The sequence below is a fragment of the Sphingomonas benefaciens genome (assembly GCF_052907485.1).
On record NZ_JBREIC010000006.1, the window covers coordinates 167443 to 223942 of the forward strand.

Below are 56500 nucleotides of genomic sequence, written 5' to 3' on the forward strand. Positions count from 1 at the left end.
CGCGTGCCCGAGCCCTGCTCGCGTACGATCCAGCGTGCGGCACGGAGCCACGCCTCGTCGACTTGGGCCACGTCCGCTCGGCTAACCAAGACCATCGGATCCTGCCCCACGATCCAGTCGGCCAAGGCGGGCTCGTCGATTACGCCTTCCACGAAACCTAATTCGGCGGCCCCATCCAGCACCTGGGCAGCGGCGCCTTCCGTGTTGTCGATCGCGAGCTCGACCGCGATCTGCGGATGGCGTTCATGGAAAGCCGCCAGGATCGGTGGCAGCCAGTAGCTGGCGATGGTCTGGCTGGCGACCAACCTCAGCGTGCCGCGCGCCAGCCCCGCATAGTCGGCCAGCATCGTCTCGGCATGCGCGGCGCGGCCGAGCACGGAGCGTGCCTCGTCCAGGAAGCCGCGGCCTGCCTCAGTCAGCTGGATGCCACGGCCCACGCGATGGAACAGCGGGACGCCGTAGCGCCCCTCCAGCGCGGCGATCGCCCCAGAGGCAGCCGACTGCGTCACGTTGAGCGCCTCCGCGGCCCGCGTCATGTGCTCGCGTTCCGCCACGCCGACAAAGATCCGAAGCTGCTCAAGCGTCATTGTGTTGCCTCCTGTACCCACGAGATAGGCTTTGAGGATCGATCACACCAACCGTTTGTGGCGCTTGTTCCAATCACATGATCGTATCGATCTGCTGGCGACGAGAGGCGGCAGCCCAATCCGTTCCGTCAGCCGATCAAAATGATCTCAGCCGACGCAGTGATTTGCCGCCGCCTGCAACCTATCTGGAAGTCAGGAGGACACATCGTCCCATGCTCCAATCGCTCGACCCCGTCGTGCTCGCCCGTGCGCAGTTTGCGTTCACGGTGTCGTTCCATTTCATCTTCCCGGCCTTCTCGATCGGACTGGCGAGCTATTTGCTCGTACTGGAAAGCCTGTGGCTGCGCACGGGCAAGCAGCTCTATCTCGACCTGTTCCGCTATTGGGTGAAGATCTTCGCGGTGGCGTTCGGGATGGGCGTCGTGTCGGGCATCGTCATGTCCTACCAGTTTGGCACCAACTGGTCGGTGTTCTCGGCCAAGGCCGGGCCGGTGATCGGACCGATCATGGCCTATGAGGTCCTGACCGCCTTCTTCCTCGAAGCCGGCTTCCTCGGCGTCATGCTGTTCGGAATGAAGAAGGTCGGCCCGCGCCTTCATCTGCTCGCAACGGCGATGGTTGCACTCGGCACGCTGATCTCGGCCACTTGGATTGTCGATGCCAACAGCTGGATGCACACCCCTGCCGGGTTCGCAATCAATGCGCAGGGCCAGTTCGTGCCGGCCGGCTCATGGTGGCCGATCATTTTCAACCCGAGCTTCCCCTACCGCGTCGTCCACACCGTCATCGGCGCCTATCTCACCACCTCGCTGGTGGTGGGCGCGGTCGGAGCTTGGCACCTGCTGCGCGACGCCGGTGACGCGCACGCGCGCAAGATGTTCTCGATGGCGATGTGGATGGCGGCGCTGGTGGCACCGGTCCAGATCTTCGCGGGCGACACCCAGGGGCTCAACACCCTCCAGTATGAGCCGGCGAAGATCGCGGCGATGGAAGGGCATTTCGACAGCCATCCGCATGGCGCGCCGCTCGTTCTGTTCGGCATCCCCGATCCCGCACGCCACCGCATGGATCATGCCATCGAGGTGCCCAAGCTGTCTTCGCTCATCCTCAAGCACGACCTGAACGCGCCGCTGGCGGGGCTCGACGCCTTCCCCGCGAACCGCGTGCCGCCGGTCTCGATCCTGTTCTGGTCGTTCCGCCTCATGGTCGGGCTCGGCTTCGCAATGCTCGGCCTCGGCCTGTGGAGCCTGTGGGCGCGCTGGCGGGGGACACTGTTCGAGAACCGCTGGTTGCAGCGCGCCGCGATCCTGATGGGGCCTTCGGGCTTCGTCGCGGTGCTGGCAGGCTGGGTGACGACCGAGGTCGGCCGGCAGCCCTGGACGGTCTACGGCCATCTCCTCACCGCCCAGTCGCACTCCCCGCTCGCCGCGCCGGCCGTCGCCGCCTCACTCACCGCCTTCGTGCTGGTCTACTTCGCCGCCTTCGGCGCAGGCACCTGGTATATCCTGCGCCTGATGGCGCGCTCGCCCGACGCGGGCGAGCCAGAGCCCGCTCACATGCCGGTGCGCGCCGCGGGGATCACACCGGCGCCTGGCGTCGATGCCGACGGGCCGAAGGTGGAAGTGCACGCATGAGTTACGACCTCGACCTCTCGACCGCCTGGGCTTGCGTCATCGCCTTCGCGATCTTCGCCTACGTGGTGATGGACGGGTTTGATCTCGGCATCGGCATCCTGTTTCCAACTCTCAAGGTCGGCCCGGAGCGGGATGCGGCGATGAACAGCATCGCGCCCGTTTGGGATGGCAACGAGACCTGGCTGGTGCTGGGTGGTGGTGGGCTCCTGGCAGCGTTCCCGCTGGCCTATTCGATCATCCTGCCCGCGACCTACCCGCTCATTATCGCCATGCTGCTCGGGCTGGTGTTCCGCGGCGTGGCGTTCGAGTTCCGCTGGCGGCACGCGCCGCATCGCCCGCTCTGGGACGCGGCGTTCACCATCGGCTCGGTCGTTGCGACGCTAGCGCAGGGCATCGCGCTCGGCGCCATTCTTCAGGGTATCTCGGTGCGGAGCGATGCTGCTGCGGGCGGTTGGACCTATGCCGGTGGCTGGCTCGACTGGCTATCACCGTTTTCGCTGCTCACCGGCGCGTCGCTGCTCGTCGGCTATGCGCTGCTCGGCGCATGCTGGCTGGTGTGGAAAACGGAAGCGTCGGGTCAGGCACATGCCCGGCGCATGGCGTTCTGGTTGGCGATCGCCATGCTGGTCGCGCTCGCTGCAGTGAGCGCCGCCACGCCCTTCCTCAGCTATGCCTACTGGCGGCGCTGGTTCGCGGTCCCCGGCGTGTTTGTGACGGCGCAGGTGCCGCTGCTTGTACTCGTCACCGCCGTGCTGTTCTTCCGCTCGCTGGCACGTGGCGGCGAGCGCCTGCCATTCCTGCTCGCGCTCGGGCTGTTCCTGCTCGGGTTCGTCGGGCTCGGGGTCAGCATGTATCCTTACATCGTGCCGCAGAGCCTGACGATCTGGCAGGCCGCCGCGCCCGCGCAGAGCCAAGTGTTCATGCTCGTCGGCGCCGCCGTCATCATTCCCACGATTTTGGCCTATACTGGCTGGGCCTATTGGGTGTTCCGCGGCAAGGTTGCCGCCGAGGGGTATCACTGATGCAGGCGCCGCTCTGGCAGCGTCTCGCGTGGCTGGGCGCGATCTGGCTGGCGAGCGTCGCCGCACTCGGCTTGGTGGCCGGACTGCTACGGTGGTGGCTGATGGGTTCAGCCTAAACGGTGGCCAAGCGCTCCAAGCGCTCCAATCGATCCCAATACGAGATCAAAACTATCGGACCAAACGGTTGGATTGATTTGATAGGCCGAGGCATCTCCTTGTCATGGTTTCAACCCTCTCAGCCGTGACCGCGCAACTCTCCGTATCCGGTGTGAAAACCCGGCTCGGCGATGCCAATCCCGGAGCATCAAGGATCCCTCTGATGAAAAAGCTCTTGCGTAGCCTGCCCATGGCTGCCGCCTTTGCCATGGCATCGCCGTCGATGGCGCAGGAGGTCCCGCAATGCGGCACAAGCGGTGTTGCGCTGCAACTGCTCGGCTCGGGCGGGCCGATCTCCGACGATGCGCGCGCTTCGTCCGGGGCGATCATCTGGATCAACGGCAAGGCGCGCATCCTGATCGATGCCGGCGGCGGTACCTATCTGCGCTACGGCCAGTCGGGCGCGCGGCTGGAGGACCTCGACTTCATCGGCATCTCGCATTTCCACACGGATCACAGCGCCGATCTGCCCGCGATCCTGAAGGGCGGCTATTTCCTTGCGAACAGCCATGCGGTGAGGCTGGTCGGCCCGACGGGCAACGCCAATTTCCCCAGCATGACCGGCTTCTTCCAGCGCGAGTTCGGTAAGGGTCATGGCTCGTTCGCCTATCTGTCGGGCCTGTCCTCGGCCAGCGAGGGATTGAAGCTCGACGTCCATGCATTTGACGTCAATGTCGCCAAGCCGGTGCCGACGCTGGTATGGCGGGGTGATGGCGTGACCATCACTGCCCTGGGCATTCCCCACGGCGACGTCCCCGCGCTGGCCTTTCGCATCGCCACGCCCAAGGGGGTGATCGTGCTGTCCGCCGACCAGAACGGCAGCCGGCGCGAGTTCCTCGATTTCGCGCGCGGTGCCGACATCCTGATGATGCCGGCGGCGATCGACGACGATGCCGATGCCGCCTCGCGCTTCCTGCACGCCCCGCCGACCGTGGTGGGCAAGATCGCCGCGGCAACGCACCCCAGGATGCTGGTGCTGGACCACTTCATGGGCCGGTCGCTGCGCGACAAGGATCACAACATCCAGATCATCCGCGGCTTCTACCACGGCCCGGTCGCCGCGGGACGCGACCTGTCCTGTTTTCCCTTGTCCCGCTGACCCCAAGGAGTTGTTGTCATGAAGCGTGAACTGATCCTCGGCATCGCCGTCACATCGCTGGCAGCCAGCGCGGCGCAGGCGGCAGAAGCCGCACCCGCCGCGACCACCACCGCCAGCCCGGCGGCGCACGGCGGCGGCAAATGCGCCAGCGGCAAGTGCGGCACGGAAAAGATCTATGCCCAGACCAAGCTGAAGCAGGATCCCAGCGGCCAGCTGGTCCGCGCCCGCGACGGCCAGTGCGGCCTGAGCGGCAAGGGATACAAGGTCGCCCAGACCAGCCAGGACCGGCTGGCCGAGGGCGTATGCGGCCGCTGAGTGCCACCGCCCGCGGCGTGGGCCTTCGTCCGGAACTGGTCGCGCCCTTGTGCGACCAGCCCCGGCGGCGGGACATCGATTTCCTGGAGATCGCGCCGGAGAACTGGCTGGGGATCGGCGGGCGCAAGCGCGACCAGTTGGACCGCCTCGCCGACCTTTATCCGCTGGTGGCGCACGGGCTGAGCCTGTCGATCGCGGATCCGCGACAGCTGAACCGGGATTTCCTCGCCGATGTCCGGCGTTTCCTCGACGATTACGGCATCGCCCTGTACAGCGATCACCTCAGCCTGTCGCGCGACGAGACCGGCTATCTCTACGATCTGCTGCCGGTGCCCCGGCGGGCGTCCAACCTCGATTACCTGGCCGATCGCATCGACCAGGTGCAGGATGCGACCGGGCGCCGGCTCGTGCTGGAGAACATTTCCTATTATCACGGCTTCCCGGACCAGATGCCGGAGGCCGAGTTCGTCTCTGCGCTGGTCGAACGGTCGGGCTGTGGCCTCCTGCTGGACATCAACAACGCTTATGTGAACGCGCACAACCATCACGAGGATGCGCTGGCGTTCGTCACCGCGCTGCCGTCCGATGCGATCGTTTATTACCATATCGCCGGGCATCTGGAGCTGGAGGACGGCACGTTGCTCGACACCCACGGCACGCCGGTCGCCGATGCGGTGACCGCGCTTGGCCGGGCGGTGTGGCAGCATCACGGGGCGCGGCCGCTGCTGCTGGAGCGCGATAATTTCGTACCCTCGCTCGACGAGCTGGCGGAGGAGGTGGCGGCGGTGCAGGCCGCGATGGCGGAGCCGGCTCATGCGCTCGCCTGACGTGGCGGCGCCCGACCGGCTGCTTATCGAGATCGCCGATCTTGCCGGCCGGGCGCGGCGTGATCCCCGCGACCTGTACGGGCAATTGTTGCGCGAGAACGTCGCCGACGCCATCCGCTGCAGTTTCCCCGCCGTGGCACGCATGGCGGGCGAGGTCGTGGTGGCCGCGGCGGCGGATGCCTTCGTCGCCGCGCATCCCGCGAGCCGGCCGCAATTCCACCAGATCGCCACCGAATTCGTGCTGTTCGCGCAAGGGCAGCCGGTGCTGCCGCCCGCGCTGATGCCCCTTGTCGAATATGAATGGGTGTTGCTCCAGGTGGAAATCGACCCGGCGGCGCTGTCGGGCGATGCCGCAGGGAGCACCGACGCGGCTGGGCCGGTCACGGCCAATCCTACGCTGCGCGTGGTCATGCTGCCGTTCGATCCCGCGCTCATCGATGCGAACGACAGCCTCACACCCGCGCGACTGCGTCCGCACGGGGTGTACCGGACGCGCGAGCATCATGTCCTTACCCGCCCGCTGACCGTCAGCGACTGCCTGCTGCTGGATCGCCTGGAGCAGGAAGAGACGATGACATCGCGAGCGCTGGCCGAAGCCGTCGAACCCTCCCTCTCACCGCTGGTGTCCGACTGGGTCGAACAAGGCCTTGCCGACCAGCTTCTTGTTCTCGCCGATCAGAAGGACACTTTCCGATGATGATTTTCCGCTGGCTGGATACCGCGTTCCGCCGTGTCCAGCTGCTCGATTTCCTGCCGCTGCTTGCGATCCGGATCTATCTGCTGCCGATCTTCTACGAAGGTGCCCATGCCAAGCTGACGGGCTTCTCCGCGCTGGTACAATGGTTCGGGGCACCCGCAGCCCAGGGCGGGCTCAACATGCCGGCTCCGCTGCTCATGGCGACGCTGGCCACCGCGACGGAAACGGCCGGGTGCATCTGTCTCGCGCTTGGCCTCTTCACGCGGCTGATCTCGATCCCGCTGATGGTGACCATGACGGTTGCCGGGCTGTCGGTTCATTGGTCGCATGGCTGGGCTGCGATCGCGGGCAAGACGGCGGAGTCGACCCTGCGCTTCCAGGCTTTCATGGAGTGGCTTGCGCAGAACTTCCCTGGCCGCTTCAACTATATCACCAAGCTTGGCGATCCGATCATCCTGAATAATGGGATCGAGTTCACCGTGACCTATGTCATCATGCTGGCCGTCCTGCTCTTCTATGGCGCTGGTCGGTTTCTCAGCCTGGACTATTGGATCGCACGTGGGCGACCACTGCTGTTCGGTTGGTTGCTGCCTGCCTACCATGATGCGGCGCTTGTGCGTCCGACCGGTTCGCCGCCGATGCCACAACCGACGGGCTATCCGGCTCCGGCGATCTAAGCGGGAGAAGAGCCGTCTACATAGGTTGACGCGCCCCCTCCCGAGACAAGACAACCTGACGGCGGAGAGCGGGCCGCCATCCTCGCTCCGCTCCCCCCGCCCTCTTCCTAGCCAAGCTTCACCCAAGGACTTCCGCCATGTCAGCCAAGCCTCCCGTCCACATCGCCATCAGCGGCGCCGCCGGCCAGATCTGCTACGCGCTCCTATTCCGGATCGCGTGTGGCGACCTACTTGGCCCCGACCAGCCGGTCCGGCTTCAGCTCCTCGACCTCGAGCAGGCGCTGCCGGCAGTCTGGGGCGTGGTGATGGAGCTTGAGGACTGCGCTTTCCCGCTGCTCGAAGGGGTGGACGTCACCGCCGATCCGCACGTCGCGTTCGCCGACATCGACGCCGCGTTCCTGGTCGGATCCCGGCCTCGCTCGAAGGGCATGGAACGCCGCGACCTCCTCGCCGCCAATGCCGCCATCTTCCGTACGCAAGGCCAGGCTCTGGACCGGGCCGCGAAGCGGGAAGCCAGGGTGCTGGTTGTCGGCAACCCGGCCAATACCAACGCCTGGGTGCTGGCCGAGCACGCGCCCGGCTTCGCCCGCGACAACATCACTTCGATGATCCGGCTCGACCACAATCGCGCCGCCAGCCAGCTGGCGACACAGGCGAACGTCAACGTGGGCGAGATCGAGCGGCTCGCGGTCTGGGGCAACCATTCGCCCACCATGTATGCCGACTGGACGAACGCCGTCGTCGGCGGCGAGCCCCTGCCCCGCCTGATCGGCGACCCCGACTGGTGCACCGACACGTTGATCCCGCAGGTGGCGCAGCGCGGCACCGCGATCATCGAGGCGCGCGGCGCATCCTCGGCCGCGTCCGCCGCCAATGCCGCGCTCGATCATATGCGGGACTGGCTGCTTGGGTCGGACGGACGATGGGTGTCGATGGGCCTGTCCTCGACCGGCGAGTACGATATTCCGGAGGGGCTGATGTGCGGTGTGCCTGCGATCTGCTCGCCCGGATCGGTCGAGCGAGTGTCCGGGCTTCGGCTCGACGACTTCCAGCATATGATGATCCAGCGCAGCGTCGCCGAACTCGTGCAGGAGCGCGACGCGGTTTCACTTCTCCTCAAGGAACAGTCGGTTTCCAGCGCTGATCGGAGGTAGGCGCATGCAAGACATCGAGGATGAGCGGGCACGTCCTCCACGACGCGAACGCGCGGAGCATCTCCAGTTGGCTACGCTTTATAGGGCAGAGTTCGCTTCTCGTGCTGTTATTCGCCGCGGCAAGCTGAGCATTCTTCCGCCCGACAGCGCCCGTCGGGGACAGTCGGATCAGATAGGTCCTGTCCGCATGGACGCGTGAACAAATCGATGCTCATGCAAAGCGCGGCCGTTATCTGGCTTCGCGAGCAACCCTAAGGATTTGATATCGTTACCCTCTAACAAGCTATTCGAGGTTTCTCATGACGGACGTCCATCAGACTAAATTCGGCAACGGCGGCGAGCCGCACCAGCAGCCGCTCGGTGCGGATGACGTGCTGACTACCAACCACGGCGTTCCCGTGAGCGACAATCAGAACAGCCTGAAAGCCGGAAAGCGGGGTCCGACGCTGCTCGAGGATTTCGTGCTGCGCGAGAAGATCTTTCATTTCGATCACGAGCGTATTCCGGAGCGGATCGTCCACGCGCGAGGGTCGGGTGCCCATGGAGTGTTCGAAGCGACGGACGACATCAGTGACCTCTCACGGGCTGCGGTATTCACCAAGGGTGAGAAGACCGAGGTGTTCGTCCGCTTCTCGACGGTGACGGGTGGAGCCGGTTCGGTGGACACGCCTCGCGACGTTCGCGGCTTCGCGGTCAAGTTCTACACCCGCGAAGGCAATTGGGACCTTGTCGGCAACAACATTCCGGTGTTCTTCATCCAAGACGCGATCAAGTTTCCCGACCTGATCCATTCGGTGAAGATGGAAGCCGATCGCGCCTATCCGCAGGCGGCGACTGCTCATGACACCTTCTGGGACTGGGCGTCGCTGATGCCCGAGACGACCCACATGTTGATGTGGGCGATGTCGGATCGCGTGCTGCCGCGTTCGTTCCGCATGATGGAGGGGTTCGGCGTCCATACCTTCCGGCTCGTCAACGCGGAAGGGCAATCGAGCTTCGTCAAGTTTCATTGGAAACCACGGCTGGGCCTTCAGTCGACGATCTGGGACGAGGCAAACAAGCTCCAGGCGGCGGACAATGATTTTCAGAGGCGCGACCTATGGGAAGCGATCGACACCGGCGCCTTTCCGCAGTGGGATCTGGGCATCCAGGTGTTCGATCAGGCGTTCGCCGAGGCCCAGCCCTACGACGTGCTGGATGCGACCAAGCTGATTCCCGAGGAGGACGTGCCCGTCCGGGTCATCGGTACGCTGACCCTGAACCGCAATCCTGACAATTTCTTCGCCGAGACCGAACAGGTCGCATTCCTGCCGACGAACATCGTGCCGGGGATCGACTTCACCAACGATCCGCTGCTGCAGGGGCGTTTGTTCAGCTATCTGGATACGCAGAAGTCGCGGCTCGGCACGACCAACTTCCATCAGATCCCGATCAATGCGCCGCGGTGTCCCTTTGCGAACTTCCAGCGCGACGGCCTGATGCAGACGCAGGTGCCCAAGGGACGTGCGAATTACGAGCCGAACAGTCTGGCGGAGCATGGCGAGGAGGGCGGCCCGCGCGCGAGCATGGAGCGTGGGTTCGTCACGACCAACGCGGCGACCGGCGCGGACGAGGAGGGCGACAAGCTTCGGGTTCGTGCCGAGTTGTTCGCGGACCACTATAGCCAGGCGCGTCTGTTCTATCGCTCGCAAACAGAAAGCGAGCAGGCGCATATCGCGTCGGCCTATGTCTTCGAGCTGTCGAAGGTGGGTCTGCTCGACAAGGTGCCTGTGCGGATGGTCGCCAATCTGCGCAACGTCGACGAGGACCTGGCGCGCCGGGTCGCTGATGGGCTGGGAATCGATCTTCCCGAGCCCACGCCGGCTGCCCGGCCGACGATCGATATGGCGCCTTCGAATGCGCTGTCGATCCACAAGAACATGAAGCCGCTCCTCGAAGGTCGTGCCGTCGGCATCCTGATCGCCGATGGTACGGATGCTGACGCGCTGGCCAAGCTCGTCGCTGCGATCGAGGCCGAGAAGGGTAAGGCGGTGATCGTCGCGCCGAAGATCGGCACCACTTTGTCCGACGGCAGCAAGCGCAAGGCGGACGGCCAGCTGGCCGGCACCCCAAGCCAGATATTCGATGCTGTCGCAATCCTGGTGAACGAGGAGGGATGCGCTTCGCTACTGAAGCAGGGGCCGGCCATTCAGTTCGTCATGGATGCCTTCGGGCATCTGAAGGCGATCGGCATGACGGGGGCTGCGAGGCCGTTGCTCGAGAAGGCGGGGGTCGAGCCGGACGATGGCGTCGTCGACATCGATCACGCCTTCCTGAACGCGGCGGCAAAGCGCTTCTACGACCGTGAACCGGACGTGCGTCTTCTCGCCTGAAATATTACGGCCCCACGTCTCGCGGCGTGGGGCCGCTTAGCCTTCAACGATTCTCTGCCGTTGATCAAATTGATTAGTGGTCAGTTCGTCCTTTGACGGCGCGTGAATAGAAGACTTCGCCCGGTGCAAAGCTGTCACGCGTTTAACCTGAGCAATACTACATCCCGCTAGCTCGGCAGTACGAGTGATGCTCATGCCAGCATCTCGAAGAGCGATAATGCGACGGTGATGCGCAAGGTCTGGCTTTCGCCCGGTGTACCGCCCTGCCCGCTTCGCGATCTCGATCCCTTCACGCTGCCGCTCCCGGCGCGTCTCGTAATCGTCGCGTGCGGATTGCAGCGCTAAACGCAGTAGCATGTCCTGCACCGCTTCGAGCACAATCCGGGCGACCCCGGCACTGTCAGCCACGAGATCGGTTAAGTCCACGATTCCCGGCACGGCGAGCCGCGCCCCCTTCCCTCTTATTGCGTCGACTAACAGCTCCGCTTCGGCGAGCGGCAGACGGCTGATCCGGTCAATTTTCTCCGCGATCACCACTTCGCCCGGCTGGAGGTCGGCGACCATGCGTAGCAGTTCCGGTCGGTCGGGTCGCGCGCCCGACGCCTTCTCCCGGTAGACCGCCGCCACATAGAAGCCCGAGGCGCGGGCGCCGGCAACGATCGCCTCCTGGCGGGCTAGGTCCTGCTGTTCGGTGCTGACCCGGAGGTAGATGCGTGCCGCCTGGATCACGTTCGGTCTTGAGGTGCCGCTCATCGTTCCCCGGCTCCCATGAGTATGCTCAAGTGAGCCCCTGCCGCCGATACCGGCTCATAACAGCAATTACCGATGTCGCCGAGCCTAGCGAGATTAGCCGGCCCGAAATAGCCACCCTGTCACGTTATAGCCGTTCCGGCAAACACCATGAGCCTCACCGTCGCCTAGCACCCCTCTGCGTCGATCGGCGCCACAAGATTGGGGTGCGTTCAAAGCGCGTCTGTGCCATAGCAGGCAAGCCAAGGAGCGGCTTGAACACCGAACCTGGCCCGCATGTGCGGCCGAACACTGGGTCCCCGACTTTGTCGGGCGGCCCGCGGAATAAAAGACCTTGTCGTCGGCTTGCCGGTGTGGGGAATACGTGGGGCGTGGTTACCAGTGTTCCCGCGTGTTCAACCGTCCCGGCTGCGGCGGACGGTGGGACGCGCTCAATGGCTTTGTCAAAATGGTTACCCGCGCGCTGGCGTCGAGAAGCCGAGACCCTTCAGCGAGACTCGGAACCTCCAATCTCGGCCGAGTTGGATGCCCTGGTGCGCGCGCAAGGCGAGTGCCTGGCTTTCCTTGCCACGATCCTAGAGCGGGAGCGCGTCGTTGCGAGCGGCGATCTTGCGCGCATGCTCGCTGAGTTCGCTTCTATCTCCGCTGCGGAACGGCCGGCAGAAGCGCGGATCCTGTCGCTCTGGGCAACGTACCTCCAGGACGCGTCCGCATCGCTTCGTGACGCATCTGTCCTTCATTAGAAGCACTTGGCCGAGACGGCTGCGAACGAAGCCTTGCATGGGGTGACGCGTGAGTCGAAATTGCCCCTGACCTGGAGTCGAACCGTTCCGAGTTGCGCACCTATGTACCAAGAATGCTGACCACCGATCCCGGTCGTGACCCTACCGCCCCCTTCCCCACCTCCAACGACAGGCTGACGCCCCCGGAGCGGATCGGCCTGTTATCCGAGAGGCAAAAATCCTACCTCCGCCTCGTGCTCCAAAATCGCAGCTCGAAGGAGATTGCGGCGACGACGGGCAGCAGCCACCGTGCTGTCGACAAGCAGTTGTTGAAGGCGAACAATCTCCTCGGCGTGCCGACACGCTTTGACGCAGCACGCCTCCTCGCTGATCACGACGCCGGGGTAGAGCCTTTACCCCCTGCAATCGCCCTACCTTCCGACGAGCCGACTTTCCCGCTTCCTCCTGCCTGGCCGACCGCTAGGGCGGCAGCGAACATGATGACCTGGAAGCAGGTCGCCTCCTGGACCACGATCATCGCGATCGTTGTTCCGCTAGGGCTGACTGCGGCCGGCATGGCCCTCGTGACGCTGCTCCTCCTGCTTGGGCTGAAACCACTTTGACGGGCGCTGTGCGCCCGAGGAGGCGCAATGAACGCACTGACGAACACCAGCCGGATCATCGCCGACGAGCTGCGGAAGGCCGAGCGATCGATCAATCTTGCAGCCCGCGACACCGCCCAGTTTCTCCTAACCACGCTCGACGCGACGGACGCTCATCGGCTCTCCCCTGCGATGGCCCAGCGGACGGTGAAGGCGACTGTGGCGGCGCTCGCTGCACTCGTCGAAGGTCAGGACCAGATGGCGTTGCGGGCCCACCTCTCGATCGAAAAGGCCGGCCGGCAGCTCGGCCTCTCCGAAACGAGTTGGGGCGAGAACCTGCCGAAACCGGCAATCGCGTCGGAAGAGGAAAGGGAGCTGCAGGGGGCCTGAGAAACGGGGGACGGCGAAGCCTGTGACGACCCAGGTTATCCTCGCGGTCGTCTTCAACGTGGTCATGGTGGTCGTGCTGCTTTTCGCCTTGGTGCGGGGCGGCAGACCCGAGCGGCTGGGCGTCTTGATCAACGTCGCGGGCTTCGGCGCAACGATAGCGTTTCGGCTGCTTGCCCCCTCTAGCGCTTGGGTGCCCGCCGAAGGCTGGGTGCTCGCCATCGACGCCGCCGTCGCCGCCGGCTTCTTCTGGCTGGGAACGACGACCACTCGCTTCTGGCCCGTTTGGGCAGCAGGATTCGCTCTGGCTGATCTCTTTATGAGCATCTGCGGAGCGCTGCTGCCGCGCGTGCCGCTCTTTGCCTACCACACCGGCCTCGGCATCTACGCCTATCTGGCACTCGGCGCGCTCGCGCTCGGGACTTTCCGCCTGGCGTCTCATGCCGCGCCCCACATCCGAGATGGGTCGAGACGACAATGGCTACAGCATCTCAAGGAGACGAACTCATAGACGTCGTCGTTCGCCTTCCCCGCAAGGCGATCGAGGACACCCTGCTTACTGCGCAGCGGTCGAGCCAAGAAAGCGACGGGGGGCGTCTCGCTGCGGCGAAGGCGATCCTCTCGGGCCGACGCCGCAGGTTTACACAATTCACCGGTGTTCGGTTCTACGATCCGAGCTGGGACATGATCCTAGAATTATACGTCGCGACGCGTGAACAGCACGTTGTCGCCGTCTCGCAACTCTGCAGCCTGAGTGGCGGATCGACGACGACAGCGCTGCGGCACATCGAGAACATCGAAGCGCTGGGCTATATCAGCCGTGGACCGGACCCGAACGACCGCCGCCGACTGATCGTCACGATGCAGCCTGTACTTGGCGACGCCCTCGATCACTGGCTTGATCTGCAATTGGGCGCAGAACGACTAGGCGTTTGACCGTCACTTACTGCGGCGAGCGCGGCGCGTGCGGTTTCGTGCGGTAAAGCACGAGAATTGGTGCCCCTTTCGTTCGGTAAAGCACGAGTCAGCTGCCTTGAACGCTGCGCCGTTTTCCACGCTTCTGGTTTCGACGCCGGATCAAAGGGAATCGCGGCGGGACAGGGAGCCGGCTGTGACCAAATAAAGAATGCCCGGCACGAGGCCGGGCACCCTGCGGAGATCCGCTACCACACGCCGGCAAGCGTGAGGCCTACTACGACAGTAGCTGTAGGTAGCACCCTCCCCCGCCCCGTTCAAGATCGCGCGCCTCGCGCCACGCTATAGCTTTGTCTGGTGACGGCCTCCCACGGGGAGTGTCGAACGATGTCCTATACCCAAACCGCCTTTACGGGGCGGACCGGAGCCCGCCCGATCTCCGCGCTCACCCGACATATCGAGCGGGAGTTGGCAGCGCGGATGGAGACCGCGGGCGATGTCGATCGCAACGATCTTTACCGCATCCTCGACGGCGCCAAGACGGCCATCGGACTGAGCGCGTCAGCGCTCGAGACGCTGAAGCATCTGATCGGCTACACCCGCCCCGACGATTACAAGGGCGATGCCCGGCCGATCGCGTGGCCGAGCAACTACACGCTGGCTGAGCTCGCCGGTGTCACCGAGAGTGCGATCAAGGCCCGGCTCCGCCAGCTCCGCGCCTTGGCTCTCGTCACGATGCGCGACGCCGCCCACGGTCGTCGTCGTGGACAGAGAAGCGACACGGGCGAGATCATCAGCGCCTATGGGATCGATCTCTCTCCTCTACGCGTCCGCTTTCAGGAGCTGAAAGCCGCAGCAGAGGCTCACAGCGCCTTCTCCCGGATGGACAAACTCGGCCGCCAGGAGATTGCGCGGGTACGTCGCATGGTTGCGCAGGCGCTCGCCCAGGCGGCCGACATGCGCCTGACCGGCTCGCACTGGATCGCGCTTCAGGACGCCATCGAGAAGATCGCCCAGCAAGCCGCAGCTGCGCGCACGAGCCGCGACGCAACGGCCTATGAGGCCGCGATTGCGGGTCTTCCGGCTGTCGAAGCGGAGATCGGCCGCACGATCGACGAGTTCATGTTTGTCGTAGAAACAGACGGCTCAGGGTCAAAATCCTCACCCTTCATACATATACAAACCAACCCCTCTCTCAAATCCGTACAGGCTTTGCGAGATTGTAGTTTTGATCGGGAGGGCGGACATGACGGTGAAGCCGAGCTCCCGGCATCGCCGTCCAAGAGCGACTTCAAGACCTCGCCCCGTGAGCTCGTCGAGATGTTTCCAACCACGGCGATGTACGTAGATCGTGACCGGCCGGGCTGGACCGATCTTCATCGGGCCGCTGCCCGGCTTCGGAACGATCTAGGCATACGAACCGGGACCTGGGTTGATGCGCTCGACCATCTCGGCGCCGATGGGGCGTCGATCGCCGTTATGATCACAGCGGAACGGGACGCTCGCGATGAAATCCGCCTGACGCCGGGCGCCTATTTCGCTGGAATGGTGACCCGCGCTCATCGCGGCGAACTCGATCTGTCGAAGAGCCTCTGGGGCTTCCGCACCAGCCCGGCGCTCCAGTGATCGGGTGGTTGCCCGCCGCTGCGAGCCGCGCCCCTACGACCCTTCCGTGCGGTAAAGCACGAACGTCGCTCGAACCTCGCCCATCGACACGCAGGGCGGCTCGCTCCCTTTCGTGCGCTATTCCACTCCAGATCCTGACGCGGTTCAGAATCCGGTAGGGCGCCGCTACATCGATGCTCTACCGGCTTTCGTGCGCGTTTTCGTCCTCATCACCGTCCGCGGGGCTTGGCTTACGTGCGCTTTCCCGCCTGAAGCTGGCCCGCATTGACCTGTTTGGATGACCTTTCGTGCGGTAACTCACCACATCCGGGCCGCTCACGCGCTACGGACCGGCACTTTCGTGCGGTAAAGCACGAATCAAGGCGGCAGGGCCGAAAGCGAATCGGATCTGATCAGCATTCCAGTCGGCACTCGTCCCTTGAACGGGATCGAGGCGGCAGATCGGTCGAAGATCGGCGCTTAAAGGCTCTAAAGCTCGTGCTTTACCGCACGAAAGCCCGGGAGAATGCGGATCGGGCGTTGCAACGGGGCGCCAATGTTTGTCATCACCTCCCTCGAGGAGTCCCCCGATGGCGCGACCCATGGAGATACAAGGCAACCTGTTTACGCTCGATAGCCCCCTGCTCGGAGAGATTCTGGGCGAACGGACCGTGGCCGAGTTTCCGTTCTTCGCTTTGAAGAAGGCCCGACAGCTCGAACCCATGACGTTTCAGGCCGAAGGCGTGAGCATTGAGGTGTCGTCGGGGAAACACGGGATCGCGACGATCTACGACAAGGAGATCCTGCTCTACGTCGCGAGCATCATGACGGATCTCCTCGACCGGGGTGGCTCGCCTGCGCGAACCATCCGCTTCACCGCGCACGATCTGTTCCGGATCACCGGTTCGAACGCGAGCAAGCGTTCCTACACCTACCTGATCGATGCTCTGCGGCGGCTCAGGAATACCGTTGTCGAAACGAACATTGCGACGGGGGGTGAAACCCAGGAAGACAACTTCTCCTGGCTCGATCACTTTCGCGTAGTCTACGCGGAGGATGTACGCGGCGAGAAGCGCGTCAAATATATCGAGGTGACGGTCTGCGATTGGTTCTATCGCGCCGTGCTTCGCGATCGTCGTCTCGCGGCCTATGATCTCGACTATTTCACGCTGACTCCGATCCAGCGTCGACTTTACGAGATCGCTATGTTCCATTGCCAGCCCGACCAGCCATTTACGCTCGGTCTCGAGGAGGTGGCGCAGCGCATGGGGTGCGGCGCAGCCCGGCTTCGGAATGCGCGCGCGGAGATCACCAAGGTGGCCGAGCAGGACAGCCTGCCGGGCTTCTCGCTGTCGCTGCACAGCGAAAAGGTACCCACCGCTGGGCGGCCTCGCCTGCAGACGTTCGTGACGTTCACGGCCCGGCACGCACAGCGAGCCCGGCCGATCGTTCCGCAGATCGCGACGCTGGCAGGATCGGACGATGTCAGGTCCGACGAGCAGCTCAAGGTGTACGAAGACGTGGAGATGGCGTCCGAGGCGGCCTGACGGAGCTAGCTCTTTGGGCTTCGCTCCAGGCTGACACGCAACCCACTAAACTAGAGGAGAGGGAGGCCTCCGGCCTGTTGATCCGGTGATGAGCACCGGGCGACAGAACGGAGCCCCTCGATGCGCACCTCAGCCGCAGCCCTCGAATTCGATTTCACCGAACCCCCCATCACCGCCGCCAAGGCTGTCGCGGAGGCGATCGCCAGGAACGGCTCGCTCCAGCGCGACACGCTGCTGTGGGTAATGGAGCAGGCCTATGGCCGATCCTCGGCTGACGGGCGCTGGTGCTTACGCGACGCTTACGACATGCTGGAACTCGCCCAGGTGTTCCACCTCGAGCGCGCGGTCCTGCCGTCCGAGCCTATGGCCTGCCTTGCTGCGCTTTCCGACCTAGTGGCGAGTCTGCCCACGCACACCGTCCGGAGCGAGGAGCAGATCGCGCTCCAGCAATTCTCGACTCCCGCGCCGATCGCGTATCTCGCGGCGCTCGCCGCTCGCCTATCGCCCACCGACCTGGTGCTGGAGCCTTCCGCCGGCACCGGCCTCCTCGCCGCCTTTGCGCGCCGCGCTGGCGCCAGCCTCGTCCTTAACGAGCTCGATCCTGCCCGCGCCGAGATGCTTCAGGCCGCCTTTCCGGGCGTATCCGTCACCCGCCACGACGCCGAGCTGATACACGATCTGCTATCCCCGACGATCCGGCCGACCGCGCTGCTTATCAATCCGCCTTTCTCGCGCAGCATCGGCCGTCACGCCGATCCGTTGGCGGCGTTCCGCCACCTCCGCGCCGCGCTGATGCGGCTTGCCCCGGGTGGCCGCTGCGCCGCCATCCTCCCCGACCGCGTCGACACGTCGAGCCGGGCCTGGATCAAGGCCAGCGAAGGGTGCGGCCTTACCCTGCACCTCCTCCTGCCGGCTAACGCCTATGCCAAGCACGGCACTGGCCAGGCCGTGAAGATCATGCTCCTCGAAAAGGGCCAGCCCGGGGGGGCCGACCTGACGCCCTGCGAGACGCTGGCGGCCGCCCTCGCCCACATCGCCGCCGTCCAGGCGCCCGCGTCGCCCGCTCCCTCGCCGGTACCGCGCTCCATGCGCCCCTCCTCCGGCTCGCTCCTCGGCGGACTCTCGGCACGGCGCCGCCTCCCGGCACCGACCACGCGCGAGCGCGTGTCCAATGCCACCCGCAACATCGACTATACCGTCATGGCCGAGCCGGCGCCCGTGGAGGAGGCCGTGGGCGTCTACCTGCCCTATCGGCCGAGCCGGATCGCGATCGGGTGCGCGTCGCAGCACCCGACGGCGCTGGTGGAATCGATTGCCATGGGCTCGATCACCGCGCCGCGGCCGAGCTACCGGCCTCAGCTTCCGGCCCACGTCGTCGACGGCAAGGTCCTGTCGGACGCCCAGCTCGAGACGCTGATCTACGCCAGCGATGCTTTCGAGCGCGATCTCCCGGGCCGGTTCCTGCCCGCCGAAGAGGGCTTGTCCCTGACGCCTGACGACGCGGGCCAGCCCTACCGAACCGGCTTCTTCCTCGCCGACGGCACCGGCGCCGGCAAAGGCCGCCAGGTCGCCTCGATCATCCTCGACCAGTGGCTCCGCCGCCGTCGCAAGCACGTCTGGATCTCCAAGACCGAGACGCTGCTGGAGGATGCGCGCCGTGACTGGACCGCGGTGGGCGGCCTCGCACTCGACATCCAGCACCTCAACCAGTGGAAGCTCGGGGTACCCGTCGGCGCCGGCGAGGGCGTACTCTTCCTCACCTATGCGACGCTGCGCTCCAACCGCGGCGACAAAGGCACACGGCTTCGCCAGATCCTCGACTGGCTGGGGGACGGCTTCGACGGCATGATCGTGTTCGACGAGGCGCACGAGATGGCGGGTGTCGCCGGCGGCGAAGGCCGCTTCGGCACCAAGGACGGGTCCGACCAGGGGATCGCCGGCGTCCGCCTGCAGAACCTCCTTCCCCGCGCCCGCGTCCTCTACGTCTCCGCCACGGGCGCATCGGACGTGAACAATCTCGCCTACGCCACACGCCTCGGGTTGTGGGGGCCGGGCACGGCCTTCGCCGACCGCAAGGCGTTCGTGGAAAGCCTGCGCCGGGGCGGGATCGCGGCGCTGGAGCTGATCGCGCGCGATCTCAAGATGCAGGGGCTCTACGCCGCGCGCGCGCTGAGCTTCGCCGGCGTCGAGTACGACATCCTGGAGCATCAGCTCACGGTCGACCAGATCGCGGTGTACGACGCCTATGCCGATGCATGGGCGATCATCCACGCCAACCTGCGCGCCGCCCTCGATGCGACGCGCGTCACCGACAGCTTCTCGAAGGATACCTACAACAGCGGGGCCAAGGCCGCCGCGTTGTCGATCTTCGAGTCGACCAAGCAGCGGTTCTTCGGCCAGCTCCTGATCGGGATGAAGCTCCCATCGCTGATCCCCGCGATCGCCAAGGACCTTGCCCGCGGTGACAGCGTGGTGGTGCAGCTCGTCTCGACCTCGGAGGCGATGCTCAACCGCGCCCTTGCCGGCCTGTGTGCCGAGGAGCGCGCCAACCTCGACATCGAGCTCTCCCCGCGCGAGTTCCTGATGGACTACCTCATGGCGGCCTTCCCGATCCGCCAGATGAAGACCTTCGTCGACGATAGGGGCAAGACCCGCTCGGAGCCCATGTGCGACGAGGAAGGCCGTCCCGTGCTGAGCCAGGAGGCTCTGCAGATGCGCGACGACTTGGTGGAGCAGATCGGCGCGCTGCCGATCGTCGGCTCGGCCCTCGATCACATCATCGGGCATTTCGGCACCCAAGCCGTGGCGGAAGTGACGGGACGGAGCCGCCGCATCGTGGTCGACACTGCCGGTCGCCAGCGGATCGAGAACCGCAGCCCCCGCACCAACCTCGCCGAGACGGACGCCTTCATGCGGGCTGAGAAGAAGATCCTGATCTTCTCGGATGCAGGCGGCACCGGGCGCTCCTACCATGCCAGCCTCTCGGCCGAGAACCGTTCGCGCCGCATCCACTACCTGCTGGAGCCGGGTTGGCGGGCCGACGCCGCCATCCAGGGGCTCGGGCGGACGCACCGCACCCACCAGGCCTCGGCGCCGCTGTTCCGCCCCGTGTCGACCGACTGCCGAGGCGAGCGCCGGTTCATCTCGACAATCGCGCGCCGGCTCGACAGCCTGGGCGCCCTCACCCGGGGCCAGCGCCAGACCGGGGGTCAGGGGCTGTTCGATCCCCGGGACAACCTCGAAAGCGATTACGCCAAGGAGGCGCTGGAGACGTGGTTCCGGCTGCTCGCCGAGGGCAAGCTCCGCTCGATCAACTTCGGTGACTTCCAGCAGCTCACCGGCCTCGACCTCGAGGGCGAAGGTGGCGGGCTCAAAGAGGAGCTGCCGCCCATCCAGAGGTGGCTCAACCGCATCCTGGCGCTGCGCATCGCGCTTCAGAACGCGATCTTCGACGAGTATCTCGGCCTGATCGAGGCGCGCGTCGAGGCGGCCCGGGAAGCCGGCACGCTCGACGTCGGCGTGGAGAGCATCACCGCCGAGCGGATCACCATCCTCGATCGCACTGTCATCCGGCGCGATCCGGTCAGCGGCGCCAAGACCGAGATCCTCCGGCTCGAGACGGAGGAACGCTACAAGCCGCTTGGCGTGGATCGGGCGATGCGGATCCTCGGCGAGGACGCGCGCCCGATCGTCAACCGCAAGTCAGGGCGTGCCGCGATCCGGTGCAGCACCTTCTCGCTGACCGATGACGACGGCGAGATCATCCGCCGCTACGAGCTCGTCCGCCCGACGCGCACCGAGCGGATGCGCCAGGACCTCCTCTCGGAAACGATGTGGGAGGAGGCGAGCGAGGAGGAGTTCTCCGCGCTGTGGTCGGCCGAGGTGGAGGAGATGCGGGGCAAGACCCGCACCAGCACCATCTACCTCGTCGCCGGCCTGCTACTTCCCGTCTGGGACCGCCTCCCCGACGAACATGTGCAGGTGTGGCGTCTGACCACCGATGACGGCCAGTCGTTCCTTGGCCGCCTCGTTCCCGCGCCGATCGTGCCGAAGCTCGCCGCGGCGTTCGGGATCGACGCCGCCATCGCTGTATCGGCCGAGGAGACGTCCAAGCACGTCCTGGCGACGGGGGAGACCACCGCGATCGGTGCGTACCGGCTGAAGCGCAGTCTGGTCGCGGGTCAGCAACGCCTCGAGCTGCTCGACTGGCCGCACACGCGGCTCGCCGAGCTGAAGGCCGCGGGATGCTTCACGGAGATCATCCAGCACAAGACGCGGCTCTTCGTGCCCGTGGCCTCTGCCCCGGCTGTGCTCGACCGCATCATCGCCTGACGCATCAAGGTCCCTCCCCCCGCCAACCGAAGAGAGGGGAGGGAGCCTTCGGCTTGGTGGGCCTGGGGAACAGGCTTGCGCGACCGTCGGACACGGCGCGCCAATTCCAGACGGAGACGACCGATGATCCAGTCCGTGAAGGTCAAGAACCTCTCGCTGTCAAAGGACAATGTGCGCAAGTGCAAGCGTGCGGTGAGCGTTGAGGCGATGGCCGCCAGCATCGCAGCCCAGGGGCTGCTCCAGAACCTGATCGTTACCCCGCTCAAGAAGGCGGGCACCTACACGGTGAAGGCGGGCGGCGTGCGCCTGCGCGCGTTGCAGCTCCTGATCGAGCAGGGCACGCTCCCGGCCGACCACGAGGTCCCCGTGCTCGTCCTCGCCGACGAGGGCGGCTCCGTGGAGGCCAGCCTCGCCGAAAACTTCAACCGCACGCCGATGAACCCGGCTGACGAGTGCGACGCCTTCAAGCACTTCATCGACAAGGGCGCGTCGGCCGAGGACGTCGCCAAGCGGTTCGGTGTCACTACCCGCTTCGTCGAGCAGCGTGTCCGCCTCGCCGAGCTGGCACCCGCCATCTTCGAGGCGCTTTCCGCCGGCGAGATCACCTTGGGCGTCGCCCAGGCCTACGCCGTCACCGCCGACACCGACCGCCAGGCGCGCGTGTTCGAGCAGATGAAGCAGTCCTACTACGGCAACCAGCCCGACAACATCCGTCGCGCCATCCTGAACGGCACCGTCAAGGCGAACGACGCCAAGGCGCGGTTCGTCAGTCGTGACGTCTATGTCGCCGCTGGCGGTCGCATCGAGGGCGACCTGTTCGCGCAGGACACCGGCGACGAGAACTGGACCGACGTCGATCTCCTCGAGGAACTCGCCGCCAAGAAGTTGGAGGCGGCCGCGGCCGAACTGGCGCAGGAGCAGGGGCTCGCGTTTGTCACCCCGATCGCCGCCACCAACGTCCCTTACGACATGGAGCGGCAGCTTCACGAATTTCACGCCACCGCCCGCCCGCTGACCGATGAGGAGCAGGCCCTGCTCGAGGAGCTCGGCACCGAGAACGATGCACTCGTCGAGGCGCTGAACACCGAGCTTGAGGAAGGCACGCCGGAAGCAGAGGCGGCGAACGATCGCCTCGAGGCGATCGAGCGGGAGATCGACGAGATGGACACCGCACGCCGCGCCATCGACCCCGCGGTGAAGGCCCAGCTCGGCACCTTCGTCTATATCGGGAACGACGGGCAGGTTCGCGTCCACGCGCGCATGTTCAGCGAGAAGAAGGTGGTCGACCCCAATGCCCCGGTCGGCAACCCCGGTGGTGCCGGTGGTGCCGGTGGTGCCGGTGGTGCGGACGAGGTGGATCACGGCCCGCGCTACAGCGCCGCGTTGGTGGACGAGCTGGCGACCCAGCGCCGCCAGATCCTCGTCGCGCACCTCGCCAGCGATCCAGCGATCGCGCTCGACCTGACCATCTTTCTGATGGCGCAGGACCTCGTGTTCTCCGGCAGCTACGTCCGCGATCACTCGACCTTGAAGGCGAGCACCGCTCAGATGCCGATCTTCGCGTTCCGCGACGAGGCGTCGATGGCATCGCAGACCATCGAGGATCAGCGCCAGCAGCTTGATACGAGCTGGGTGGCCCACGACACCATGTCCGCCCGCTTCGACGCCTTCCGGGGGCTGGACGATCAGGCCCGGGGAGCGTGGGTGGCGTACTCGATCGCGCAGACGCTCGAGGCGACCCTCAATATTGCCGACGGCGGCCGGGTGAACGGCTTCCACGACCATCTCGGTCGCCTGCTCGGCATCGAGGTTGCCAACTGGTGGCGCCCCACGTTCGAGAACTTCTTCAATCGCGTGAAGAAGGACGTGATGCTCGACGCGCTCGAGGAGATCGGCGGTCCGATCCTTCGCGGCCGCTACAAGGACGCGAAGAAGACCGACCTCGCCACCACCTGCGGCTCGCTCTGCAACGGCCAGGGCATCGTCGAGGCCGAGATCCGCGAAAAGGCATCGGCCTGGTTGCCGGACGCGATGCGGTTTGACGGGATCGAGAAGCCCGAGCGCGTCCGCGCGCGCTCCAGCTTCGTCACCGATGCGGACGAGGACCCCGAGCTGGATGACGATGACTTGTCGGACGATCCGGACCTCGCCGGCGACGACGACGAGCATCCGACCCGCGGCGACGAGGAGGATTACAGCCAGGCTGCGTAACGCTTGGAGCCCAGTTCGAGCCGACTGGGGGCGGTGCTCTTCGCAAGTGCCGCCCCTCTTTTTGTGACCCGATCCCACGCTCGGCGAAAAGCCGGCGCGACACGGGTCCGCCTCACACAAACCAGGAGAATGATCGTGGCCAAGACCACCGAGAAGCCCTCGCCCGCGGACATCATCACCAACACCATCATCGACCGCTTGGAAGCCGGGGTGCGCCCATGGGTCAAGCCGTGGCGCCCCGGCCTGGGCGGCCGCCCGCTGCGCGTGACCGGCGAGCCCTATCGCGGCATCAACTGCTTCTGGCTCTGGCTGGTCGCCGACAGCGCCGGCTATCTGTCGCGCACCTGGATGACCTACAAGCAGGCGCAGGCGCTCGGCGCGCAGGTGCGGGAAGGCGAGCGGTCGCAGATCGCCATCTTCTACAAATCCTACAGCAAGACGGTCGAATCCCCCGTCACCGGCGACAGCACCGACGAGACGCGCCGCGTGCTGCGCAGCTACGCCGTGTTCAACGCGGATCAGATCGACGGTCTGCCCGACCGCTTTCGTCCGTCCGCGCTCAGCGTCGTCCCTCCGGCCGACACGCTCCCCGACCGCGCGCAGGCGTTCGTCGACGCGCTCCCCGCGACCGTCCACACTGGCGGCGACAAGGCCTTCTACGACCGCATCGACGACAGCATCACCATGCCGGCCGTCGACCAATTCTCGACCCGGGCGTATTGGGCGTCCACCCTCGCCCATGAGGCGGGGCATTGGACCGGCCACCCGGATCGGCTCGACCGCCAGTTCGGCAAGAAGTTCGGTGACGAGGCCTATGCCTTCGAGGAGCTCTGCGCCGAGATGACGGCCGCGCTGCTCGGCGCTGACCTCGGCCTTCCGACCTCGCACCTCGACGATCACGCCAGCTACATCGGTTCGTGGCTCCGCGTGCTGAAGCGCGACAACCGGGCGGTGATGACCGCCGCGGCCAAGGCCGAAGCCGCCGCCGGCTTCCTCCTCCGCGCCACCGGCCTTGCCGGCGACGAGTCGACCGAAGAGCCGATCCGTGAAGCGGCCTGATCGTGCGCGCCGCTCCGGACCTCCGCGCCTATCGGCGCATCGTCGTCGCGTTCAGCGGCGGCAAGGACAGCCTTGCCGCCCTGCTGCACCTCCTCGCCATCGGCGTGCCGGCACACGCGATCGAGCTCCACCACCATGATGTCGATGGCAATGGGCCAAGCTTCATGGACTGGCCCTGCACCCCCGGATACGTCCGCGCGATCGCGGCCCACCTTGGGCTTCAGCTCTACGTCTCGTGGCGCGAAGGCGGCTTCGCGCGCGAACTCGACCGAACCGACGCACCGACGGCGCCGGTCCGGTTCGAGACGCAGGACGGTATCGGGACCGCTGGCGGGAATGGTCGCGCCGGCACCAGGGGCATCTTTCCTCAGACGGCCGCCGATCTCCGGGTCCGCTGGTGCAGCCCGTCGCTGAAGATCGATGTACTCGCCGCCGCGATCCGCAACCAGGCGCGCTTCCTCGACGGCCCCACGCTCGTCGTTACCGGCGAGCGCGCCGAGGAAAGCCCGGCACGCGCCCACTATGCTTCCTTCGAGCGACACCGCACCGCGACCGCGACCCGCGACGTCGACCACTGGCGGCCCGTCCACGACTGGACAGAGGCCCGAGTATGGCAGGCAATCGCCGATGCCGGCATCCGACCCCACCCGGCATACGTCCTCGGTTGGGGCCGTCTGTCGTGCCGGACCTGCATCTTCGGCTCGCCCGACCAATGGGCGAGCGTCAGGTTCGTCTTCCCCGCCGCCTTTCGGCGCGTGCAGGTCCGCGAAGCGGCGAGCGGCAAGACGATCCACCGCGCGCTCGATGTCGCACAGCTCGCCGACCGAGGTCGGCCCTTCCCGGCCGCAATCCAGCATCCCGACGAACTGGCGCAGGCCGAAGACATCGAGTGGCGCCTGCCGATCGTAGCCCGGCCATGGGCCATGCCCGCCGGGGCGTTCGGTGACGCTGCCGGTCCGCCATGACCGTTCCGCCTCGAGACGGAGGAGAGGGAGCCTTCGGCCTTCTGAGCGCCCCTGCGCTCATGAAGGAGGTTGGTTCCATGTTCTACGATACCTTGTACCGGCACAACCAGGCGCTGGCGCCCGACGGTTCGGAAACGCTCCCCGCGGCGCTTCACGCCCTCAACGCCGCGGTCGACGACTGCCGGCGCGCCGGCAAGTCGATCGCTCGCGATGCGGCGGTCATCCTCCTCGTCCGCAATCTGGCCGACGTCGCCGAGCGATCCGCTCCCAGCGTCGCCGACCTGCGCCTCCGCTGCGCCGCCGATCGTGCCGCCGTCATCGCCGCTCCCGCACTGCTCGACATCGCGGGGCACAGCGTCGCTGGCGACCACGCCGCCAAGCGGACGTTCCACTATCAGGCGCGCCGCGCCCTCACGCGGCTCGCCGAGGCCATCGGCCTCGATCCAGACACGGCCCGGGTGAACAGCACGCTCGGCACCGACCGGAACGACGGCACCAGCGAGCTCCGCCATGCCGATATCGGCATCCGCGTCGTTCCGCGCAGCTTCCTCCCCGACAGCGAGATCAGCTTCAACCGCTGCATGGGTGGCGAGCCCGCCGGCAAGGTTCACCTCGCGCCGATCGCCGAGCTGCTCGACCCGGCCGCGTTCGCGCGCCGCCTCGCCGCGACGATCGGCACGCTCGGCGCGCTGCGCCTCGCTGCCTGACCCCAACCTGAAAGGACCCCCATCATGGGCTGGCTTACCATGCGCGACACCGGGCGCTTCGCGAACGCGCGCGCCTACCTCGACGATCAGTTCACCTACACCCGCGACGATCACCGCCTGACGGTCCTGAAGTCGTCGATGGTCGGCAGCACCTACTACGCCGCGGCCGAGCGGGTCGAGACCGCCGACAAGGCTCCGACCGTATTCGCCATCATCTGCCTTACCTTCTCGCGCCCGAACGCGCGCGACGGCCAGACCTTCGGCTACAAGGACATGACGGAGCACATGGGGCCTCACGAGAGCGAGTGCCCCGCGTCGATCCTCGACCTGCTCACGCCCATCGAAGGCGAATGGCCGAACAACTGGCGCGCGCGCTGCCGCGCCAACCTGGCGAAACGCCGCCTGCTCGACGCCAAGCCGACCCCCCGACCTGGACAGACGATCGTCTTCGACGATCCGCTCCGCTTCAACGACGGCATCGAGCGCACCCGCTTCGAGGTCATCGCCGGTCCCAACGGGAAGGGGCTGCGCTATCGCGACCCCTCCTCGCGCCAGATCTGCCAGATCCCGTCCGTCAAGAAGCGCGCCTACCGGCTTATCAACCCGGCCGTCACCGTCCCCCAGGTGGCATCGTGACCGCGGCGTCGGACAGCGCTGCCGAGGGTGCTTACGGCTTCGTTCTCGGCACCCGCGACCGCACTCACGGCTTGAGCTTCTGGAGCAACGACTACGGGTTCGGGCCGCTCTTCAACGCCACCGTCTTCAGCGAGGCCGAGGCTGGCACGCTGGACGTGCCGATCGCCGACGACGAGCCCGAGTGGCTGGCTATGCCCGCTCCTCTCGCCACCGGGGGGCGGCCGTGAGCCGCCCGCCCGTCGTCGCGGCATGGGGTGCCGGCGTGGATTCGACCGCCATGATCGTCGAGATGGCGGAGCGCGGCGAGCCGATCGACATGGTGCTGTTCGCCGACCCCGGCTCGGAAAAGGCCGGCACCTATGCGTTCCTGCCCATCTTCCGTGCCTGGATGGCCCACCGGGGCATCCCCTCCGAGATTTGCCGCTACCACCCCCGCAATTTCAAGCACTGGCCACCTTACGCGACGATCGCGGAGAACATGCTCACCAATGCCACCCTGCCTTCGGTGGTGTTCAATCGGGGGTCATGCTCGCAGAAATGGAAGGCCAGCGCCCAGGACGCTTGGACGGCAGACTGGGAGCCGGCGCGCCGCTGCTGGGACGCCGGGAACCGCGTCGTGAAGCTGATCGGCTACGACGCCTCCGCGCGTGATACCCAGCGTTATCACCACGCGCTCGGGTGCGAGGATCCCCGCTACGCGTACCGCTACCCCTTGCGGGAATGGGGATGGGATCGCGCGCGATGCGAGCGGCGCATCGCCGCCGCCGGGCTTCCGGTCCCACCCAAGTCGAGCTGCTTCTTCTGCGGGAGCATCAAGCCCGACGAGGTGGAGGAGCTATCGGCCGACGAACTGCGCATCATCGTCCTCATGGAGGCCCGGGCGAAACCCCGGCTGCGCAATGTGGACGGCCTCTGGCGACGTCCGGTCCTCGGCCGCCGCGGCGCGACCCCGCGCCCCGGCAGCATCACCGAGTTCATCCGCGAACGCGGCCTCCTCCCTCCGGAGGAGATCGACCGCATCATCGCCCGGGCGCCGACCGAGCTGCTCGCGTTCCAAGCGGCCCAAGCCGCCCTCCCCGCCGACGCCCGCACCCCGATGGGGCGCTGGCTCGATGACTTCAATCGCGGCGCCGATGCGCTCCGCCACAAGAAGGCCCATGACCTCGCAAACGCGATGAGCACCCCCTGAAGCGGGGGCCTTTCGATGCGGTGAGTCTGCTGCTCACTCAGCGAAGGGGCGCACCATGCACAGAGTCGCCGTCTACCTCTATGACGAACGCGAAGAAGACGGCTGGTACTAAGACGCGGGGGAACTCTGCACCGCTCCGGAGCTGACGGCCTTGGGCACAACGTTTCCAATCGGCCAAGAGGATCGTGGCGTCGGGATGGCGGCGGAGATCCAGGGTCACCTCGATCGCGACTGGAACGTCGCCGATCATGCCCGCCCGCTCAGCAGCGCCCTCAGCGCCGGCCGCTATGTCGCCCAGGTCAACGATGGCTGGCCCCCGGTCGCCTTCCCTGCCGAACGCCCCCGCTACGAGTGACGGACGTGGGCGCTCCCGTTGCCACCCCTCTCAGGAGTCGATCCGATGAAGCCCTTCACCGTCCAATGCGAATACTCTGCGCACCATCGCTTCGAGACCACGGTCGAGGCGGAGGACCCGATCGCGGCGTGCCGAGCCGCCATCGAGCTCGCCAACGGTTCGAGCGATTGGCGGAGTCACTGCGGGCCTACCCCGTCCTACGTCGTCGCGCTCGCACCCGGCGTCGACGTCGATCCCTGGCGCGATACTCCCGAGGGAGCAGACGCCTCCGTCCTGCCCGTCCCGGGCCTGTTCACGGACACGGCGCGGGTGGCGGGTTATGCCGCGACCCGGAGCGAGGACCTGGTTCTCCAGCTCCGCATCATGCTCGACGCGATCGGTGATGACGGGCGGTTGAGGATCGACCCCAAGGCGCTGGTCCGCCTGTGCGCCACCGGACGCACCATTCTGGAGGACATCGAAGCGTTCGGGCTACCGCCCGAGGCGACGCGCCGTGGCGAGGGTGGAGCAGCGACCGCCATTGCATCACCGGTAGCCGGCTAAGCCTTCCGCCAGAGGGATGCGGCACATGGGCCGCCGCGAGCCGTCCGCAACCTGCGAAGACCGGGCCGTGTTGCCGCTGCGCGGCTGCCCGCTCCACCCCGGTTTTCGCAGGTTCCCCTCGGCTTTGCCTCGGTGCGGCCGCCTCTCGATCGGCGGCCCAGGAGGTGCGCATCCGGCGGATAGGCCGCCGGCACACCTGAGTGAAAGGCTCGCCCATGACCACTTCCCTCGCCGCGGCGCTCGCCGCCCTCGAGCTCGGCCATCTCGAACCCCGCAACGAAGACCTGAGCGGCATGGCGCCTCCTCCGATCGAGGCGCTCGACCAGACCACCACCGCCATCTGGAGCGACCTGTTCGCCACCCTCTTCAACACGTCGCTCGAGCGCGACATCGAGGAATTGGGCTGGGGCTTGGTGAACCTCTTCCACCGGGCCGCGAGCAAGAAGCACGCGACCATCGATCGCCTGACCGACGAGATCAGGCTCCTGATCGCCGAGCAGGACGGATCGGAGATCAACAGCACGAACCTCGAGGAGAAGATCGAGCTCGCCAAGAAGATCGAGGAAGCCGCCGGCTGCTATGAACACATGCGCGACACCGCGGCCGCTCACTACCTTCGCGAGACGGGCCGCTCCTGGATCCCTGCGACGGGCAACCGTATCTCGCTGGGCGTCACCTCGGCGATCGTCGACGGACAGGCGTTCCTCCGCGCCCGCCGCGAGAGGGTCCGGGACGCGAACACCGCGCAGGGCACCGCGATCGTGTTCGCCGGTGGAAGGCTGACCTTCCAGTCGGACAACGACATGAAGACGTTCGGGGACAATCTCCTGCGCACCCTCAATGCCGTCCGCGAGCGCATCGGGGACATGTATCTCGTGCATGGCGGCGACATGAAGGGGATCGAGCGCATCGCCGCCTCCTGGGCGGAGCAGCACGGCGTCCAGCAGGTTCGGTTCGGGCTGGACCGCAAGCTCGGCGATCGCGCCGGCTTCCGCCGCAACGAGCAGATGCTTTCGCTGAAGCCCCGCTACGTCATCGCCTTCCAGGGCAACGGCGTGACCGAGCGCCTCGTGATCGACGCGAAGGCGGCCGGCATCCGCGTCGTGGACCGCCGCGGCCCGCTTGGCACCCCGCCCGCCGCTCAGAACGCTCAGCGCGACCGCAAGGTCGCCTGAGCTGCCGGCATCGGCCGCCGGCACGCCGGCGGCCTTCTCCTTGCCCGAGGAACCAAATGGCGGCGATCGCTACTGGCGCCGCGCATTGCGATCGACCGGACATCCATCGACCCGACGGCACGATCCCGTTCTGGAGGTTGCCGGCGCGTTACGGTGCGCACCCCATGCTGGCGCTGGCCAGAGTGGGGCCGCCTCGCCAGCTCAGCCCCGCCGTCCGGGCAGCCCTCCGCATTGTTCTCGTCGAGCGGCCGACCTCTGCCACCTTTCAATCAGCGTCGGTGGAACGTCGATCGGGCGGTCTCCACCGACATGCTGACCATCCTCGCGTATGTCGCGCAGCGACCTTGCGCCGTCCACGTCAACAGCGTCTTTTATGACGCCGAGATGAGGTATCTCACCGAGAGGTGGCACGAAGGCGTCCAGACGTAATGAGCCCTGCCCGGTAAGCCGGGACCGCCGCTCGATCTGCTTGCCCGTTGCTGAGCCCCTGGCGGGGCACGGACCGTTCGGGTCACGATCGCTCGACGAGGATGCTTCCGCACCCGACATCGATGGGCGCGGAGGAGCGCCGGCGTGAGGCCCGGCGCCGGCTCACGGCCGCCCCTTCGTTCGTCGCGAAGACAGCCCCGTCTTATGTCGAGCGCCGCCCCGCCAGCCACGGTCCAGCCGGGGCGGAAACACCTGCGGCTGATCGCGCCAGGCACCGGCCTTCCGGCCTTTCCTGCGGGGTGGGCGATCGTGACCGCTTCGCCCAATCGACGCGCGACCACACGACACCGCGACAGGATCGACCTAGCCACAGGTCCAGGCCCGGCGACACCTCCATGGACAGACCTCGCCGGCGCCGATTGGCCGATCGCGTTTGACTCGGCGGCGATGCCGCTGGAGGGAGGAGCGTCAGGGTTGCAGGGCATCGCAGCGTCGAGTGCGAGGATCCTCAACTCAGGTCCATCGCTGATCGCCCGTGGGCCCCTCCCCTCTCTTTCATGAACGACCTAAGCCGGCCGTCCAACGGCCCCAACCCGCTTGTCGTTCGGACCGAGTTGCCGCTTCGCGGCTGCCCGCACCACTCCTCCGACCGGGGTTCCCCTTCGCGTCTTGCGCCGCTCCGGTGGAGCCGCCGTCCTGGCCGTCTTTGACGGTGTTCAGCCGAGGGGACGAACCCTCAGGCAGAACAGAAGGAACCTCGTCATGAAGAACCTCGTCATCCTCGCCGGCAACGTCGGCAACGCTCCCGAGACCCGCACCACCCAGGGCGGCACCAAGATCACCAGCTTCAGTCTCGCGACCTCGCGCCCGAAGCGCGACAGCGAGGGCAAGATCATCAAGGAGAGCGGTCGCCGGGTCGAGGACACCGAGTGGCACCGGATCACCTGCTTCAACGGTGTCGCCAAGTCGGTCGCTGAGAATGTCGAAAAGGGCCAGAAGGTGATGGTCACGGGCCGCATCCACTACACCCGCTGGACCGACCAGCAGGATATCGAGCGCTTCGGCGTCGAGATCATCGCCGATGAGGTGACGTTCCTCTCCTACGGCAAGTCCCGCCAGCAGCAGGGCGGCGCCCAGGACAACGAGGATGACGACATCCCGTTCTGACCGTCTCGGGCAGGTCCGGGAGCTTCGGCTCCCGGGCCTCTTCTCGCGTCAGTAACCGACCTCGCCAGGCTGCACCTCGGGAAAACGGGCGATGATGCGGCCCACCTCGACGACGATGCCGACGGGGGCGCCGCGCTGGGCGAGCAGATAGTCCAGGCACTCGAGGATCGCCTTGAGCTTGTTTCTCGGGGCGGTCGGGACGCCAGCGCGCCTGAGACCCTGTGGCTGTTTCGGAAAGCTGCGGTTGAACAGCCGGTCGTGGTGCGCGCAGATGTTGCGGACGTCGACCAGGCACTCGAGCCAGCTCGTGAACAGCTGGTCGCTCGGCACCCCGAACTGGGCCGAGATGCTGGTGCGCAGCGAGCCCTCGAGGTTCTTGAAGATGCGCACCGCCCGGCCGAAAGTGAGAAACTCCTTCATCGTCCAGATCGGCGGCAGGATCGGGGTCCCGTAGGTTTGTCGATAGTGCAGCGCGCGCTGGTCCTTGGTCTGGGTGTAAGCGGCGGTGAAGCTCTGCAGTGCTTCAAGGTTGGCGGTGGCATCCTTGAAGGCGGTAGGCTCGAAATAAGGGTGGCTGCCGTGTCGGTCGCTGAGCGTCTCCGACATGGCGTTGCGCAGCAGCAGTTCGAACTGCCCCACTGCGGCAAAGCAAGCCTCCCGCAGCATGCCGTCGCACTCGTAGAGGCGCAGGATCTGCTGGTACGTCGTTCCCGGTTGGAACGGTCGGTTCGGCACCCCTAACTGGCGCCGGCTGAGGAAGTAGATGCGGAGCCGTTCGTATCCGACCAGGTCGATCTTGCGGGCAGCGACATTGGGTCGCGCGACGATCAGGCCCCGGCTGCGCAGGTGCGCCACGCGCTGGGCGGCCGTTGCGTGCGGCTTGGTGTAAGGAGGTAGCGTCATCCGAAAACGCGAAGGGCCGCCCTTTTGCACTCCCCGAAAGGACGTGTGGCGACCCGTGACCCAAGCCATATAGCGTGATGAGGCGGGTACGGCAAGAGGTTCGCCCCGGAAGCTCTCGTCGGGCTAGATCCTAGCATCATCCAAATGGGGCGGCAAACAGCCGATACCCCGATGCCGTTGATCGAGTTCGGACAGGAGGGTCGGGGTGGGACGTCTCCCGGCCGAGGCCGGGACCGTCGCTCTACTCCGCTTAACGCTCCGCCGAGCCCTTGGCAGGTCTCGGCCCATGCGGGTGACGATCGACTGACGGGATCTGGCGCGCGGAAACATGTTTCCGAAATCCGGCAGTCTCTTTCCGCGCGGCGTGCACCGCGTGGCGCAGAGACGCTGCGCGAGGAACCGTGCGATGGCGGGCGCCGAGTGCGCGAACGGCGACGGGAGCGGCCGACTGGTCCGTGCTGGAGGGCGGCACGGGCGGTCCAGCGCTGCCCAGGAGGCACCCTGCCGGCGTGCTCCACCCCGCTCTTGGAGGCGCAATCCTTGGGCCGGCTCGTGGCCTTGTTCGATCAACCCACAAGGGGTCCGGGCGCTTCGCTACGGCTTTCTTGCTTGACCAGCAAGAAAGTGATCGCGGCCCCTCCCCGTCCTGTCGGGCGCCTGTCGAGCGGGGATGCACCCCGCCGGCTTCACAGGAGCCTCGGACATGTTCAACGACATCTGGATCGCCCGCAAATCCGCTCTCAGCCTCGCCCGGACGCTGATGGTCGCCACCATGGTGGTCGCCGTCGGTACCCAGTACGCGGTCATCACCGCCGAAGACCACGACAGCTCGCTCACCATCGTCAACGAATACGACCCCTTCGCCTGACCTAACCGGGGGCCGAGAGGCCCCCTCCCCTTCCGGTCTTCGTCGAGAGGCGTGGCGGGCATCGAGCCCGCCCCGCCCCGCCTTGCTCAGGCATCGATCTCGATGAGGTCGCCTCGCGGCGTCTCGACCTGGTGGTGCATCGGACCGGCATAGGGTTTGACAAGGGCCAGCGCCTCGTCGGCGCTTCCGTCGAGCCACGTCAGCAGGTCACAGGGCCGCAGGATCACCGGCATCGCTTTGGGGTGCCACGGCCGCACGACCTCGTTCGGCTCGGTCGTGCCGAACGCGAACGCCTCCCCGCGCTCCGTCGGCCGCCAAAGTCCGGCAAAGAAGCCGATCGGCTGGTCGGGCAGCGAGAACCACATCTGCTTGGGCAGATTGTCGTCGCCCTTCCCGCCCTCCGGATGCGGCTCGGCAAAGTGGGTGAATGGTACGATGCAGCGCCGGTCCGGCGTGTTCAGCGACGGCTTCCACATGTTCGATGACAGGTTGCGCGCGTTGGTCACGTACTTGTCGAGTTTCACCTCGGGATCGCGCTTGCTGGGGATCCTGGTCGGGAAACCCCACTCCATGAGCACCATCTCGAGCGGGCGATTGCCGCCGGGCGACCGGCGCACCACGGGCCCGTGTCGCGCCGTCTTCTTGCCGGTCGGGAAGATCTCGCGCGCAGGCGGGAAGACCTCGTCGGGCGCGAAAGGCGGCTCGACCCCGCAGGCCCGCATCACGGCCGCCTGCTTTGCGGAAATGCGGTACCGATTACACACCGGGGCGCCTCCGCATGCCTATCGCAGCGCCGCCCGCGGCGGTGCCGCGGCTTCGAAGCTCGTTACGAGAGCCGGGTCGCGGAGCAGCGCCGTCCACGCGCGGCCATAGGTCCGAGAGGCGAGATAGAAGGTCGAGCCGACACACCCGACCATGCGGCATCGCTCCAACCTGTCGATCAGCGAATGGCCAGGGCCGAACCGGGCAACGACGTCCTCGAGCTCGACCCTGAGCAACGTACCGCACGTTCCACAGCGGCTGCGGACCAGCGCATTCATCGCCAGCATGGTCCCGGCGCTATCCATCCAGCGGGGCCAAAGGCTGATGATATCGGCTTCGGTCTCCATCGTGCCGACGATAGCGAACGACCTTCGCGTGCGTCCAGCGGCAAGGCTTCGATCAGGTCTCCCCTCGCCACCGATCCGGGGGGCGTTCGGGCTCCAACGTCCTCGCCGCGGCGCGCGCCTGTGCAAGCCTCGCCATGCGGGCTTCTCCACTCCGTTGCGACCCTTGCGGGTGCACAGGCGCGGCTATGCACCCGGCTGTCCTGTCGCCTGTCGAACGGCCCCGATCGGCGGGGCCTGAGGCAAGGAGACCAACATGTCCGAGCAGACACCCCCGTCCTCGCGCCGGGAGATCGCCCACGACGAGATCGCGCGGCTCAACGACGGATTACGTGCCCACCTCACCAGCCCCGGCAACAACCGCGTGGTGATGACGGCCGGCATCGCCGAGCTGATCGGCGACGTCGCCCTGTTCCGCGGGTTTCGCAAGCGCGCCGAGCTGCTCCGCATCATCCGCGACTATGATGCCTTCAACGTCGACAACGATCCCCACGGCCACCGCGACCTTGGCCTGTTCGAGTTCGAGGGAGCGAGGTGCCTCTGGAAGATCGACTACTACGATCGTGATCTCGCTTATGGCTCGGAGGACCCATCCGATCCGTACACGACGGTGCGGGTGCTAACGATCCTGCGAGCCGACGAATACTAGCCCCCTCCCCTCGCCCCGGCGGTCAGCCGCCGGGGCTCAATCCCGAGCGTCGATCAAGCGCCGCGCCTCACCGCGAGGCGCCGCCTGGCGCGATAGACACCGCGTATTCCGGACCGACCTCTCGAGCTCCACTCGCCCGCCACGTCGGACAGGTTCGAATCGGTTCGCATGTCGCTCCGGCTCGCCGCTGAGTGCGACCGGATGCCTCGCCGGCGCTGCCGTGAGCCGAACCGTCCGAACCGTCGTAACCGCCCGAACCGCAAAAAGCGCTGTAACCGATATAACCGATGTAACCGGTATAACCGCTGCGACGTGCTGGAGCGGTGCCGTGAACCTGGGAGCGCGCGATGTGCGCTGGTCGGCCACGATCGTGACACTCGATCGATGCGCTACCGTAGGCGCCTGCCTCGTCTGCCCGGTTCGGTGTGAGCGCCCGACCTGCTGTAACCGTGTCCGCCCCCTGGCCCCTATGCCGCGCCGTAATTCCTTGGTGCGGAGCCAGGCGCTTCTATTCGTCGGCGGTGAGGTGGTGCTGCACCGATGGCGCTTACGGGTCATGCAAGGACGAACCGTGGTTTGTCTCCGCTATCTCCGCACGGTTATGTGCGTCGCATGTGGTCGCCGTCCCCCACCGCTCCGCGAAGGCGAGTATCTTTGGTCGGTTGAGGTGTCGAAAGAAGGACGTGGATTCCACGAAGGTGCCCCCTCCCCGCTCCGCGAGGTCCCCTAGTCCGTTCCAACCAGCTCGCAGCGTCTCCCCTGTAACCGTAGCGTCCGCCCTAACCGCTCGGTGCGCTGTAAGCGCAGCGTCTCTGTGGTGAGCACCATCGCGCCGCGACCTCGCCCATCGGGAACGCCGATCGCGATAGGTGTCGGCCGGCAAACGGGTTGCTGGCAGCTTGCGATCACGCTGGTGATGGCAGGCGCGCTGCGAGCGTACGGAGACCTGTAACCGCGCGAACGCATGTGAGCTCCCGGAGCGCCGAGGCGAGTGCGGGTGGTTTGAAGTGTCGCTTGCCGCGATCAGGTGGAGGGCGCGGCGCGCTGCCCGGTGGGGGCGGGGCAGGGCATCGGCGGCAGCCGCGACGTCCGGCCAGATTCCATTCGGCACCGAGTGCTGTAACCGCCGTAACGCACCGCTCGCAAGTGTTCGTCATCTCCGCTGTGTCGCGCCAATCCGCTCCAAGCGCTTCAGCCAGCTGTTCCACTACGATCCCATGACTCTCGCGGGTCTGTGGTGCGCGTGATCCAGCCGCGGTCCTGAAACGACGAGGGCAGGCGACCACGGAGTCGATAGCGGCACCTGCCGGCTTTCGGTCTCGTAGCGCGCCAGCTTCCGACCGTGGGTTGAGAGCAGGTCTCTGCGAGCGCGCGGAGATCTGTAACCGCCCGAACGCATGTGAGCGCCGGCAGCATGGTATGCCGCTTATGCTGGTTGGTTTTACGGTGAGTGGGTCGCAAGGGGGGAGGGCTAGCGCCTCTCCAACTCCGTCGACCCCATTGGTGCTCATTACCCACGGAGCGTTGTAACCGCGATAACACATTGCTCCGAGGGGTCCGTCAGCTCCGCTGTATCTTGCCGAACCGTGCGGAGCGTTCTAACCTGCTGCTCCGCTATAACCGCAGGCTCTCCGGAGGTTTGGAATGCCCGTGATCACGCTGCTGTCCCCGAAAGGGGGCGTGGGCAAGACGACCACCGCACTGCTTCTCGCGACCGAGCTCGCCGCTCAGGACGCAAACGTCATACTTATCGACGCCGACCCGAACTTCCCGCTCGCGAAATGGGCCGCCTTGCCGGGCAAGCCGGACAACATCGAGGTCGTGGAAGAGATCGATGAGGAGACGATCATCGACACGATCACGGAGGCTCGCAAGCGCGCCAAGTTCGTGATTGTCGATCTCGAGGGCAGGGCGTCTGGCCGCGTCACCAATGCCCTTCTCGTGTCCAATCTTGCGCTGATACCGATGCAAGGTTCTGCGCTGGATTCGAACGAGGCGGCGCGCGCCTTCAAGAATGTGCGGCAGGTGTCGAAGCACCGCGACAAGCCGCTGAAGTTCGCCGCCGTCCTGGCGAAAACTCAGGCTTCCGATCGCCTGTGGCCACGCGACCTGAAGCAGATCATCGCCGGTTTGCAGGACGCGGGCATCCCGGTGATCAACACCGCGCTCGCCGATCGTGGGGCATTCCGCGCGCTGTTCAGCCTGGGTGGCACCCTCGCAACCCTGAAGAACAGCGATGTCGGCTCGCTGACGACGGCACGCTCCAACGCCGCCGCCTTCACCCTCGACGTCCTGAACCTGCTCAACGAAAAGGTTTCGGCATGACCGATCGCAGCACACGCCCAGGCCTCGCAAACTTCGCCCTGGACGACGAGGACGAGATCCCCGTGCCGACGGCTCAGCAGCGGGCTGCCGCGAGGGAAGGGGGGGAGCGACTAGGGTTCAAATCCGAGCCAACCGACGCGACGCCGAAGCGGGCTCCGGCGCCCGCAAGGGCTGCGGTCTACACCGCGAACTTCCACATCCGAACCACGCCCGAGGACCGGGACCGGTACGACGACTTCGCCTATCGCCATCGCATGAAGAAGGGGGAGGCGATGCGCCTGCTCCTCGACCTTGCCGAGGAGGCGGAGGCCGCACGCGCCAAGAAGAAGTAACAGAGCGACCAGAGGTTCTCAGCGCCGATCGTCTTGCCAGGAGCGGGGTGGGGAAGGGGCCTTCAGCGCCCAAGCCCGACAGAGCCGGTCATCCGACGCCAAACCGTGTCATCAAATGGGCCTCGGGTGAGACAACAGGGGCGCGCGCTTCCGGCACCCGCGCTCGGGACATGTGAGGAGCCCTTGCACTCCTGAGAAGCAGGGCCCTTCCTTCTCCGGGTCACACGGATGGCGCGTCAAACTGCTCGGAACTCTGACAGGTGATCGGCGATCGCCTTTCCCCCGTGCTGCCCGATCGCATTCGCAATGGTCCTCGCTTCCTGCTTGGTCAGGGCTGCGATCTTGACGCGCTCGAGAGCGGTGAGAAGCGTCGCGCGGCCGGCATCACGCGCGGTTTGCTCGGCCGCTTTTGCCCTTTCATCGAGTTCGGCCAGTTGCGCGCGCAGAGCCTCGCGACGTGCCTCGATGGCTGCAAGATCGTCGACTTTGGATGGGCGTGCCATGACGCAACCTCGCGGTTTGGTGAGACGATGTGATCAATTCGTCGTGACTTGCCGAAGATTGGTAGAGTGTCGGACGTTCGGTAAGCGTTGACGACAAGGCTGCCGATCAGCGCGCGCATCGACGAAGATCATGTACGTCGGCGATCCTCACGCATCCACTCCGCGTTTGGAGTGAAATCATTCCATCGCACTGATTGTTCTAGGCGGGTGAGGTTCATTATTGGGGATGGCAGGATATGCCATCCGACACCAATGTAATACATTGGTGTCGGATGGCGCCGCTGCACGGGGCTTGTCCAGATGATGATCAGCTTTCGCCTCAAGGACGACCTCGTGTCCGAGATCGACCGCGTCGCTGCCGCAAACGGGCAGACGCGCAGCGCGTGGATGGCGACCACCCTCGCACGGGCCGTCCTCGCGCCGACGAACGATGACTTACCTCTGGCCGAAGCGGGGAGGGGGCGTTCCGATGATCCGGTCCGTGTGACCGTGCGGCTACGCCGTGCGGAGGTCGAGGCGATCGACAGGGCCGGGTCGCCGCTCGGCCTCTCTCGCAACGAGTGGATCAAGCGCACGATACGGTGGCAATTGTGGGACCGGGCGGGGGAGCTTCGCTTGAGTCCGGCGATCCGCGACGAGATCGGAAAGGTGCGTAAGCAGATCCTCCTGATCGGACGGAACATCAATCAAGCGGTTCATGCGATGAATGCGGCGAACCAGCCCGAGAGCAGCCTCGACATCGCCCGCATCGCGGTCCCGTTCCTGGAGACCTGCGGCGAGCTCAAGACGATCCTCCACACCGCGAGGCGCACGATATCGACCTATGTCGGCGGCGAGGTCGGCTATTGGACGGGCACCTTCGAGGCTCCACGCGCGTGAGCCTCAACCTGTCAGCGGGAACGCTCGACACGATGGCGGGGATCTTCTCGCCGGCCCGCAAGCATCGGCCTGGCAGCGGCGGCGGGTCCGCAAGCTCGCAAGGGCAGGGGGCTGCCCTGCTCGGCTTCGCGGTCGCATCGATGTTCCCGAAGTCCGCGTCGAACGCGTCCGCATACCGCGCCTCCGCGGCGGTCAAGCGAGCGTTCGGCGGGGGATCCCAGACCGCCGTGAGCGGCCGCGCGATCGCGGCGATGGATCGCACGGCCCGGCGGGTGCCAGAGGTGATGGTGCGCATCACCGGCCGTCAGCACGGCCGCGGCCATGTCCTCGCGAACTTCGCCTATATCAGCCGTCTCGGTCACGGACTCGGTAAGGAGCTGGCGCTCGAGACGAGCGATGGTGAGATCATTCGCGATGGCCGGGAGATGCAGGAGCTGGCGCAGGAATGGCAGGAATGGGAGATGGGCGACGACGCCCGGCGCAAGGGCGCGACGTCCATCTCGATGATACTCTCCATGCCATCCGGTACCGATCCGGAACGTCTGAAGGCCGCGGCGCTGGACTTCGCGCGGGAGGAATTTGCGAACAGGTCGTGGGTCGCGGCGCTCCATGTCGACCGTGACCATCCGCACGTACATCTCACATTCGCCCGTCGCGACCATGACGGGCGACGCTTCCATCCGAACCGCGACGACCTCTTCCGGTACCGGCAGCGCTTCGCTCAGAAGCTGCGCGATCGCGGCATCGAGGCGAACGCGACGCCTGCGAAGGCAAGAGGGATCGATGCCACCCACGAGCCGATCGCCGCTCGAAAAGTTCGTGCGACAGGGGCTGTCCCACGCATCGACAGGAGCCGTCAGCTGCGTGAGGCCATCCACCGCAACGCTGCCGCATCGGATCGTGCGCAGATCATCCTCGCAGCTCGCCATGCCGCCGTCCGCGACGCCTACCTGCGCTCCATCGCGGAGCTGAAGGCGACGCCATCGATCGTGAACCAGACCGTCGCCAGGAGCCTCGAGACGTTCGTCGAGGCGTTGCCTGGCCCGGTGCCGAACTCCGTCACAGCCGCTCGCGATCTGTCCATGAAAGCCCGTCCTGCCGAACGCTCCAACGGCGAGGTCGGACATATGCCGGGTGCGGAGATCGATGCTCTAGCCGCAGCCATGGCGAGGTCCGAGGCGATGCGTGCGCGTATCCAGGCGCGCCGCGCGAACGCAGATGCCGGGCCCGAGCGGTCGCGTGATGGTGTCGATCCGCCGACGACGAAGACGGGCGTTGGTCCAGGGAACCCGGTGGCCGATCCGACCCCGCGCGCAGGCGAGCATGACGGGATCGAAGCCGTCATGCGCCAGGTTCGGGAGCGCGAGCGAACCCCTATCGTCCGTCATCGCGACCGCGACCGCGAGCGCGATCGGGGAGGGCCCGGTCGATGAGCGATGTGGAACAAGGTCCGGCGCTCGCAGCGATCCTCGATGCCCTCACGATGATCCAGGAACAACTCGAAGAGATGGCGGCGCGCAGCATCCGCCTCGAAGCGAAATACGCCGACATGGTTGGTCGTCTCGATACGATCGACGCCGCCCTGGCCGGCGCTACGAATGCCAAGCCGATGCTGGATGAGGTCCTGCAGGAAGTGTCCGGTGCGCGGGCGTCGATGCGCGACGGGCTCTCCCGGGTCGCGGAGGTTGCGGCCTGGGCGCACGCTGCGGCGATGGGCAATCGCGCCGCACTCCCAACCGACATTCTCGACGATCCGCTACTCGAGCGGTTCGCCATCGACCAGCCGGCCGATCGCATGCCGGACACTCGGGCCCTTGTTGACTGGCGCCGCGCGTCGTCGGCCATGGAAACCCCGGCGCTGACCGAAATTCTCGCCGCGCAATATGCGCCGTCGCCGACCGACGACCCACACAGCCGCGTGCTCCGCTACCAGCTGGCTGCGATCACGCGCGAAGAACTGTTGCGACGAGGCGCAACGCCGTCTGCGGCGCCGGCGACGACCCGGGCATCTGACCGGTCCGCCACGGCGCAGCGCGCCCGTTCGGCCGAGCTGCTACGAACGTGGCGGGCAGGGGAGGGGGGTGCCCTCTATGCCGAACCGGAACTGTCGGGCGCGCTCGATATCGTCGCGGCGGCAAAGCGCGAGGGCGCGAGCCTGTCGGAAGCCGAACTGTTCGGGGGCCTGGCAGCGTTGCATCGGACGATTGAGCGGAGACTAGAGGCGGGTGAGCGCCCGGCGTTAGCCACCGATCAGCGACGCCTGAACGGCGCGGTTGAGATCAAGCGTGATCGCTAATTCGAGAAGTTTTATCGATTGGATAAACCCCATGCTCCCACCCGGCGGAGGTCAAGATTGGTGGATAGCCGCCAGACCGCTTTCGGGCGCTCCAACGCCACAAGTTGCCGGTCGTTCAGGTGAGGGGAGGGGGCTTTTAACGCTTGGAACTGGTAGTAAGCGAAACGGCCGCTTCTAGGGCGGTGCAGCGGGGTAAGCTGCCGCTTGTCAGGACGGAGCGAAACGGGGGAAAGGCAGCTCCTTCGCCGTTAGTAGCGAGTAAGCCGCTATCGGGCGCCGATTGCGGAATCGAAGACATACTCAGATGGGAGGGCCCGCAGCGCTGGCTCGATACATCCTTTTCCCCGCAGCGCCAACGAGCTTGATGCGACTTCCGGTCCCACCTACGAAGCATAGGGACTTTCGAGGCCAGAAATGGCCATCTCAGCGATGATCTTGCCGATTTCGTCTGCCGTTTCGCCGCGGTCGGGCCGGTACCATCGATGAGTCCAGTTCAGCATACCCAAGATGGAGAACGCGACGGTGCGCGGGGATCCGATCCGGCGCAAGCTGCCGTCCGCGACGCCCTGCTCGACGATGTTGACAATCGAGGTCTCGATCCGGCGATTGAGCGCACGCATCTCGTCGGACCAGGCGGTGCGCTTGGTGGATACGTGGCTGAGGTCCTCGCGGATGTAGATGTACAGCAGCGGGTAGTTGCTGGCGTAGCTGTTCATCATTGCGGTCACGAGCTCTCGCAGCTTGCGGATCGGGCTGATCGGCGCGGCGGAGATGCGGCTGGCGAGGTCGGCGTTCGCCTCGAGGACCGACCGCACGATCTCGTCGAACATCTGCTCCTTGGACGAGAAATAATAATAGAGCGTGGCACGATCGACGCCGAGTTCGGCCGCCACCGCACTGATGCTGGCGGCCTGGTAGCCCATGCGGTTGAAGACGCGGATCGCCGCCTCCACCATTTCCTGGCGGCGATTGGCATAGGCCGCACGGGCGTCCTTGTTGGCCGCACGTCGGCGCTTGCTGATCGCCGAGGTGGGCTCGGCAGGTGGCGGCATGTCTCCCATGCGCTCTTCTTAGAGCGACGGCCGGAGACTGCCTATACCTTGGGCGCGCCGGCGACGTAGAGGACCTGGCCGGTCACGAAGGACGAGCGCGGATCGGCGAAGAAGCTGACGGCATGCGCGACATCGTCGGGCTGGCCAGGGCGACCGACGTGGATCGTCTTCGCCATCTCCGCAACCATATCGTCGAATGGCATGCCCATGCGTTCGGCGACGGCGCGGGTCATGTCGGTGACGACGAAACCGGGGGCGACCGCGTTGGCGGTGATGCCGTAGCGGCCGAGCTCGATCGCCAGGGTCTTGGTCAGTCCCTGGACGCCGGCCTTGGCCGCGGCATAATTGGCTTCACCCAGCGCACCGAGCGCCGCGATACTCGAGAGGTTGACGATCCGTCCCCATCGCGCGGCGCGCATGTGCGGCAGGACGGCGCGACACAGGAGGAAAACCGACCGCAGATTGACGTCGATGACCGATTGCCAATCGTCGAGCGTCATCTTGCCGAGTGTCCGATCGCGCAGGATACCCGCGTTGTTGACGAGAACCGTAGGCGGACCGAGCCGAGTGGCAATCTCGTCGACGGCGGCGATGACCGCAGCCTCATCGGCGACGTCGGCGGCCACCGCGATGGCCCGGCGACCGGTCGCCTCCACCGTGGCGACGGTGTCTGCGCAAGCGTCCGCGTCGAGGTCGACGATGGCGAGGTCATGTCCGTCCTCCGCGAGGCGGCCGGCGATCGCAGCGCCGATGCCGCGCGCCGCGCCGGTGACGATCGCGATGCGGCGGTCGGGCGGTGTGAAGGAGTTGATCATGACAGGCCCAGCATCGCTTGCGCCTTTTCGGCCAACAGGAACTTGCGCGCACGGCCCGAGGCGGTGGTGGGTATATCGGCAGCGTCGACGACCAGGACGTGGCGCGGGACCTTGAACCGCGCCAGCCGCTGCGCGATCATCGTCTGCAGCGCCAGCGGATCGATGTTGGCGCCCGGCCGCCCGACGACGAACGCCACGCCGATCTCGCCCATCCGGTCGTCGGCAACCGGCACGACATTGGCCTGAACGACGTCGGGATGGGTGGTCAGCAGGTCCTCCACCTCGGTCGGCAACACCTGCTCGCCGCCGCAGCGGTAAGACTCCTTCGTCCGACCGACGAGCGAGACATAGCCGTCGTCATCGATCCGGCCGAGATCGCCGGTCCGCAACCATCCTTCGGGATCGAAGGTCGCGGCGGTTGCATCAGGTTTGTTGTAATAGCCGCGCGTCACGCCAGGCCCCCGTGCCAGCAGTTCGCCCACCTCTCCGGACGGGCATTCGCCGCCCGTGACGGGATCGACGATCCGATACGTGACCAGCCTGCCGCCCAGCGCTGGGTCTCCCGCAGGGCCGACGTCGCGCTGGCGGCCGTTGGTCGTCAGCAGCCGCTCCAGCGGATCGTCCGGCCGGGTCACGGTGGTCGACGCGGTCGTCTCGGTCATGCCATAGCCGGTGGTGATCTCGTCGACGCCGAGCACCTCGTGGATCGCCTTCCAGATCCGTTCCGGCGCGCGGCCCCCCGACGCCAGCACGGCCTGCCACGACGACAGATCATAGGCGCGCTCCTGCGCCGCATCGAGGATCGCCAACGTCATGGCCGGCACCAGCAGCGCATCAGATGCGCGGTGGCGCTCGATCGCCTGCAACGTGTCATGGGCATCGAAACGGAGCTGCGGCACGATCGCTCCGCCGACGAAGGGCACCGACAGCAGGCCCTCCACATAGCCGAAGACATGGTACATCGGCAGAGAGAAGACGATGCGTCGCCCGTTCTCGAACGCGCGCGCATAGGCAGCGCCGAAGGCCGTCCGCATCAGCATGTCGTGCGTCAGCTGGACGCCCTTGGGCGCACCGGTCGTGCCCGAGGTGTAGATGATGTCACAATCGGCGCCCGCCGCGACCTGGGGCAGCGGCCCGGCCGCGCCCTCCAGTGCCGCCAGCGACAGCATACCCGCGCGCGGCCGACCTTCGCCGGTGGCGAAGACGACGACGCGGCGCAGCCCGGGCAACGCGCTGCCGCCGCCGCCGCGTTCCCATCCCGAAGCGATCTCGTCCAGCGCCTCCAGATAATCGACGTCGCGGAAGCGATCCATCGTGACCAGCATCACGCTGTCGGACTGTTCCAGGACGTAGCGCAGCTCGTCACGGCGGTTGAGGATGTTGATCGGCACCGCGATCGCGCCGACCCGCGAGATAGCATATTTGAGCGCTACGAATTCGGGGTGATTGGCCATCACCATCGCGACCTTCTCGCCGGGGGCGACGCCCTGTGCGATCAGCCCGGCGGCTAGGCGGTGCGACCAGTCCGCCATCTCGCGATAGGTCCACTGTCGTTCGTCGGTGATGACGAAGGGCCGATCGGAAAAGCGTTCCGTCGCATCGTCGAGTGTCGCGTGCAGGCTTCGTGGTACCCAGACGGGATAGGCGGTTCGGATCGCCTCCTGCCGATCGTTGACCGATTCCAGCCTCATCGCGCTCCTCTTTCCTGCCTCGTTTATCGAGGTCGCATCGATCATAGCCAACCAGGACCGGGTTCGTCAATGTTACCGTTGAACAGGACAAACCTGGAATCTGACCGGTTTATGCAATAATGTGCGATTCCTTCAACGACGGTGTTGACGAAATCCCCACGCTGTGACACCTCGATCATGTCAGGGAGGATATATGGCGACCAAGGTCGATGCGCTGGTGGTTGGCGCCGGATTCGGCGGCCTCAGGGCGCTCCACACACTGGGCGGGCAAGGTATGTCGGCGGTTGTGCTGGAAGCGGCCGATGGCATCGGCGGCGTCTGGTATCACAATCAATATCCCGGCGCTCGCTGCGACGTCGAAAGCTACGACTATTCCTATCGCTTCTCGCCCGAGCTGGAGCAGGAATGGCGCTGGAGCGAGCGCTACGCCACTCAGCCCGAAATCCTCCGCTATATCAACCATGTCGCCGACCGCTTCGACCTGCGCCGAAACATCCGCCTGTCGACCCGCGTGGTCGAGGCGCGGCTCGACGAGCCGACGGGGCGCTGGCACGTCGTCACCGATACCGGCGAAAAATGGGACGCTGGCAAGCTGATCCTGGCGGTCGGCCAGCTGTCGACGCCCAAGGATACCGTCTATCCGGGGCAGGACGAGTTCGTCGGCCGGATCATCTACAGCGCACGCTGGCCCAAGCAGCCGGTCGACTATACCGGCAAGCGGGTCGCGATCATCGGCACCGGATCGTCGGGCGTCCAGATGACGCCCGTCATCGCCCGGGCGGCGGCGCAGCTCACGGTGTTCCAGCGCACCGCCAATTACTCGATACCCGCGGCCAACGCTCCCGTCTCCGACGACGAGGACGCGTCGGTAAAGGCGGCCTACGCCGAACGTCGCGAGGCGGCACGCAATTCGCCGAGCGGGCTCGGCTTCGTGCCCGACGCGCGCTCGGCCATCGAAGTCCCGGACGCCGAGCGAGAGGCTGCGTTCGAAGCGGCATGGAACCGGCTGGGCTTCGGCTTCGCGTTGACCTTCAAGGACATCCTGCTCGACGAAAACTCCAATGCCACCGCCTCGGACTTCATAAAGCGCAAGATTGCGTGTCAGGTGGACGACCCCGCCGTTCGCGAGGCGCTGACGCCTAAGGATCTGCTGTTCGGCACCCGACGGCCCTCGGTGGACAGCGGCTATTTCGCGACCTTCAACCGTGACAACGTTCGGCTGGTCGACATCAGCAGGACGCCGATCGAACGATTTACGCATGACGGGATTCGGACCAGCGCCGAAGAGCTGCCCTTCGACATCGTGATCTACGCGACCGGCTTCGACGCCTTCACGGGGTCGTTGCTGAAGCCGACGATCGTCGGCCGCGGAGGTCAAACGCTGGCGGAGAAATGGCAGGCGGGGCCGGTCAGCTTCCTCGGCCTCGCCGTCAACGGATTCCCCAACATGTTCATCATCGTCGGGCCCGGCAGCCCCTCGCTGCTCAGCAACGTGCTGCTCTCGGCAGAAGAGCAGATCGATTGGCTCGCCGCGTTGATCGCCTATGCGGACGAGCGGGACATCGTCACGATCGAGGCGACCGAAGCGGCGGAGCGCGATTGGGTGGCGCATGTCAACGAGCGTGCGCAGGAGACGCTTTACCCCAAGACCGCCTCCTATTACCTCGGCGCGGAGATGCCGGGGAAGCCGCGCGTTTTCATGCCCTATTCGGGCGGCGTCCGCGGGTATCGCCGCATCCTCGAACAGACCGCGGCGAGCGGGTACAAGGGAATGGCGCTGACCCAATCGCACGACGCCGCCATTGCCTGACGCGCCCGATCCGACGTTCGCGGCTCTGCTCGCCGACCCCCGCGTGGCCCTGCGTCGGCTGCCGCCGCACGTCCCGCTCGCCGCGCTGCGGGCCGGGGCCAACGCCTTCCTGGCAAGCGCGCCCGGTCCGATGGTATCTCAGGTCGAGGATCGCAATGTGGAGGGGCCGGGAGGCCCGATCGCGATCCGGCTGTATCGGCCCGACGGCCGGCCCTCGCTGCCCGTCGTGCTGTTCGCTCACGGCGGTGGATTTCTGCTCGGCTCGCTCGACACCCACGACGCCTTGTGCCGATCGCTGGCGCTCGCGAGTGGGGCCGCCGTAGTCGCGGTGGATTATCGGCTCGCGCCCGAGACGCGCTTTCCGGCACCGCTCGACGATGTCGCCGTGGTTGCTGACGCAATCGGAGACAGCGGCGCGCAATGGGGGCTCGACCCGGCTCGCCTGGCCCTGGCCGGCGACAGCGCGGGCGCCCAGATTGCGGCAGCGACGGCGCTGTCGCTGCCGGTACGACACCTGGCGCTCTTCTATCCGCTACTCGATCCGTCGCGGACCAGCGCCTCGCAGGCGACGTTCGCCGAGGGCTATATGTTGACCGGGAGCTTCGTAGACTGGGCATGGGAAGCCTATGCCGGGGACCGCGCCGATCCCCGCTTCGATCTCATGCGCGCCGACCCGACCGCCTTTCCCGCGACGACGATCGCGACTGCGGCATTCGACCCCTTGCGCGATGAAGGCGAGGATTTTGCCGATCGCCTTCAGGCCGCCGGCGTCGATGCCAGCGTGCGGCGGTTCGAGGGTATGATCCACGGCTTTGCCGGCATGCCGCAACTGACCCCGGTCGCCAATGAGGCGATTGCCTGGATCGGCGGCCGCCTTCGCACTGCCCTGGCGTAACCAGCCCCGCCAGGGGAGGGGCTGGCCTCATCGCGTCAGGATCACCGATCCGCCATTGGCGCCGAGCCCCAGGACGGCCGACATCGCCACCTTGGCGCCCTCGACCTGATGCCCGTCGGCTTGACCGCGCAGCTGCCACGCGAGTTCGCAGACCTGCAGCACGGCCTGCGCGGTCGTCGCCTCTCCGAACGACAGGAACCCGCCGCTCGGATTGAGGGGAAGCCGGCCGCCGAACGTCAGTTGCCCCTCTGCCAGCATGTGGTCGCCCTCGCCGGGCGCATAGAAGCCGAAGATCTCCGGCCAGGCGAGCAGATGCCAGGCTGTATTATCGGCCATCTCCAGCAGATCCACATCAGCCGGCCCGACGCCAGCCATCGCGAAGGCACGGGAAACCGCCGTCGCTACTTCGCTGGTGTGATCGACACCGGCGCGTACCGTGCTGGCGATCGTCGGGATGCGACGGGCCGGGTCGCCGAACTGGCCGGTCGCCGCGACACAGCCGGCGACGCGGACCTCGGTCCGACCGAGCCGCTTCGCATAGGCCTCGCTGACCAGGATCACCGCCGCGGCGCCATCGCTGACGGGGCAGATTTCGAGCAGGTGAAGCGGATCGGCCACCATCGGCGAGGCGAGCACCTCCTCGATGCTGCTCGGCTGGCGGAAGCGGGCGAGGGCGTTGCCGGCGGCATGGCGCCGCATCATCACCGCTGCCGCCGCCAGCGTTTCCGCCCTCGTGCCATGGTCGTGCATGCGCCGCTGCGCTTCGATCGCCCAATAGGCGGGGTTGGTCGCGCCCATCGCGACCCAGCGCAGATAGTCGTGGTCCGTGATGTCGTCCTGGCTGCCCGGCGGGCGCGGGATAAAGCCCTTGGGCATCCGCTCGGCACCCATCGCGCAGACGACGTCATATTGGCCGCTGGCGATCATCGCATAGGCGGTCTGGATCGCGATCGCTCCCGCCGCGCAGGCACCGCCGACGTTGACGCAGGCCATGCCATGCTCACCCACCGCCTGCGCGACTTCGTTCGCGTGAAGGCCCCAGCCCATGCCGCCCTCGAACCGCGAGCTCGCCGCCACCAGTGCCTGCACGTCGCGCCAGCCAAGCTCCGCATCGGCTAGCGCGGCGCCGGTCGCCTCGAGCGCGAGCTGAAGCTGCGGCTTATCGGGCCATTTGCCCCATGGGTGGGCGCCGACGCCGACGACATAGACCTGGCTCATGCCGTCACCTCAGGCGCGAACTTATACGTGGCGACCGGGCCGCGCGCGGCATCGGTGTAGAGCGTCTCGATCACCAGCCGCATCGAGGTACCGATCACAATACGATCAAGATCGACGCCGGTCAGCATCCCCATCACCTCAACGCCCTCGCCGAGATCGACGAGCCCGATCGCATAGGGGGTCCAATCATCCATCCGGAACAGCGGCGGTGGGCGATACCGCTGGATGGTGTAGCTTACGAGGCGCCCCCGCTGCGGCAGATGCGCGCACTCGAGGCAAGGTGCCGGGCAATCCGGGTTGCGACAGCCAGGCGCCTGCGGAAAATACGTCGTGCCGCAGCCGCGGCACCGCGACCCGATCAGCCGTGCCCCGTCCTCGGCTTGTTCGAACAGCCCCTCGGCGACCTGCACACTCACAGCGAGAGAATATCGCGCGTTTCGCGGAAGTAGAGCGTTCCGTTGTCGACGTCGGTCACCGTCACGTCGTGGCGGACATAACGGCGCCCGCGCTTCTCATACTTGTCGGCGGCACGAGTCGTGATCCGCACCGTCGCGCCGACGGGGATCGGCGAGACGATCTTGGAATCATGGAAGGTGTGGATCGATCCGATGGCGAATGGCTTGGTGTGATCGAACTGCACCGACAGCACGAAGTGCGACACCAGCAGCGGCGGAACGATCGCCGCGCCGAACGGCGACTCTCCCGGAATATGCCAGGTGTTCATCTTCCACGCTTCGTACCAGGGCGTGAAGTCCTCAACCGCATCGGCATAGAGGATCACCAACTCGGGCGTGATGTGAAGATCGCGCGACAGCTCGTCGCCGATCTCGACCATGTCCCAATAGGTCTGCGATCCCTGTTCCAGCCCCGCGATGAATTCGCGGGTCTGTTCGACTTGGATCGGCGCCATCGGCCGCAGCGCGTCGGTCGCGACGCCGTCGTTCACCTGCTCAGACACCGACATCCACCTCCACCCAGCCGACCGTCTTCTTCTCGCCGGCCTCGTTTTCCGCCCAGACGTCGACGACGAAGCGGAAGCCGTCGCCCTTGGGCTGCTTCTCGCGCACCACGCCGCCGGTCGTGATCACTTCATTCGCCAAGGTCGAGGCGATGTACTTGCACACGACCCGCGCGCCGGTGAACATTGCCGCGCCGAAGTGATTGACGCACATTTCGGCAATATAGGCCGACGACATCTCGCCGGTCTGGATCGGCGCCTTGAGACCCGTCTGTGCGGCATAAACCGGATCCCAGTGATTGGGATTGAACCGGCCCCACAGCCGCGATCCCATGAGCTGGATCGCGGCCTTCTTCTTGATCGGCTGAAGCGCATAGCCGACCGGCGTATCGCGCGTGACCCGATGATCGCTCGCCGCCATCAGAACTTGCCCGCCAGCTGGAGCGCGATCTCGCGGCCCCGGGCGACGACGCCGCGTTGCTCGCCGATCGCGCCGGGCACGCTCGTGCCGCCGGTGCGGTCTGCCGCGTAGAGCAGATAATATCTGTTCGACAGGTTGCGCCCGATCACCGACACCGACCACCGATCGTCGATCTCGGCCACCCGCGCGCTGGCGTTGAAGCGCCAGAAGGCGTTCTGATAGGTCGACGGCGCCATCGTCTCTGCGGCGTAATAGCCACCGCTGTAGAAGGCGTCGCCGGTGATGGCGAGCTTGTAGCCGCCAAAGGGAATGCTGATCTCGCCGCCGCCGTTGCCGGCCCAGTCGGGCGAGCGGGCGGGTGCCCTGCCGTTGAAGCTTTGCTGGAGCGTCAGCGCGGTGGCGTTCACGAACGAGCAGTTTGGCGGCGGCACCGCTGTCGCCCGCGTGGTGCCCGTCGGGAAGGCATAGCCATAGCACTGGCCGACGAAATCGCTGAAGCGGTTGTGCGTATAGGCGATTGCACCATGCAGGCGGAAATATTGGCTGGGCTCGTAGTTCAGTTCGAGTTCGCTGCCGCGCTGACGGACGCGGCCGGCATTGTTGATCGTGTAGGCGACGCGTGCCGGATCATAGGTGTTCACCTGTAGATCCGAGAAGGTGTAGGCGAAACCAGCCAGCGTGAAGCGCAACCGGCCGTTCATCAGCAGGCCCTTCACGCCGGCCTCGAACCCCTTGGCGCGTTCCGAGCCGAAGTCGGCATCGCCGATCCGGGTGCCGGTCTGCAGCGGGCTGGTCAGGCCGAAGCCGCCCGACTTGAAGCCGGTACGATAGGCGCCGAAGACGGTGACCTCGTTGGTCGGCCGCCAAGTGATCGTCGCCTCAGGCGAGACGTTGTCGTCGTCGAAGCGGCCCTGCAATTCACCGATGTGGTTCGAGCCGGGATAGACTGTGTTCTGCGTGGCGAAAGTGCCGATGCCGTAGAGGTTCTTCTTCATGAAGTTCTTGCGCTCGCGGGTGTAGCGCGCGCCGCCGGCGATCTCGAGCGTCGGGACCGGCTTCAGGATCAACTGTGCGAAGCCCGACAGGGTGTTGCCGGTCTGGAGGCTGAAATCCTCGTAGGTCGAATAGCGGTTGGCGGCGGCGTTGTAGTTGCCGTCGTTCAGCTTGGTATCGTTATTGTCGTGCAGTCGGCTAGTTTGATAGAAGCCGCCGGCCATGAAGTTGAAGATGCCGCCGAAGTCGCTGGTGAAACGCAGCTCCTGTGAGAATTGCTCGGCGCGCTGATCGTTGAAGAAGGCCAGCTGCGAATAGGTCGTTTGATCGAGACCGGAGAAGAATTTATACTGGGTGTAATTGTAGCCCGTAGTCGAATCGATCGCGATGTTGCCGGTCTTCCACCCCAACTCCACCATCTGCGTCAGAACTGTCAGACGACCGTAGGGAGAGCCATCGGCGGTGCCGCCGCGCATCGTCTGCGAAATGGCCGCGGGCAGGTCGCCGATCGTCGTCCGGTTGTCGACGACGCAATCGGCATTGGGGTCGGCGATCCCGTACATCCGCGGCACGCCGCCGGTGCACGGCCCGATATTCTGCGTCGCCGTGCCGGGACCGCTGTCGTTGTTGTGAGCGTAAAACGACTTGGCGCGGAAGGTGACGTTGTCGGCCGGCTCGCCCTTCAGCGTCAGGCGGGCGAGGACCTCCTGGTCGCCGGGCCGTGGATCCGAAGCGCCCGGCAGCTGCGCGGCGCCCGCAGGGGCGCCGGTCGCGGCGCGGTAGAAGGGGTTGGCGAGTGGCTGCGCGGTGTTGCGCAGCCAGCCGTCGAGATTGCGGTAGCGCACCGCCAGGCGAGCGCCGAAGCTGTCGGTGATCGGCCCCGACACGGTCGCCTCGGTCAGCAGCTCATCGCCGACGAACTCGTATAGTGCGCGGCCGGTGACCTCCAGGTGATCGGTGGGATCGGCGGTGGTGATCGAGATGACGCCGGCGGTGTTGTTCTTGCCGAACAGAAGCGCCTGCGGCCCTTTAAGTACTTCGACTTGCTGGACGTCGAAGACGCCGAGCTGGGCGATGCGGCCGTCGCTGGTCTGGACGCCGTCGATTGCGACCGACACCGCCTGCTCGAAGCCCGCCTGATTGGCAGGCGAGCTGATGCCGCGGATCGCGATCGATCCGCCGCCGTTCGACTTGTATGCTCCGACGATTACGGTCGGGGTCAGTTCGCCGATCTTGCTGAGATCGCTGGCGTTGTTCGTCACGAGGGCCCGCTGGTCGACGACCGAGACGATGACCGGAACGTTCTGGAGCGATTCGCTGCGGCGGCGGGCCGTCACGACGATGTCACCTGCTGTCGCGCCATCGACGGTATCGGTCTGGTCCTGCGCAATGACGGCGGGCGGGTTGGCGGTTGCCGTCGTCGTCTCCTGTGCTGCGGCCGGCACGGCCACCAGCGCCCATACCGACGTTCCGCCAATCCAAATGGTGCGAGAAGCCTTCCTCGTCATATCGCTCTCCCTGCTCCTGCGAGCCTCGCGTCGGCTGTCTGAGTGCCGATCGCTCTAAGAGACTGCCGGGTGTGACCCGGTCTGTCAATGGTGGTGTTGACAAGAATGTGCTCACCAGGTCCGCACCATCATTGGTATACCTAGCTCGGCTACCCTCTTGCTGGAGACAGGCGTGTAGTGCGCCGTAGGAAAGCTGGAAGGTGACGCAATGCGTCAACACAGGTGTAGACAATCGTGCCGGTATGAATTGGATGAGCGGAGCCGCCAAATGGCAGAAGCTATCCAAAGTCCAGACGCCCGCCGCCCAGTCCTTCGAGGGGATCGTATGGTCAGGCAGTTACGGAGGGTGCGTCGTGCCAACGACGTGCCGCTCGTTCACAGTCGCCTATGCTCAGGACGCCGTGGCTGCGTGCGGCATGGCGTGGCGACGTTCGATGGCGGCGCGAATAGCAGCAGACGTCGCGTGTGGGCGACGTTTGGCGTCCACTTCCGCGATGCTTGAGTTGCCGCCGGGAGCGATCACGGCCTTGTCGGTAGGCCGCCTGCGCTTGTGCCGTCCGCTTGAGGCGGCGAGGGCGCACGGGTGGCGACGGCTAGTCTATCGACGCAGATCCATCAGCGCGGGGCGACGCCCGCAATCAACATCCCGACCATTTGCTTTGCGACCTCCGCCGCACTCAGCGGACCATCGGCGACGAACCAGCGCGCGGGCCAGTTGAGTGCACCGGCGAGCGTGAAGGCCAGCAGGCGCGTATCGGTGGCGGCGATGGAGCCGTCAGCAACCCCGTCTTCGACAAGCCTCCGAAGTGCTTGGTCGATCTCACGCTTCAGTGCACGGAAGCGGGTGGCGCTTTCGGGCGAGAGCGCTTCGTCGCCAGTGCGGACCACGCAGCGACCGAAGTCATCCATGTTGATCTGCGCGTACCGGATCAAGAAGTCATGGAGCCGGTCAATGCCGCGACCCGGCCGGGCAGCAGCAATTGCCGCCGCCTCTTGTAACTGCTTTAACCCGATGAGCACGCACTCGAACAGCACCTGATCCTTGTTGCCGAGGTGATGGTATACGGTCGGCTTCGACACACCGAGGCTCGCCGCAACCTCATCTAGCGACGTCGCGTGAAATCCTCGCTCGTTGAACATCCTGACTGCTGCCAGCAGCAACGCCTCCCGCTTTGCCACGCGGCTTGCGAGCCGTTGCTCGCGATCGGGAAAGGGGGAGCGATGATCGGATATCAAGGCGGCCATCTTTCCCGGTTGACATGTACGCCACCGGAACTCAACCTACTCATCGGTATATTATAGGCTGGCTGGTAGATGATTCTTTTGGATATCCCGTACGCCGTCTGCAAAAGGACCGGACTCGCATTCGCCCGCATCGCCAGCAAAGCCATTGGCGCATTCGTGCTGACCGAGGGTGATGCATGGAGGGATGCCGCTGCGATCCGTCACGGGGCGACCCGCACGGACGGCGGCCGGCGTATCTTCGTTTCAAGGCATTCCATCACCTCTGGCCGAACCGAGCAGGACACGCTCGGCAGTGTCGCGGGCAAGGTGAAGCGCAAGCTTGGGCATCCGATCAGAGCGATCCATGCCCGCATCATCGAGACGCTCCTCTCGGCACTGAAGGCCCCAGGCGTCGCAGCCTTGTGCATTGGCGGCCGCGAAGCGACCGCCGTCGCCATCGAGCGCATCTGATATCGCGGCTGGACCCGGAAAGGACAGGTCACACATGAACATCGAAGGCGTTGCAGCGATCATCACCGGAGGTGCGTCCGGCCTTGGCGAAGGTACGGCCGAGCGACTTGCCGCAAAGGGTGCGAAGGTCACGATCCTCGACCTCAACGAGGACACGGGAACTGCGCGGGCTCGGAAGATCGGCGGACACTTCGTCCGCGTGGACGTCACGGACGACCAGGCCGTCGCGGACGCCATCTCTGAAGCGGAGGCGGTGCACGGCAAGGCGCGCATCCTGGTGAACTGCGCTGGGATCGCGCCGCCGGCGAAAGTGATCGACCGTGACGGCCAACCGCTGCCGCTCGCGTCGTTCTCGAAGATCGTCAGCATAAACCTGATCGGCAGCTTCAACGTCCTGTCGAAATTCGCCGCAGCGCTCCACACGGCCGAGCCGGTCGGCGAGGAGCGCGGCGTCGTGATCAACACGGCTTCGGTCGCAGCGTACGACGGTCAGATCGGCCAGGCCGCCTACGCCGCTTCGAAGGGCGGCGTCGTCGGCATGACGCTGCCGATCGCCCGCGAACTCGCCCGCTATGGCATCCGCGTCATGACCATCGCGCCGGGAATCTTCTGGACTCCGCTCCTCGCCACGCTGCCTCAGGAGGCGCAGGACAGCCTGGGCCATCAGGTCCCGTTCCCATCCCGTCTCGGACAGCCCGACGAATACGCCCAACTCGTCGAGTCGATCGTGACAAATCCGATGCTCAACGGAGAGACGATCCGGCTCGACGGTGCGATCCGCATGGCACCGCGATGAGCGGCGGCCCTGCTTCCACCCGCGAGCAGGCGAGATCGGTGCGCGGATCGGAGCCTTTGTGCGAAACGTCGTCCCGTTTGAACGCGATCCCCGTCGTGACGATCACGGTTAGACGGATGGACTTGTCGCTGAGCTTCGGGCGAAGGCGCGAGTGGCGGGTGTGCTGACGTCGAACATCTCTCAAGCCGGCGGCCATGTCGACGGGCATGCGTCGGCATTCCGCTGCATCAAGGGAGACGTGATCAGGGGCCCGGCGGCGGCGTCGCAAGCACGCGAATGCGCCGCCAGTTTTCAGTGCCGCGCCCGCTTGACCCGACACGTGACGGAGGCCTGTCGATGATCGCTATCCGACTTGATATCGAGGGCTCGATCGCCCGTATCACGCTGAACCGTCCCGACGCGGGCAACGCCATCGACCCCGCTCTTGCATCCGATCTCGCCGGGGCGGCGACGAGGGTCGCGACGGACCCAACGGTGCGGTGCGTCGTCCTGACGGGAGCCGGACGTCTCTTCTCTGCCGGTGGCGACGTAGGCGGAATGGCCGCTGCCGGTGATGAGGCACCCGGCTTTTTGCGATCCCTGGCCGATACGCTTCACGGTGCCGTGATGACACTTGCCACGATGCCCAAGCCCCTGGTCGTGATGGTCAACGGTCCGGCGGCAGGGGCGGGGCTGAGCCTGGCTTTGCTCGGCGATGTCGTGATCGCCGGGCGTTCGGCGCATTTCACCGCCGCCTATACCGGCATCGGCCTGACACCGGATGGGGGCATGAGTTGGCTCCTGCCCCGCGTGGTCGGCCTTCGCCGCGCCCAGCAGATGATCCTGACCAATCAGCGGGTGGGGGCAGAGGAGGCCGAGCGCATCGGTCTCGTCACGCGCATCGTCGACGATGGTATGCTCCGCGAGACGACGGACGACATCGCACACGCTCTCTCGGTAGCACCGACCGCC

At 66.1% G+C, this 56500-nt stretch carries 54 protein-coding genes and 1 pseudogene (2 of these 55 running past the window's edge); 40 read left to right on the forward strand and 15 right to left on the reverse strand.

Annotation, left to right across the window (positions count from 1 at the left end; translation table 11 throughout):
* Nucleotides 1–587, reverse strand: the 5' portion of a protein-coding gene (locus ACU5AX_RS17845) for a LysR substrate-binding domain-containing protein (protein WP_198355605.1). 286 nt of this gene lie to the left of the window's left edge; 587 of the gene's 873 nt are visible here — the first part of the coding sequence; it begins with the start codon at nucleotides 585–587; its stop codon lies off the left edge, out of view.
* Nucleotides 588–799: 212 nt separating this feature from the next.
* Here ACU5AX_RS17845 and ACU5AX_RS17850 point away from each other — a divergent pair, with 212 nt between their 5' ends.
* The 10 genes from ACU5AX_RS17850 to ACU5AX_RS17895 all read left to right on the forward strand — a co-directional run bounded on the left by ACU5AX_RS17850 (nucleotide 800) and on the right by ACU5AX_RS17895 (nucleotide 10540).
* Nucleotides 800–2221: a cytochrome ubiquinol oxidase subunit I gene (locus ACU5AX_RS17850; RefSeq protein ID WP_198355606.1), complete on the forward strand. Its 1422-nt coding sequence runs from the start codon at nucleotides 800–802 to the stop codon at nucleotides 2219–2221.
* The gene (gene cydB, locus ACU5AX_RS17855; protein WP_198355607.1) at nucleotides 2218–3243 is read left to right on the forward strand and encodes a cytochrome d ubiquinol oxidase subunit II; all 1026 of its coding nucleotides are present in this window, start codon (nucleotides 2218–2220) and stop codon (nucleotides 3241–3243) included. Before ACU5AX_RS17850 ends, cydB begins: the two co-directional genes overlap by 4 nt.
* A complete protein-coding gene (locus tag ACU5AX_RS17860) occupies nucleotides 3243–3359 on the forward strand; it encodes a DUF2474 family protein (protein WP_173575250.1) in 117 nt (38 codons plus the stop codon). The genes cydB and ACU5AX_RS17860 overlap by 1 nt, the downstream gene beginning before the upstream one ends.
* Nucleotides 3360–3562: 203 nt before the next feature.
* Complete coding sequence (locus tag ACU5AX_RS17865; RefSeq protein ID WP_198355608.1) at nucleotides 3563–4498, forward strand: MBL fold metallo-hydrolase; 936 nt, start codon at nucleotides 3563–3565, stop codon at nucleotides 4496–4498.
* 18 nt (nucleotides 4499–4516) lie between these two features.
* Complete coding sequence (locus tag ACU5AX_RS17870; protein ID WP_061781379.1) at nucleotides 4517–4813, forward strand: hypothetical protein; 297 nt, start codon at nucleotides 4517–4519, stop codon at nucleotides 4811–4813.
* 17 nt (nucleotides 4814–4830) lie between these two features.
* A complete protein-coding gene (locus ACU5AX_RS17875; RefSeq protein WP_332838056.1) occupies nucleotides 4831–5640 on the forward strand; it encodes an MbnB/TglH/ChrH family RiPP precursor modification enzyme in 810 nt (269 codons plus the stop codon).
* Nucleotide 5641: 1 nt separating this feature from the next.
* Nucleotides 5642–6337: an HvfC/BufC family peptide modification chaperone gene (locus ACU5AX_RS17880; RefSeq protein WP_198355609.1), complete on the forward strand. Its 696-nt coding sequence runs from the start codon at nucleotides 5642–5644 to the stop codon at nucleotides 6335–6337.
* Complete coding sequence (locus ACU5AX_RS17885; RefSeq protein ID WP_198355610.1) at nucleotides 6334–7014, forward strand: HvfX family Cu-binding RiPP maturation protein; 681 nt, start codon at nucleotides 6334–6336, stop codon at nucleotides 7012–7014. The genes ACU5AX_RS17880 and ACU5AX_RS17885 overlap by 4 nt, the downstream gene beginning before the upstream one ends.
* Before the next feature lie 137 nt (nucleotides 7015–7151).
* Complete coding sequence (locus ACU5AX_RS17890; RefSeq protein WP_198355611.1) at nucleotides 7152–8168, forward strand: malate dehydrogenase; 1017 nt, start codon at nucleotides 7152–7154, stop codon at nucleotides 8166–8168.
* Between the two features lie 299 nt (nucleotides 8169–8467).
* Complete coding sequence (locus ACU5AX_RS17895; RefSeq protein WP_198355612.1) at nucleotides 8468–10540, forward strand: catalase; 2073 nt, start codon at nucleotides 8468–8470, stop codon at nucleotides 10538–10540.
* Nucleotides 10541–10576: 36 nt separating this feature from the next.
* Here ACU5AX_RS17895 and ACU5AX_RS17900 read toward each other — a convergent pair whose 3' ends face one another.
* Complete coding sequence (locus tag ACU5AX_RS17900) at nucleotides 10577–11293, reverse strand: recombinase family protein (RefSeq protein WP_198355613.1); 717 nt, start codon at nucleotides 11291–11293, stop codon at nucleotides 10577–10579.
* A gap of 853 nt (nucleotides 11294–12146) precedes the next feature.
* On the opposite strand from ACU5AX_RS17900, the gene ACU5AX_RS17905 reads away from it, so the two are divergent.
* From ACU5AX_RS17905 to ACU5AX_RS17990, 18 genes are all read left to right on the forward strand, one after another.
* Entirely contained in the window at nucleotides 12147–12635 is a 489-nt protein-coding gene (locus tag ACU5AX_RS17905) for a helix-turn-helix domain-containing protein (RefSeq protein ID WP_017980767.1), read from the forward strand.
* A gap of 27 nt (nucleotides 12636–12662) precedes the next feature.
* Nucleotides 12663–13004 carry a hypothetical protein gene (locus ACU5AX_RS17910; RefSeq protein WP_018251166.1) on the forward strand — a complete coding sequence of 114 codons (342 nt, stop codon included), beginning with the start codon at nucleotides 12663–12665 and terminating at the stop codon, nucleotides 13002–13004.
* Nucleotides 13005–13026: 22 nt separating this feature from the next.
* Nucleotides 13027–13512 (forward strand): hypothetical protein, encoded by a 486-nt coding sequence (locus tag ACU5AX_RS17915; RefSeq protein ID WP_018251165.1) that lies wholly within the window; start codon nucleotides 13027–13029, stop codon nucleotides 13510–13512.
* Nucleotides 13479–13937, forward strand: a complete 459-nt coding sequence (locus tag ACU5AX_RS17920) for a winged helix DNA-binding protein (RefSeq protein WP_132884430.1) — start codon at nucleotides 13479–13481, stop codon at nucleotides 13935–13937. The genes ACU5AX_RS17915 and ACU5AX_RS17920 overlap by 34 nt, the downstream gene beginning before the upstream one ends.
* 366 nt (nucleotides 13938–14303) lie before the next feature.
* Complete coding sequence (repC, locus tag ACU5AX_RS17925; RefSeq protein ID WP_018251163.1) at nucleotides 14304–15542, forward strand: plasmid replication protein RepC; 1239 nt, start codon at nucleotides 14304–14306, stop codon at nucleotides 15540–15542.
* Between the two features lie 569 nt (nucleotides 15543–16111).
* Nucleotides 16112–17068, forward strand: coding sequence for a replication initiator protein A (locus ACU5AX_RS17930; protein WP_081614885.1), 957 nt, complete (start codon nucleotides 16112–16114; stop codon nucleotides 17066–17068).
* Nucleotides 17069–17188: 120 nt separating this feature from the next.
* Complete coding sequence (locus tag ACU5AX_RS17935) at nucleotides 17189–21400, forward strand: strawberry notch-like NTP hydrolase domain-containing protein (RefSeq protein ID WP_446691946.1); 4212 nt, start codon at nucleotides 17189–17191, stop codon at nucleotides 21398–21400.
* A gap of 123 nt (nucleotides 21401–21523) precedes the next feature.
* On the forward strand, nucleotides 21524–23611 hold the full coding sequence (locus ACU5AX_RS17940) for a ParB/RepB/Spo0J family partition protein (RefSeq protein ID WP_446691947.1): 2088 nt from the start codon (nucleotides 21524–21526) through the stop codon (nucleotides 23609–23611).
* A 129-nt stretch (nucleotides 23612–23740) separates the two neighbouring features.
* Entirely contained in the window at nucleotides 23741–24670 is a 930-nt protein-coding gene (locus tag ACU5AX_RS17945) for an ArdC family protein (protein ID WP_018251158.1), read from the forward strand.
* Nucleotides 24671–24672: 2 nt separating this feature from the next.
* Entirely contained in the window at nucleotides 24673–25635 is a 963-nt protein-coding gene (locus ACU5AX_RS17950; protein ID WP_018251157.1) for a phosphoadenosine phosphosulfate reductase domain-containing protein, read from the forward strand.
* A 77-nt stretch (nucleotides 25636–25712) separates the two neighbouring features.
* The gene (locus ACU5AX_RS17955; protein ID WP_018251156.1) at nucleotides 25713–26342 is read left to right on the forward strand and encodes a hypothetical protein; all 630 of its coding nucleotides are present in this window, start codon (nucleotides 25713–25715) and stop codon (nucleotides 26340–26342) included.
* A gap of 24 nt (nucleotides 26343–26366) precedes the next feature.
* Complete coding sequence (locus ACU5AX_RS17960; protein ID WP_018251155.1) at nucleotides 26367–26978, forward strand: DUF6927 domain-containing protein; 612 nt, start codon at nucleotides 26367–26369, stop codon at nucleotides 26976–26978.
* On the forward strand, nucleotides 26975–27205 hold the full coding sequence (locus ACU5AX_RS17965) for a hypothetical protein (RefSeq protein ID WP_018251154.1): 231 nt from the start codon (nucleotides 26975–26977) through the stop codon (nucleotides 27203–27205). Before ACU5AX_RS17960 ends, ACU5AX_RS17965 begins: the two co-directional genes overlap by 4 nt.
* Nucleotides 27206–27255: 50 nt before the next feature.
* A complete protein-coding gene (locus tag ACU5AX_RS17970) occupies nucleotides 27256–28167 on the forward strand; it encodes a hypothetical protein (RefSeq protein ID WP_260449710.1) in 912 nt (303 codons plus the stop codon).
* A gap of 196 nt (nucleotides 28168–28363) precedes the next feature.
* The gene (locus ACU5AX_RS17975; RefSeq protein WP_018251152.1) at nucleotides 28364–28522 is read left to right on the forward strand and encodes a hypothetical protein; all 159 of its coding nucleotides are present in this window, start codon (nucleotides 28364–28366) and stop codon (nucleotides 28520–28522) included.
* 45 nt (nucleotides 28523–28567) lie between these two features.
* Nucleotides 28568–29065: a hypothetical protein gene (locus ACU5AX_RS17980; protein ID WP_018251151.1), complete on the forward strand. Its 498-nt coding sequence runs from the start codon at nucleotides 28568–28570 to the stop codon at nucleotides 29063–29065.
* Nucleotides 29066–29280: 215 nt separating this feature from the next.
* On the forward strand, nucleotides 29281–30240 hold the full coding sequence (locus ACU5AX_RS17985) for a DUF2493 domain-containing protein (RefSeq protein ID WP_018251150.1): 960 nt from the start codon (nucleotides 29281–29283) through the stop codon (nucleotides 30238–30240).
* A gap of 1191 nt (nucleotides 30241–31431) precedes the next feature.
* A complete protein-coding gene (locus ACU5AX_RS17990) occupies nucleotides 31432–31836 on the forward strand; it encodes a single-stranded DNA-binding protein (RefSeq protein WP_018251148.1) in 405 nt (134 codons plus the stop codon).
* A 48-nt stretch (nucleotides 31837–31884) separates the two neighbouring features.
* Here ACU5AX_RS17990 and ACU5AX_RS17995 read toward each other — a convergent pair whose 3' ends face one another.
* Complete coding sequence (locus tag ACU5AX_RS17995; RefSeq protein WP_020493507.1) at nucleotides 31885–32739, reverse strand: Abi family protein; 855 nt, start codon at nucleotides 32737–32739, stop codon at nucleotides 31885–31887.
* A 703-nt stretch (nucleotides 32740–33442) separates the two neighbouring features.
* Between ACU5AX_RS17995 and ACU5AX_RS18000 the strand changes: the two genes are divergently transcribed.
* On the forward strand, nucleotides 33443–33607 hold the full coding sequence (locus tag ACU5AX_RS18000) for a hypothetical protein (protein ID WP_164521265.1): 165 nt from the start codon (nucleotides 33443–33445) through the stop codon (nucleotides 33605–33607).
* 86 nt (nucleotides 33608–33693) lie between these two features.
* Here ACU5AX_RS18000 and ACU5AX_RS18005 read toward each other — a convergent pair whose 3' ends face one another.
* Nucleotides 33694–34371 (reverse strand): SOS response-associated peptidase, encoded by a 678-nt coding sequence (locus ACU5AX_RS18005; RefSeq protein WP_269146963.1) that lies wholly within the window; start codon nucleotides 34369–34371, stop codon nucleotides 33694–33696.
* Between the two features lie 18 nt (nucleotides 34372–34389).
* On the reverse strand, nucleotides 34390–34716 hold the full coding sequence (locus ACU5AX_RS18010) for a hypothetical protein (RefSeq protein WP_018251311.1): 327 nt from the start codon (nucleotides 34714–34716) through the stop codon (nucleotides 34390–34392).
* A gap of 253 nt (nucleotides 34717–34969) precedes the next feature.
* Here ACU5AX_RS18010 and ACU5AX_RS18015 point away from each other — a divergent pair, with 253 nt between their 5' ends.
* The 3 genes from ACU5AX_RS18015 to ACU5AX_RS18025 all read left to right on the forward strand — a co-directional run bounded on the left by ACU5AX_RS18015 (nucleotide 34970) and on the right by ACU5AX_RS18025 (nucleotide 38019).
* Nucleotides 34970–35362 (forward strand): DUF3768 domain-containing protein, encoded by a 393-nt coding sequence (locus ACU5AX_RS18015; RefSeq protein WP_018251310.1) that lies wholly within the window; start codon nucleotides 34970–34972, stop codon nucleotides 35360–35362.
* 1644 nt (nucleotides 35363–37006) lie between these two features.
* Nucleotides 37007–37687, forward strand: a complete 681-nt coding sequence (locus ACU5AX_RS18020) for an AAA family ATPase (RefSeq protein WP_018251309.1) — start codon at nucleotides 37007–37009, stop codon at nucleotides 37685–37687.
* Nucleotides 37684–38019 (forward strand): hypothetical protein, encoded by a 336-nt coding sequence (locus ACU5AX_RS18025; RefSeq protein WP_018251308.1) that lies wholly within the window; start codon nucleotides 37684–37686, stop codon nucleotides 38017–38019. The genes ACU5AX_RS18020 and ACU5AX_RS18025 overlap by 4 nt, the downstream gene beginning before the upstream one ends.
* Nucleotides 38020–38255: 236 nt before the next feature.
* On the opposite strand, the gene ACU5AX_RS18030 is transcribed toward ACU5AX_RS18025, so the two are convergent.
* Entirely contained in the window at nucleotides 38256–38522 is a 267-nt protein-coding gene (locus tag ACU5AX_RS18030; RefSeq protein WP_081614890.1) for a hypothetical protein, read from the reverse strand.
* Between the two features lie 333 nt (nucleotides 38523–38855).
* Here ACU5AX_RS18030 and ACU5AX_RS18035 point away from each other — a divergent pair, with 333 nt between their 5' ends.
* Genes ACU5AX_RS18035 through ACU5AX_RS18045 form a run of 3 tightly spaced genes read left to right on the forward strand, consistent with a single transcriptional unit; the run spans nucleotide 38856 to nucleotide 41697 of the window.
* On the forward strand, nucleotides 38856–39401 hold the full coding sequence (locus tag ACU5AX_RS18035; RefSeq protein ID WP_446691948.1) for a hypothetical protein: 546 nt from the start codon (nucleotides 38856–38858) through the stop codon (nucleotides 39399–39401).
* Complete coding sequence (locus ACU5AX_RS18040; RefSeq protein WP_446691949.1) at nucleotides 39398–40834, forward strand: relaxase/mobilization nuclease domain-containing protein; 1437 nt, start codon at nucleotides 39398–39400, stop codon at nucleotides 40832–40834. The genes ACU5AX_RS18035 and ACU5AX_RS18040 overlap by 4 nt, the downstream gene beginning before the upstream one ends.
* Nucleotides 40831–41697: a hypothetical protein gene (locus ACU5AX_RS18045; protein WP_446691950.1), complete on the forward strand. Its 867-nt coding sequence runs from the start codon at nucleotides 40831–40833 to the stop codon at nucleotides 41695–41697. Before ACU5AX_RS18040 ends, ACU5AX_RS18045 begins: the two co-directional genes overlap by 4 nt.
* A gap of 383 nt (nucleotides 41698–42080) precedes the next feature.
* On the opposite strand, the gene ACU5AX_RS18050 is transcribed toward ACU5AX_RS18045, so the two are convergent.
* The 3 genes from ACU5AX_RS18050 to ACU5AX_RS18060 are packed head-to-tail and all read right to left on the reverse strand — an operon-like array spanning nucleotide 42081 to nucleotide 45255.
* A complete protein-coding gene (locus ACU5AX_RS18050) occupies nucleotides 42081–42758 on the reverse strand; it encodes a TetR/AcrR family transcriptional regulator (RefSeq protein WP_446691951.1) in 678 nt (225 codons plus the stop codon).
* Nucleotides 42759–42790: 32 nt separating this feature from the next.
* Complete coding sequence (gene fabG / locus ACU5AX_RS18055; protein ID WP_446691952.1) at nucleotides 42791–43564, reverse strand: 3-oxoacyl-ACP reductase FabG; 774 nt, start codon at nucleotides 43562–43564, stop codon at nucleotides 42791–42793.
* A complete protein-coding gene (locus ACU5AX_RS18060) occupies nucleotides 43561–45255 on the reverse strand; it encodes a class I adenylate-forming enzyme family protein (RefSeq protein ID WP_446691953.1) in 1695 nt (564 codons plus the stop codon). Before ACU5AX_RS18060 ends, fabG begins: the two co-directional genes overlap by 4 nt.
* Before the next feature lie 193 nt (nucleotides 45256–45448).
* Here ACU5AX_RS18060 and ACU5AX_RS18065 point away from each other — a divergent pair, with 193 nt between their 5' ends.
* Nucleotides 45449–47065, forward strand: coding sequence for a flavin-containing monooxygenase (locus ACU5AX_RS18065; RefSeq protein ID WP_446691954.1), 1617 nt, complete (start codon nucleotides 45449–45451; stop codon nucleotides 47063–47065).
* On the forward strand, nucleotides 47058–47960 hold the full coding sequence (locus ACU5AX_RS18070) for an alpha/beta hydrolase (RefSeq protein ID WP_446691955.1): 903 nt from the start codon (nucleotides 47058–47060) through the stop codon (nucleotides 47958–47960). The genes ACU5AX_RS18065 and ACU5AX_RS18070 overlap by 8 nt, the downstream gene beginning before the upstream one ends.
* Nucleotides 47961–47987: 27 nt before the next feature.
* On the opposite strand, the gene ACU5AX_RS18075 is transcribed toward ACU5AX_RS18070, so the two are convergent.
* The 6 genes from ACU5AX_RS18075 to ACU5AX_RS18100 form a co-directional block, all read right to left on the reverse strand.
* Nucleotides 47988–49178, reverse strand: a complete 1191-nt coding sequence (locus ACU5AX_RS18075; RefSeq protein WP_446691956.1) for a lipid-transfer protein — start codon at nucleotides 49176–49178, stop codon at nucleotides 47988–47990.
* Nucleotides 49175–49594: a Zn-ribbon domain-containing OB-fold protein gene (locus tag ACU5AX_RS18080; protein ID WP_446691957.1), complete on the reverse strand. Its 420-nt coding sequence runs from the start codon at nucleotides 49592–49594 to the stop codon at nucleotides 49175–49177. The genes ACU5AX_RS18075 and ACU5AX_RS18080 overlap by 4 nt, the downstream gene beginning before the upstream one ends.
* Nucleotides 49591–50136 (reverse strand): MaoC family dehydratase, encoded by a 546-nt coding sequence (locus tag ACU5AX_RS18085; protein WP_446691958.1) that lies wholly within the window; start codon nucleotides 50134–50136, stop codon nucleotides 49591–49593. Before ACU5AX_RS18085 ends, ACU5AX_RS18080 begins: the two co-directional genes overlap by 4 nt.
* Nucleotides 50129–50557, reverse strand: coding sequence for a MaoC family dehydratase (locus tag ACU5AX_RS18090; protein ID WP_446691959.1), 429 nt, complete (start codon nucleotides 50555–50557; stop codon nucleotides 50129–50131). Before ACU5AX_RS18090 ends, ACU5AX_RS18085 begins: the two co-directional genes overlap by 8 nt.
* Entirely contained in the window at nucleotides 50557–53058 is a 2502-nt protein-coding gene (locus ACU5AX_RS18095) for a TonB-dependent receptor (RefSeq protein WP_446691960.1), read from the reverse strand. The genes ACU5AX_RS18090 and ACU5AX_RS18095 overlap by 1 nt, the downstream gene beginning before the upstream one ends.
* 615 nt (nucleotides 53059–53673) lie before the next feature.
* Entirely contained in the window at nucleotides 53674–54303 is a 630-nt protein-coding gene (locus ACU5AX_RS18100) for a TetR/AcrR family transcriptional regulator (protein ID WP_446691961.1), read from the reverse strand.
* 318 nt (nucleotides 54304–54621) lie between these two features.
* Between ACU5AX_RS18100 and ACU5AX_RS18105 the strand changes: the two are divergent.
* The 3 genes and pseudogenes from ACU5AX_RS18105 to ACU5AX_RS18115 form a co-directional block, all read left to right on the forward strand.
* Nucleotides 54622–54753, forward strand: a pseudogene (locus ACU5AX_RS18105) (acetyl-CoA C-acetyltransferase); the annotation flags it as partial.
* Between the two features lie 34 nt (nucleotides 54754–54787).
* On the forward strand, nucleotides 54788–55549 hold the full coding sequence (locus ACU5AX_RS18110) for an SDR family NAD(P)-dependent oxidoreductase (protein WP_446691965.1): 762 nt from the start codon (nucleotides 54788–54790) through the stop codon (nucleotides 55547–55549).
* A gap of 336 nt (nucleotides 55550–55885) precedes the next feature.
* On the forward strand, nucleotides 55886–56500 hold the 5' portion of the coding sequence (locus ACU5AX_RS18115) for an enoyl-CoA hydratase/isomerase family protein (protein WP_446691962.1). Its footprint extends 168 nt past the window's final position; 615 of the gene's 783 nt are visible here — the first part of the coding sequence; its start codon is at nucleotides 55886–55888; the stop codon falls past the right edge of the window.

Bases quoted from the DNA above. Each gene is read 5' to 3' on its own strand.
- ACU5AX_RS18010 (WP_018251311.1), bottom strand. From the start codon at position 34,716: ATGGAGACCGAAGCCGATATCATCAGCCTTTGGCCCCGCTGGATGGAT.
- cydB (WP_198355607.1), top strand. From the start codon at position 2,218: ATGAGTTACGACCTCGACCTCTCGACCGCCTGGGCTTGCGTCATCGCC.
- ACU5AX_RS17980 (WP_018251151.1), top strand. From the start codon at position 28,568: ATGAAGCCCTTCACCGTCCAATGCGAATACTCTGCGCACCATCGCTTC.
- ACU5AX_RS18020 (WP_018251309.1), top strand. From the start codon at position 37,007: ATGCCCGTGATCACGCTGCTGTCCCCGAAAGGGGGCGTGGGCAAGACG.
- ACU5AX_RS17995 (WP_020493507.1), bottom strand. From the start codon at position 32,739: ATGACGCTACCTCCTTACACCAAGCCGCACGCAACGGCCGCCCAGCGC.
- ACU5AX_RS17960 (WP_018251155.1), top strand. From the start codon at position 26,367: ATGGGCTGGCTTACCATGCGCGACACCGGGCGCTTCGCGAACGCGCGC.
- ACU5AX_RS17930 (WP_081614885.1), top strand. From the start codon at position 16,112: ATGGCGCGACCCATGGAGATACAAGGCAACCTGTTTACGCTCGATAGC.
- ACU5AX_RS18110 (WP_446691965.1), top strand. From the start codon at position 54,788: ATGAACATCGAAGGCGTTGCAGCGATCATCACCGGAGGTGCGTCCGGC.
- ACU5AX_RS17890 (WP_198355611.1), top strand. From the start codon at position 7,152: ATGTCAGCCAAGCCTCCCGTCCACATCGCCATCAGCGGCGCCGCCGGC.
- ACU5AX_RS17850 (WP_198355606.1), top strand. From the start codon at position 800: ATGCTCCAATCGCTCGACCCCGTCGTGCTCGCCCGTGCGCAGTTTGCG.
- ACU5AX_RS17955 (WP_018251156.1), top strand. From the start codon at position 25,713: ATGTTCTACGATACCTTGTACCGGCACAACCAGGCGCTGGCGCCCGAC.
- ACU5AX_RS18030 (WP_081614890.1), bottom strand. From the start codon at position 38,522: ATGGCACGCCCATCCAAAGTCGACGATCTTGCAGCCATCGAGGCACGT.
- ACU5AX_RS17940 (WP_446691947.1), top strand. From the start codon at position 21,524: ATGATCCAGTCCGTGAAGGTCAAGAACCTCTCGCTGTCAAAGGACAAT.
- ACU5AX_RS18090 (WP_446691959.1), bottom strand. From the start codon at position 50,557: ATGGCGGCGAGCGATCATCGGGTCACGCGCGATACGCCGGTCGGCTAT.
- ACU5AX_RS17935 (WP_446691946.1), top strand. From the start codon at position 17,189: ATGCGCACCTCAGCCGCAGCCCTCGAATTCGATTTCACCGAACCCCCC.
- ACU5AX_RS17970 (WP_260449710.1), top strand. From the start codon at position 27,256: ATGATCGTCGAGATGGCGGAGCGCGGCGAGCCGATCGACATGGTGCTG.
- ACU5AX_RS18060 (WP_446691953.1), bottom strand. From the start codon at position 45,255: ATGAGGCTGGAATCGGTCAACGATCGGCAGGAGGCGATCCGAACCGCC.
- ACU5AX_RS17975 (WP_018251152.1), top strand. From the start codon at position 28,364: ATGGCGGCGGAGATCCAGGGTCACCTCGATCGCGACTGGAACGTCGCC.
- ACU5AX_RS17990 (WP_018251148.1), top strand. From the start codon at position 31,432: ATGAAGAACCTCGTCATCCTCGCCGGCAACGTCGGCAACGCTCCCGAG.
- ACU5AX_RS18095 (WP_446691960.1), bottom strand. From the start codon at position 53,058: ATGACGAGGAAGGCTTCTCGCACCATTTGGATTGGCGGAACGTCGGTA.
- ACU5AX_RS17985 (WP_018251150.1), top strand. From the start codon at position 29,281: ATGACCACTTCCCTCGCCGCGGCGCTCGCCGCCCTCGAGCTCGGCCAT.
- ACU5AX_RS18065 (WP_446691954.1), top strand. From the start codon at position 45,449: ATGGCGACCAAGGTCGATGCGCTGGTGGTTGGCGCCGGATTCGGCGGC.
- ACU5AX_RS18100 (WP_446691961.1), bottom strand. From the start codon at position 54,303: ATGGCCGCCTTGATATCCGATCATCGCTCCCCCTTTCCCGATCGCGAG.
- ACU5AX_RS17910 (WP_018251166.1), top strand. From the start codon at position 12,663: ATGAACGCACTGACGAACACCAGCCGGATCATCGCCGACGAGCTGCGG.
- fabG (WP_446691952.1), bottom strand. From the start codon at position 43,564: ATGATCAACTCCTTCACACCGCCCGACCGCCGCATCGCGATCGTCACC.
- ACU5AX_RS17920 (WP_132884430.1), top strand. From the start codon at position 13,479: ATGGCTACAGCATCTCAAGGAGACGAACTCATAGACGTCGTCGTTCGC.
- repC (WP_018251163.1), top strand. From the start codon at position 14,304: ATGTCCTATACCCAAACCGCCTTTACGGGGCGGACCGGAGCCCGCCCG.
- ACU5AX_RS18075 (WP_446691956.1), bottom strand. From the start codon at position 49,178: ATGAGCCAGGTCTATGTCGTCGGCGTCGGCGCCCACCCATGGGGCAAA.
- ACU5AX_RS18025 (WP_018251308.1), top strand. From the start codon at position 37,684: ATGACCGATCGCAGCACACGCCCAGGCCTCGCAAACTTCGCCCTGGAC.
- ACU5AX_RS18000 (WP_164521265.1), top strand. From the start codon at position 33,443: ATGTTCAACGACATCTGGATCGCCCGCAAATCCGCTCTCAGCCTCGCC.
- ACU5AX_RS18045 (WP_446691950.1), top strand. From the start codon at position 40,831: ATGAGCGATGTGGAACAAGGTCCGGCGCTCGCAGCGATCCTCGATGCC.
- ACU5AX_RS17905 (WP_017980767.1), top strand. From the start codon at position 12,147: ATGCTGACCACCGATCCCGGTCGTGACCCTACCGCCCCCTTCCCCACC.
- ACU5AX_RS18015 (WP_018251310.1), top strand. From the start codon at position 34,970: ATGTCCGAGCAGACACCCCCGTCCTCGCGCCGGGAGATCGCCCACGAC.
- ACU5AX_RS17945 (WP_018251158.1), top strand. From the start codon at position 23,741: ATGATCGTGGCCAAGACCACCGAGAAGCCCTCGCCCGCGGACATCATC.
- ACU5AX_RS17865 (WP_198355608.1), top strand. From the start codon at position 3,563: ATGAAAAAGCTCTTGCGTAGCCTGCCCATGGCTGCCGCCTTTGCCATG.
- ACU5AX_RS17870 (WP_061781379.1), top strand. From the start codon at position 4,517: ATGAAGCGTGAACTGATCCTCGGCATCGCCGTCACATCGCTGGCAGCC.
- ACU5AX_RS17900 (WP_198355613.1), bottom strand. From the start codon at position 11,293: ATGAGCGGCACCTCAAGACCGAACGTGATCCAGGCGGCACGCATCTAC.
- ACU5AX_RS18050 (WP_446691951.1), bottom strand. From the start codon at position 42,758: ATGGGAGACATGCCGCCACCTGCCGAGCCCACCTCGGCGATCAGCAAG.
- ACU5AX_RS17885 (WP_198355610.1), top strand. From the start codon at position 6,334: ATGATGATTTTCCGCTGGCTGGATACCGCGTTCCGCCGTGTCCAGCTG.
- ACU5AX_RS17860 (WP_173575250.1), top strand. From the start codon at position 3,243: ATGCAGGCGCCGCTCTGGCAGCGTCTCGCGTGGCTGGGCGCGATCTGG.
- ACU5AX_RS17895 (WP_198355612.1), top strand. From the start codon at position 8,468: ATGACGGACGTCCATCAGACTAAATTCGGCAACGGCGGCGAGCCGCAC.